General features: G+C 63.1%; 36 protein-coding genes and 1 riboswitch. Of the genes, 15 read left to right on the forward strand and 21 right to left on the reverse strand.

Annotated features, from left to right (window positions below):
• Positions 1-206: 206 nt before the first annotated feature.
• From KBC96_11395 to KBC96_11420, 6 genes are all read right to left on the reverse strand, one after another.
• Positions 207-1,511, reverse strand: coding sequence for a sulfatase (locus tag KBC96_11395; GenBank protein ID MBP6965000.1), 1,305 nt, complete (start codon positions 1,509-1,511; stop codon positions 207-209).
• A 284-nt stretch (positions 1,512-1,795) separates the two neighbouring features.
• Positions 1,796-3,034 (reverse strand): hypothetical protein, encoded by a 1,239-nt coding sequence (locus KBC96_11400; protein MBP6965001.1) that lies wholly within the window; start codon positions 3,032-3,034, stop codon positions 1,796-1,798.
• Between the two features lie 227 nt (positions 3,035-3,261).
• Positions 3,262-4,509, reverse strand: a complete 1,248-nt coding sequence (locus KBC96_11405) for a glucuronate isomerase (GenBank protein ID MBP6965002.1) — start codon at positions 4,507-4,509, stop codon at positions 3,262-3,264.
• 81 nt (positions 4,510-4,590) lie between these two features.
• On the reverse strand, positions 4,591-5,145 hold the full coding sequence (locus KBC96_11410; GenBank protein ID MBP6965003.1) for a helix-turn-helix domain-containing protein: 555 nt from the start codon (positions 5,143-5,145) through the stop codon (positions 4,591-4,593).
• A gap of 61 nt (positions 5,146-5,206) precedes the next feature.
• A complete protein-coding gene (locus KBC96_11415; protein ID MBP6965004.1) occupies positions 5,207-6,070 on the reverse strand; it encodes a ParB/RepB/Spo0J family partition protein in 864 nt (287 codons plus the stop codon).
• Positions 6,071-6,281: 211 nt separating this feature from the next.
• Positions 6,282-6,587 carry a flagellar biosynthesis anti-sigma factor FlgM gene (locus tag KBC96_11420; protein ID MBP6965005.1) on the reverse strand — a complete coding sequence of 102 codons (306 nt, stop codon included), beginning with the start codon at positions 6,585-6,587 and terminating at the stop codon, positions 6,282-6,284.
• A 67-nt stretch (positions 6,588-6,654) separates the two neighbouring features.
• Positions 6,655-6,739, reverse strand: a riboswitch (cyclic di-GMP riboswitch).
• 847 nt (positions 6,740-7,586) lie between these two features.
• On the opposite strand from KBC96_11420, the gene KBC96_11425 reads away from it, so the two are divergent.
• The 11 genes from KBC96_11425 (at position 7,587) to KBC96_11475 (ending at position 16,860) form a co-directional block, all read left to right on the forward strand.
• Positions 7,587-7,805, forward strand: coding sequence for an AtpZ/AtpI family protein (locus tag KBC96_11425; protein MBP6965006.1), 219 nt, complete (start codon positions 7,587-7,589; stop codon positions 7,803-7,805).
• Complete coding sequence (locus KBC96_11430; protein ID MBP6965007.1) at positions 7,805-8,221, forward strand: hypothetical protein; 417 nt, start codon at positions 7,805-7,807, stop codon at positions 8,219-8,221. Before KBC96_11425 ends, KBC96_11430 begins: the two co-directional genes overlap by 1 nt.
• A gap of 1 nt (position 8,222) precedes the next feature.
• Complete coding sequence (gene atpB, locus KBC96_11435; GenBank protein MBP6965008.1) at positions 8,223-8,903, forward strand: F0F1 ATP synthase subunit A; 681 nt, start codon at positions 8,223-8,225, stop codon at positions 8,901-8,903.
• Positions 8,904-8,918: 15 nt separating this feature from the next.
• Positions 8,919-9,185, forward strand: coding sequence for an ATP synthase F0 subunit C (gene atpE / locus KBC96_11440; GenBank protein MBP6965009.1), 267 nt, complete (start codon positions 8,919-8,921; stop codon positions 9,183-9,185).
• Between the two features lie 167 nt (positions 9,186-9,352).
• Complete coding sequence (gene atpF / locus KBC96_11445; protein ID MBP6965010.1) at positions 9,353-9,862, forward strand: F0F1 ATP synthase subunit B; 510 nt, start codon at positions 9,353-9,355, stop codon at positions 9,860-9,862.
• Positions 9,859-10,404: an ATP synthase F1 subunit delta gene (gene atpH / locus KBC96_11450; GenBank protein MBP6965011.1), complete on the forward strand. Its 546-nt coding sequence runs from the start codon at positions 9,859-9,861 to the stop codon at positions 10,402-10,404. The genes atpF and atpH overlap by 4 nt, the downstream gene beginning before the upstream one ends.
• 172 nt (positions 10,405-10,576) lie before the next feature.
• On the forward strand, positions 10,577-12,103 hold the full coding sequence (gene atpA, locus KBC96_11455) for a F0F1 ATP synthase subunit alpha (GenBank protein ID MBP6965012.1): 1,527 nt from the start codon (positions 10,577-10,579) through the stop codon (positions 12,101-12,103).
• Between the two features lie 24 nt (positions 12,104-12,127).
• The gene (atpG, locus tag KBC96_11460) at positions 12,128-13,045 is read left to right on the forward strand and encodes an ATP synthase F1 subunit gamma (GenBank protein MBP6965013.1); all 918 of its coding nucleotides are present in this window, start codon (positions 12,128-12,130) and stop codon (positions 13,043-13,045) included.
• A 143-nt stretch (positions 13,046-13,188) separates the two neighbouring features.
• Positions 13,189-14,592: a F0F1 ATP synthase subunit beta gene (atpD, locus tag KBC96_11465; GenBank protein ID MBP6965014.1), complete on the forward strand. Its 1,404-nt coding sequence runs from the start codon at positions 13,189-13,191 to the stop codon at positions 14,590-14,592.
• A gap of 140 nt (positions 14,593-14,732) precedes the next feature.
• The gene (locus KBC96_11470; protein ID MBP6965015.1) at positions 14,733-15,146 is read left to right on the forward strand and encodes a F0F1 ATP synthase subunit epsilon; all 414 of its coding nucleotides are present in this window, start codon (positions 14,733-14,735) and stop codon (positions 15,144-15,146) included.
• Between the two features lie 244 nt (positions 15,147-15,390).
• Entirely contained in the window at positions 15,391-16,860 is a 1,470-nt protein-coding gene (locus KBC96_11475; GenBank protein MBP6965016.1) for a transglutaminase domain-containing protein, read from the forward strand.
• Positions 16,861-16,899: 39 nt separating this feature from the next.
• Here KBC96_11475 and KBC96_11480 read toward each other — a convergent pair whose 3' ends face one another.
• The 3 genes from KBC96_11480 to KBC96_11490 all read right to left on the reverse strand — a co-directional run bounded on the left by KBC96_11480 (position 16,900) and on the right by KBC96_11490 (position 25,014).
• Positions 16,900-20,082: a family 78 glycoside hydrolase catalytic domain gene (locus tag KBC96_11480; GenBank protein ID MBP6965017.1), complete on the reverse strand. Its 3,183-nt coding sequence runs from the start codon at positions 20,080-20,082 to the stop codon at positions 16,900-16,902.
• A 28-nt stretch (positions 20,083-20,110) separates the two neighbouring features.
• Entirely contained in the window at positions 20,111-22,309 is a 2,199-nt protein-coding gene (locus KBC96_11485) for a type IIA DNA topoisomerase subunit B (protein ID MBP6965018.1), read from the reverse strand.
• Between the two features lie 278 nt (positions 22,310-22,587).
• On the reverse strand, positions 22,588-25,014 hold the full coding sequence (locus KBC96_11490; GenBank protein ID MBP6965019.1) for a phosphodiester glycosidase family protein: 2,427 nt from the start codon (positions 25,012-25,014) through the stop codon (positions 22,588-22,590).
• Positions 25,015-25,168: 154 nt separating this feature from the next.
• Between KBC96_11490 and KBC96_11495 the strand changes: the two genes are divergently transcribed.
• Positions 25,169-26,155, forward strand: a complete 987-nt coding sequence (locus KBC96_11495) for a glycoside hydrolase family 130 protein (GenBank protein ID MBP6965020.1) — start codon at positions 25,169-25,171, stop codon at positions 26,153-26,155.
• Positions 26,156-26,269: 114 nt separating this feature from the next.
• Here the strand turns inward: KBC96_11495 and KBC96_11500 are convergent, their stop codons facing one another.
• From KBC96_11500 to trxA, 12 genes are all read right to left on the reverse strand, one after another.
• Positions 26,270-26,773: a methyltransferase domain-containing protein gene (locus KBC96_11500; protein ID MBP6965021.1), complete on the reverse strand. Its 504-nt coding sequence runs from the start codon at positions 26,771-26,773 to the stop codon at positions 26,270-26,272.
• Between the two features lie 301 nt (positions 26,774-27,074).
• A complete protein-coding gene (locus KBC96_11505; protein ID MBP6965022.1) occupies positions 27,075-28,220 on the reverse strand; it encodes a hypothetical protein in 1,146 nt (381 codons plus the stop codon).
• Between the two features lie 588 nt (positions 28,221-28,808).
• A complete protein-coding gene (locus tag KBC96_11510) occupies positions 28,809-29,264 on the reverse strand; it encodes a hypothetical protein (protein MBP6965023.1) in 456 nt (151 codons plus the stop codon).
• Positions 29,265-29,268: 4 nt separating this feature from the next.
• The gene (locus KBC96_11515) at positions 29,269-31,893 is read right to left on the reverse strand and encodes a hypothetical protein (protein MBP6965024.1); all 2,625 of its coding nucleotides are present in this window, start codon (positions 31,891-31,893) and stop codon (positions 29,269-29,271) included.
• Between the two features lie 158 nt (positions 31,894-32,051).
• Positions 32,052-33,014, reverse strand: coding sequence for an alpha/beta hydrolase (locus KBC96_11520; protein MBP6965025.1), 963 nt, complete (start codon positions 33,012-33,014; stop codon positions 32,052-32,054).
• Positions 33,011-33,943, reverse strand: coding sequence for an alpha/beta hydrolase (locus KBC96_11525; GenBank protein ID MBP6965026.1), 933 nt, complete (start codon positions 33,941-33,943; stop codon positions 33,011-33,013). Before KBC96_11525 ends, KBC96_11520 begins: the two co-directional genes overlap by 4 nt.
• Positions 33,944-34,008: 65 nt before the next feature.
• Entirely contained in the window at positions 34,009-35,307 is a 1,299-nt protein-coding gene (locus KBC96_11530) for an alpha-L-fucosidase (GenBank protein ID MBP6965027.1), read from the reverse strand.
• A gap of 12 nt (positions 35,308-35,319) precedes the next feature.
• Entirely contained in the window at positions 35,320-36,654 is a 1,335-nt protein-coding gene (locus tag KBC96_11535; protein MBP6965028.1) for an alpha-L-fucosidase, read from the reverse strand.
• 13 nt (positions 36,655-36,667) lie between these two features.
• Entirely contained in the window at positions 36,668-36,856 is a 189-nt protein-coding gene (locus KBC96_11540; protein MBP6965029.1) for a transposase, read from the reverse strand.
• Positions 36,857-36,966: 110 nt separating this feature from the next.
• Positions 36,967-37,860 (reverse strand): SDR family oxidoreductase, encoded by an 894-nt coding sequence (locus KBC96_11545; protein ID MBP6965030.1) that lies wholly within the window; start codon positions 37,858-37,860, stop codon positions 36,967-36,969.
• Between the two features lie 70 nt (positions 37,861-37,930).
• Entirely contained in the window at positions 37,931-39,040 is a 1,110-nt protein-coding gene (gene ugpC / locus KBC96_11550; GenBank protein ID MBP6965031.1) for a sn-glycerol-3-phosphate ABC transporter ATP-binding protein UgpC, read from the reverse strand.
• 207 nt (positions 39,041-39,247) lie between these two features.
• Positions 39,248-39,571 (reverse strand): thioredoxin, encoded by a 324-nt coding sequence (gene trxA, locus KBC96_11555; GenBank protein ID MBP6965032.1) that lies wholly within the window; start codon positions 39,569-39,571, stop codon positions 39,248-39,250.
• Between the two features lie 258 nt (positions 39,572-39,829).
• On the opposite strand from trxA, the gene KBC96_11560 reads away from it, so the two are divergent.
• The 3 genes from KBC96_11560 to KBC96_11570 all read left to right on the forward strand — a co-directional run.
• Entirely contained in the window at positions 39,830-40,525 is a 696-nt protein-coding gene (locus tag KBC96_11560; GenBank protein MBP6965033.1) for a PEP-CTERM sorting domain-containing protein, read from the forward strand.
• On the forward strand, positions 40,522-43,272 hold the full coding sequence (locus KBC96_11565) for a hypothetical protein (GenBank protein MBP6965034.1): 2,751 nt from the start codon (positions 40,522-40,524) through the stop codon (positions 43,270-43,272). Before KBC96_11560 ends, KBC96_11565 begins: the two co-directional genes overlap by 4 nt.
• Positions 43,273-43,410: 138 nt before the next feature.
• Positions 43,411-44,039, forward strand: a 629-nt coding sequence (locus KBC96_11570) for a 50S ribosome-binding GTPase (protein MBP6965035.1), incomplete at its 3' end; no start/stop codon positions are given.

The following is a 44,039-nucleotide window of genomic DNA, read 5'->3' on the forward strand; positions in this document are numbered from 1 at the left end:
TCGCTCCGAGCACTCAGGGCTGACGGTGATGGGTGACCGGCGACCAGTTGCCGGAGGGAAACCCGCTAGTCCTGAGTGCGCGCTCCGGCGCGTGTATCGAAGGACGGCCTCGTGCCCCAAGAGCGCCTTTCGATACACTCTCCGCTTCGCTCCGAGCACTCAGGGCTGGCGGTTCTTCCGCGTGTCTCCGCGTCCCCGCGTATCCCCTACTTGGCCGGTCTGTTCTTCCTCACGCGCTGCGTCTGCCAGAGCGGCGGGACGAGTTCCGAGTTCCACTTGTCCCAGCGGGCCTTCAGCTTCCTGAACTTCGCGGGTTTGTCGGCCGCCAGGTCCTTGCTCTCACCGATGTCCTTCGAGAGGTCGTACAGCTCCCACTTGCCGGTACCGTTGTCAACCAGCTTCCAGTCGCCCTCGCGGATCGCGCACTTCTTCCCGAACCGCCAGTAGAGCGCGTCGTGCGGCGCTCCGGACGACTTGCCCGTCAGGAACGGCATCAGGTCCACGCCGTCGAACTTCGCGCCGTCGGTCTTCGCTTCGGCGAGTCTGCAGACGGTCGGGGCGATGTCGAGCGCGATAACCGGCCTGTCATCAACCTTGCCCGCGGGAATCGTGCCCTTCCACTGCATCATGTACGGGATGCGTATCCCGCCCTCGAGAGTGTCGCCCTTGAAGCCGCGGAGCGGGCCGTTCCCCGAGGTCGTGCTCTTCGTCGGGCCGCCGTTGTCGCTGATGAAGATGATCAGCGTGTTCTCTTCGAGCTTATTCTTGCGGACGCAGTCCAGCACCTTGCCGACATTGTCGTCCATCGCCGACTGCATTGCGGCGAACGTCCGGCGCTTCTTGTCCGCGATCTTGGAGAAGCGGCTCTCGTACTTCTCGGTCGCCTGGAGCGGCGCGTGGACGGCGTTGAACGGCAGGTAGAGGAAGAACGGCCCGGCCTTGTGCTTCTCGATGAACGAGACTGCCTCGCGCCCGAAGGCGTCGGTCAGGTATTCCTTCTCGTCCACGGGCTTGTCGCCGCGCATGATGGGGTTGTTCCCGTCTACCAGAGGGTTATTGTATGCGTGCGCGCCGCCGGGGAAGCCGAAAAACTCGTCGAACCCGCGGTCGGGCGGCATGTAGCCCTTCTCGTACCCGAGGTGCCACTTGCCGACCATGCCGGTCGCGTACCCGGCGGCCTTGAGCCTTGCGGGAAGCGGGGTCTCGGTCAGCGGGAGGCCGAACGTGGTCGAGGCCTGCCCCGGAGGCCCGGGGTTGAACTCGTGGCCGAACCTCTGCTGGTATCGGCCCGTCAGCATTCCGGCTCGCGTCGGGCTGCACACCGGGCAGGAGACGTAGCCGCTCGTGAACCGCGTGCCGTTCTTGGCGATGGAATCTATGTTCGGCGTCGGGATGTCCTTGCCGCCCTGACATCCGAGCTCACCGTAGCCGAGGTCGTCGGCGACGATGAGGATGATGTTCGGTCGCTTCTCCGCCGCGAGTGCCGACGAGAGCGCGCCGGGGATCGCCATGGTCGCCAGCCCCGCGCCGGCGTACCTGAGGAAATCACGTCTGCTGATCGCGTTCTGTGTCATTGTTGACTCCTTTTCTTAAGGGTATTGGTGATAAAGACGCCGGAAACCCGGCGATGTTCAGAGGGAAGGCAAATCCGAAGCACGAAATCCGAAATTCGAAACAAGAAGGCAATTCAGAAATGGGAAAGGCACAAAGGGATTCCGGATCTGCCCTTTTCCGTTATTGCCTTATTGTTTCGTGCTTCGAGCTTCGAATTTCGAGTTTACTCCCCCCTCTGTGCTCACTTGATTCGTATCTTGTACACATGCACGTCGTTGGGGCCGAAGGAATCGGTGAACGAGCCGTTCTTCGCCTTGACCGTGCGGTTCTCGTACAGAACCTCGATCTCGCCCGTGAGCGGCTTGCCCTTGAAGGTGATGTCGGCCTTGGCCCCCTCGCGCTTGCACGCCATTATGTAGAGCCGGTCGCCCACCTCCCGCGCGCAGAACTCTACGTCCGGCGCGCCGGATGCCTTCAGCGGAATATTCGAATCGGGCTTCACAAGCGCCGGGTAGAGCTCGCTGTTCCGGTTGACCTCCTTCAGCAGCGGGGCCATCACCTCATTCCAGAAGGTCCAGTTGTAGCCGTACTCCGCATCCTTGCCCTGCAGCGCGACGCTCATCCCGAAGAACGACAGCCCGCTCGATCCGTTGATGATCGCCTGGTACGCCATGAACCGCTCCTGGTGGAAGGTCGGCATGACGAGCTCGTTCTTCGGCGGAGTCGCGCCGCTCCAGCAGACCTGCAGGATCATGATGAAAGGTTTCTTGCCGTAGACGGCCTTGTTGATCCACCGGGCGTAGTCGCCCACGACGCTTATCTCCTTGTTCGGTAGGTGCGAGTGCTTGCCCTTCGGGACGGATATCGGGTAGATATCGAGCCCCGACATGTCGCAGGCATCGTAGTACTCCCTCAGGACTTCGATCGTGTTTCGCGGAGCGTGCGCCGTCCAGACCGGGTGGTCGGTGTCGAGCTTCTTGATCTCCTTGTACGCCTCGATCATGCCCTTTGGGTCCGCCCCGCCCCACGCCGGCTCGTCTATGTTCTTCCAGAAGGCGACGGCGGGATGGCGCTTGTACTTCTCAATGACCTGGCGCAGCATCTCCGGCCGTTCCGGCGCCTTTGGGGTGAACTCGGTGTACTCCTTGATGAAGAAGAAGGTGTACATATGGTTCTCGGCGGCCCAGTCGAGATACTGCCGGCAGGTCGGGTCGTTGATGCCTTCCATGTTCAGCCGGAAGACGTCCACCCCACCCTCCTGGATGACGGCCAGTGCATCGCGGCCTGACGGGTCCTTCGCCCGGAGCGGCGGGGCCTTCGGCGAGAAGAAGATCGGGAACCACGGCTTCCCGTTCAGCAGGAACCGATTGTGCTTGTCAATCGTCACCTTCGTCGGCACGTCGTTCCTCTCACCCTCTCCCGCAACCGCCGCGCCGAGTAGGCACGACAGCGCCGCCGCGATCATGAGCATCTTGAACATGTTCTTCTTCCCTTCGAGACTGTAGTGAACGCCCGCTGTCGCGTTCAGTGGTATCGCAACTAACACCGTCAGCCCTGAGTGCGCTCTCTGGAGCGTGTATCGAAGGGCGTTCTTGGAACACAACCTCCGGCTGTATCTGACCGTCCTTCGATACACGTCCCGGAGGACGCACTCAGGACCAGGCGGTTCCAGTCCTACGACCATCGAACGGCACGGCGGCCGTCCGCCTACGATTCTCTCCCTATGAACTTCCAGAAGTTGCCGCCGAAGAGGTCGGCCACGTCGCGCCCGATCTCCTCCTCGGTGACGCCCCACCCCGTCGCGGCCAGGTCGGCGTACTTCTCCGCGAGCACGTCGCCGATGACTTCGCGGGAATGCTTCCACTTGTAGATCAACTGCTCCATTATCCGCGCGTCCGAGTGCTGCGGGACGACGCTCAGGCCCAGCATCTCGAGCCGCATTCGAGTGATCTCCTCGATCAGGCTCGGGTTGTTCAGAAACCACCAGCATCCGAAGATCATCAGGTTTCGCAGCTTCCGGGCCGCGACGCAGAGCGCGTGCTGGTTCTCCCGCGCGAGCATCGTGACCATGAACTTCACGTCCTGGTTGGCGTCGCATAGCCGCTCGACGGCCTCGACGCTCGCGAGGCTCATGCCGTCGCCCGCCATGCGCAGGTTCGGGTTGATCTGCCGCCGGACGCCGATCATCAGCGCAAACGGGATGCCCTTCTCCCGCGCCACCGGGATGACGCACTCGTCTATCAGCCGCCCGCGGGTCGTCTCCTGCGGGTAGTCGAAATCCGGCGGGAGCGAGACCGCCATGTAGAGGGCGTCCATCCGCTCGATCCACTCCGCGAGGAACCGCCGGACCTCTCCCATCGTGCTGCCGCTCAGGTCGGCCCGGACGTCATACCCCCACCCCGCCAGCTTCGGGCAGGCGGTCCCCCAGAGGTTGAGCATGACGTCTACCCGGAGCGCGGCCTTGAAGCGCGGGTTGACTTTGACGCCGCCGAGCCACAGCGGACGCTCCGTATCGTCTAACGGGTCGTTGGTCATCACCACCGACTCGACCCCGGCGATGTCTAAGACATGATTGACATGCTTGACTGGATTTTGTCGGTGGAAGAACTCCCGGTGGGCGTTCAGATCGCGGACGGAGGCGTCGAGCCCGAGGCCCTGGAGCATGGTGAGCACGCCCCGGCACGCCTCGCTGATCGGCGAATGCGCCAGGAAGAGGACGCGCCAAATCAGGTCGGCCTGATCCTGCTTCCCGAGCTCCCAGAAGTCGTCATACGGCATGTCGAGCCGCCGGAACGCCTCCGCGATGAGGTAATGGTACGTGAGCGTCTCGTCAATCCCCCAGAGCATCAGCGGCCCGAACTCCGGCGAGTACAGATGCGTGTGCAGGTCCGTGACCTTCGCCCCGGCGACGGCATCCTTGACCATCCGCCGGATGTCCCTAGAATCAGAACGCATGTTTGCCTACCCTCGTTCAGCGCACCACCCCGTCATGGTTGTCCATGCCGTCGTTGGCGTCTATGTCATGTCCCGCGTGTCCTAGCCGTCACCGCGCCGCCGACCGAATACCCGCCGATACCAGGGCATCTTCTCGTCTTCGGGCTTGGGGATCGGCATCAGGGCCTTCACCTCTTCCTGCAGAATCTCCGCCCTGCCCTGCCAGAAGCCTATCAGCCCGGCGCGTTCCTCGACCTCGCGGTGCAGTCGCCGGTTCTCATCCCTCAGCTCGCTGATCTGTTCCTTCAACACGTCTATGACATACTTGACGGCGCCGGAGTCCGGTACGTCATAGGCGTCAATGACGGTCTCGTCCTCCGATTCGCTCCCCTCGCGCGGCCGATCGATCAGTTGGGCGTCAATGATGACGCCTTCCTCGGGTGACATTTCCTCCGAGGTGAGGATTCCTTCCTCGTTGAAGCGCTGCCTGAACGCCCGCACGTCGTCCGAGTTGAACATCAGCCTCACATGGCCCTCGATCCTGACGGCCCGGGCAGGCAGCTTCTTCTCCTTGACGTATCGGCGCACCTGGCGGTCGCTCTTGTCGAGCATCTCCGCCACTTCTCTGATCGGCAGATCGTATACGATGTCACTCATGCCTGTGTCCACCTTGTCATAGTGTGTCGCGGCCGTCCGCAGGCCGGATGTGTCCGACGATTCAGCACCCGAATGCCAGCAGGTCAATGATGCGCATCAGATCTTCGTCGTCGTAGAACTCGATGTCTATGCTGCCCTTGTCGCCGCGGCGCGATATCGAAACCTTCGTCCCCAGGTAGCGGCGCAGTTTTTCCTCGACGTCCGCGAGGTTCGGGTCCGGACGTCTATGACGCGTTTCACGTGAAACGCCGCCTGTCTTTGACATCCTTGAAGGGCCTGACACGCGTGACAGCCGCTCGGCCTCGCGTACGCTGAGCCCCTGTTTCACGATCCGCTCCCACGCATCCAGCTGCAGGTCGGGGTCGGTTATCGAGAGCAAGGCCCGCGCGTGGCCCTCGGTTATCTCATCGCGCTCCAGGCTCTCCATGATCGGGAGGGGCAGGTTCAGGAGGCGCAGGGTGTTCGCCACTGCGGAGCGGCTCTTCCCGACGCGCTCGGCCACCTGGTCCTGCGTCAGGCCGAACTCGTCGAGCAGCCGCCGGTAGGCCTCCGCGCATTCGAGGGGGCTTATGTCCTCGCGCTGGAGGTTCTCGACGAGAGCGAGTTCAAGCGTCTCGCGGTCGTTCAGGACGCGCGAAACCGCCGGGATGCTCCGCAGGCCGGCCTGCACCGCCGCGCGGAACCGCCGCTCACCGGCTACCAGCTCGAACGATTCGCCGTCCACCGGCCTCACGAGAACCGGCTGGAGGATGCCGTTCTGCCGGATGGACTCGGCCAGTTCGTCGAGCTTGTCGTCGTCGAAGGACTTGCGCGGCTGATTCGGGTTAAGGCGTATCCTGTCGAGGTTCAGGTCAACGACGGACAGTATCTGCACGGGCTGGGGAGTCTCGTCCTCCGTCTCATCTCGAACGGTTTCTGTGTCCATTTATCCCTCGGGCTGTCTATGACGCCATTGACACCGGTGCGGGCTCAGAGGCAGGTTCGGCGGACGGGTGGGGATTTCCTTCATCCGCCGCGGGCGCGAATGCGGGGCAGGGTGGGGCGCCCCGACGAGGCGGACACGTCATAGACAAGGGGCCGCCCCGCATGAGACGCGGAACGGCCCCGAACGAATCTGGGTTTCTCGAGCGGTCAGCTTACTTTATGCTGTCCGCCTGCATCCGGCGGACCATCATGTCGGCGATCTCCTCGCCGCTGACCTTGTAGTCGCCCTTCTCGACGCGCTCCTTGAGCTTCATCACGACTTCCTCGCGGACGTCCGGCGCCGCGTCCACGACCTTCGCGACCATCTTTATCTCGGCCGCGGTCGGTTCGACTACCTTCGACTCGGGAAGCTCGTCGAGCGTGATCTCCTTGAACTTCAGGTCGGGCTCGCCTGTCTTGCGAGTCTTGACCTGCTGCTTCGCGAGAAGCCTGGCTACTTCGGATGCTGAAATCTGCATTTATCCGCCCCTCTCTGCCCGGGACGGTCGGCAAACAAAAAAGGCCGACTCTCCCAAGGCTTCTGAAGACGGCAGCCAGGCTGTCATACCCTCTCGGGCTTAGACCCTCGGCTTTGCGTCCTCTCCTTTCGAAGAGTTTGCCTTTTTCGATCTATTCGTGCTGTCAGTTCCATTATCGGCGGGCGTTCACCGATCTTTAGGGCCGGACGAAAAAACTTTGAGGATTTTCTCGCCTCCACCAATGTAGCAGTTCGCCGTCCGATTGTCAATGGATCTTCCACCGGCGGGTGCGCTTCCGCGGAGTGGGTTAGCCTCTCGATATGCCGCCGGAGCGGCCACTCGAAGAGATCGGCTGGGCGGTCTGCCAGGGTTAACAGGCCCCAACCGTCCAGTCTCGAGTCGGTTTATCTGGAAAGCATAACGAGAGACGGTCTCCGCCCACTGAACTCAAACGCACCCTACACCGACGCCATGATTATCGGGCTGTGGGGCGTCCTACGTGACTGTGGTAGCTACCGGTATGCACTCCCCCGCCGCATGGACCCTGAATCGAGTTCAGGGTGACGAGTCCGCAGTCCGCCTTGCCAAGGGGGACCGGCCTCCGGGCCGAGGGGGTTCTGCCCCCCCCGGCCTGCGGAACCTCCCCCGACCCCCTCCTTGTCAAGGAGGGGAGCTCTTCCGCAGTCCCCCCTGAAAAGGGGAACCGGCCTCCGGGCCGAGGGGTTCTGCCCCCCCGGCCTGCGGAACCTCTCCCGACCCCCTCCTTGTCAAGGAGGGGAGCTCTTCCGCTGTCCCCCTTGCCAAGGTGGACCGGCCTCCGGGCCGAGGGGGTTCTGCCCCCCCGGGGCCTCTCCGCCGTTGACGTTCTTCGCGGCTGTGTGGTATAGTTTCCGCGAACGAGCGCGCAAATGCAATCGTTTTCATCCGCTGCAGTGAGGTTGACCGGCGCTCACAGGTGTGGGCGCTGTTGTTTTCCGGCTGACCGATGGTGAGGCCGCCATGCGCGATGACGACAGGCGTTATATGAAGGATCTCGGCACCGCCAGCGCGGTCGGGATCGTGATCGTCGTCTCCGTCCTGATCGGCCTCCTGCTCGGGCGGTGGCTCGACCGGGTGTTCGGCACTTACCCGTGGCTGACGCTGATCTTCACGTTCATCGGCGCCGCCGCCGGGTTTATCGAGATGTACCGCATGGTCAAGGGCCTGTCGGGGGACTGATGGACGATCGGGATTCGATGCGGGGAGTCTACAAATCGGCGGTCCTCGCGTGGGCCGGGGCGGCGGTGGTCTGTCTCGCGATTGGGCGGCCGTGGATCGCGCTCAGCCTCACGTTCGGCGCGGCGATCGCTCTCGGCCTGCTCGGGGGATTGGATCTGGTCGTGAGGCGGGCCTTCGTACCGGGTGCGAGGAAGCCGATGCGCGCGCTCTGGAAGCTCGGTCTGGTGAAATGTCCACTGCTGGGCGCGGCTCTCATCGCGCTCGCCGGGTGGGAGAGGATAGACCTGCTCGCGCTGTGCGGCGGAGTCGTGCTGGTGCAGGTCGGAATCGTGGCAGGAACGGTGTTCGCGGGGCGGCTCGGGGCGCGGAGGGGAGCCCGCGCCGGTCTCGCTCGAGAAGAAGGCGCGGAAAGCTGAAGTGGAAGAAGAGACCGTAAGCACGGGCATACTGCTCATCACGTCGTGCGGCATCGCGCTGGTACTGGTCGTCCTGGCGGTGCTGGCGACGCGGCGGCTCGACTTGCACGAGCCTTCGAGGGCGCAGAACCTGCTGGAACTGGTCGTCTCCGCGCTGAACAACTTCACCGTCGGCATCATAGGGCCGGAGGGTGAGAAATACACGCCGCTCATCGGCACCGTTTTCATATACATACTCGCGATGAACCTGATCGGCCTCGTGCCCGGCATGCACTCGCCGACTAGCAACCTGAGCTTCACCCTCGCGATCGCCGTCGTGGTGTTCGTCATGTACAACTACTACGGCGTCCGGAGGGTCGGGGCGTTCAAGTACCTGAAGCACCTCGCGGGCGAGCCGCTGTGGCTCGCGCCCCTGATGCTTCCTATCCACATCATCGGCGAGATCGCGCGGCCGATATCTCTAGCGGTCAGGCTCTACGGCAACGTGTTTGGCAAGGAGATCATCCTCGTAGTCTTCGCCGGGATGACGTTCGTGTTCGTGCCGTACCTGCTGGCGATCCCGACTCAGTTCCCGATGCTGGTGTTCGCCGTATTCATATCCTTCGTGCAGGCGCTGGTGTTCGCGCTGCTGACTGCCATATACATAGCCATAGCCATCTCCGACGAGGAGCATGGACACTAGAAGGGAGAAACGCTCATGATCTACTTTGCTGCACTGGCCATTGCCGCCGGTCTAGGCCTTCCCATCGCCGTTTTGTCGGCCGCGCTGGGGCAGGGGAAGGCCGCCAGTTCGGCGCTGGAGGGTATGGCCCGCCAGCCCGAGGCCGCCGGGAAGCTGCAGACCGCGATGATCCTCAGCCTCGCGTTCATCGAGTCTCTGGTGATATTCTCGTTCGTGGTCTTCTACCTGCTTTCGCAGAGACTGCCCGAGACGGAATCGGTGCTGAGGGTTCTGATGCGCTAGTAGGCCGCCAGACTCGAAGCACGACATTCGAAACAATACCGAATGACGGACAGGGGCAAGACGGCAAACAGCTGTGCCGTTTTGGAGCTTGCCTTTCTCCGATCTGTGATCTGTTTCGAGCTTCGAGTTTTCCCGGCGGGGCTTCGCGCGGATACGGAGGTTCGTCTATGCAGGATCTGCTGCATGCGTTGCATATCGAGCCGAGGATCATGGCGGCTCAGGTCACGGGCTTTATCCTTCTCTGGATTCTGCTCGCCAAGTACCTGTTCAAGCCCGTGATGGCCCTGCTCAAGGCCCGCGAGGCCGAGCTCAAGGCCGCCTATGACAAGGCCGCCGAGGAACGCGGGCAGGCCGAGCGGATCAGGGCCGAAGTCGAGGCGCGCCTGGCCGAGATACAGGCCGAGGACCGCGCCAGGATTCAGGCGGCGGTTGCGGAGGCTCAGTCCGTCAAGGACGAGATGATCGCGGAGGCGCGCGCCCGCGCGGAGGAGACTCTCCGGCGGGGGGAGGAAGATCTCGCGCGAGAGCGTCAGAAGATCCTCGCCGAGATGCGCGCGCAGACCGTGGACATCTCCCTGGCGGCCGCCGGGAAGATCATCGGCGAGTCGCTCGACGAGGACAGGCACCGCCGGCTTGTCAATGACTTCATAGACAAACTCGGGAGCGCGAAGCCATGAGGATGACGACCCTGGCCCGTAGGTATGCAGGAGCGCTCTTCGGCGTCGCGAAAAGCGCCGATGGCATAGACGTCATAGACAATGTGGAGAGCGATCTCGGGCTGATCGGTCATTCGCTGCAGACGATGCCGCGCCTGGCCGAGGCGCTCAATCATCCGCTGATCCCGCCGGCGCGCAAGAAGGCAATCGTCTCAGAGGTCTTCGGCGGCAGAGTCCAGGATGTCACACTGAGGTTTCTCCTCCTGGTCGTCGAGAAGCGCCGTGAGGCGGTTCTGCCCGATGTCGAGCAGGAGTACGTCCGCCTGGCGAACGAGCACCGCGGGCTGGTCTCGGTGTCCGTCACCAGCGCCGTTCCGCTCGAGGAAGATCAGATCGCGGCGCTCAAGGCGGGTCTGGACGGGTTCACGGGCAAGCAGACCGAGCTGGTCGTCCGGGTGGACCCGGATATCATCGGGGGCGTCGCCGTGCGGATCGGCGACACGGTGGTTGACGGAAGCGTGCGCGGGTATCTCGCGTCGCTGAGAGAGAAGATGCTGGGGTAGGGGGCGGAGCGCGCCCGCGTCGCCGTCATGCCGGACTCGATCCGGCATCCATGGATCCTGAATCAAGTTCAGGATGACGTCCCAGGGTTCAGGATGAAGTTCCGGGGCTCAGGATGACGCGCGGGGGCTCAGGACGAAGAACGAGCGGACTCAGGAATCGGAGTGAGAAGTCATGTCAAACAAGCTGAGGCCTGAAGAGGTCACATCCATAATCGAGCGCGAGCTCTCGTCATACGAGAATGAGCTGCAGGAAGTCGGGGTCGGGACCGTATTGGAGGTCGGCGACGGCATCGCGCGCCTCTACGGTCTCCGCGACGCGATGGCCGGCGAACTGATCGAGTTCTCGAGCGGCGTGTTCGGGATGGTATTCAACCTCGAGGAGGACAACGTCGGCTGCATCATCCTCGGCTCGGACGTCGAGATCAAGGAGGGCGACACCGCAAAGCGCACCGGCCGGATCGTATCCGTGCCCGTCGGCGGCGCGCTGAGCGGGCGGGTCGTCAATTCGCTGGGACAGCCGCTCGACGGCAAGGGCCCGATAGTGACGGACAAGTTTCGCAACATCGAGGCGCGCGCACCGGGAGTCGTCGAGCGCCAGCCCGTCAAGGAGCCGCTGCAGACCGGCCTCAAGGCGATTGACAGCATGATCCCCATAGGGCGCGGGCAGAGAGAGCTGATCATCGGGGATCGGCAGACCGGCAAGACCGCCATCATACTCGACACCATCATCAATCAGAAGGATGCAGGCGTCCACTGCATCTACGTCGCCGTCGGGCAGAAGCTTTCCACCATAGCGCAGGTCGTCAAGACGCTCGAGGACCATGGCGCGATGGAGTACACGACCATCGTCAGCGCGACGGCCAGCGATCCCGCTTCGCTCCAGTACCTGGCTCCTTACGCCGGGTGCGCGATGGGCGAGGAACTGCGCGACACGGGCGGGCACGCAGTCGTCTTCTACGATGACCTCTCGAAGCACGCCCAGGCCTACCGCCAGGTCTCCCTGCTGCTCAGGCGTCCTCCCGGCCGCGAGGCATATCCGGGCGACGTCTTCTACCTGCACGCGAGGCTGCTCGAGCGCGCGGCGAAGCTCAACGACGAACTCGGCGGCGGTTCGCTCACCGCGATCCCGGTCATCGAGACGCAGGCCGGCGACATCTCTGCGTACATCCCCACGAACGTCATCTCGATCACCGACGGGCAGATCTTCCTAGAGACCGACCTGTTCTACGCGGGCGTCCGGCCTGCGATCAACGTCGGCGTCTCCGTGTCCAGGGTGGGGGGCAACGCGCAGATCAAGGCGATGAAGCAGGTCGCGGGGAGGCTGAGGATTGACCTGGCACGGTACCGCGAGGTGCTCGCCTTCGCGCAGTTCGCGACTGATCTGGACAAGGCTACACAGTCGCAGTTGACGCGGGGGTCGCGGATCACGGAGGCGCTCAAGCAGCCGCAGTTCGAGCCGATGCCCGTCGAACAGCAGGTGATGGCGCTCTACGTCGGCAATTCCGGCTACCTCGACGGTATACCGGTTGCGCGGGTGGCGGAGTTCGAGCGCGAGTTCCTGCGGTTCGTCAACAGCGATCATCCCGAGCTGGGCCGCGACATCAAGAACACAGGCGCCCTCAGTGAAGAGACCGAAGGCAAGCTCAAGAAGGCGATAGAGGAGTTCAGGGGGAGGATGCGGGATGCCGGCGGGCAGTGACCGGTATCCGGTATCGAGGTTCTCATGGCTACAATGCGCGACGTCCGGCGGAGGATACGCACCGTCCGGAACATACAGGAGATAACCAAGGCGCTCAAGATGGTGGCGGCGGCGCGCCTCCAGAAGGCGGAGTCTCGCGCGAAGGCGGCGCGGCCTTACGCCGAGGAGATGGCGCTCGTCATGGGCCACCTCGCGCTCGCAAGCCGTGACGCCGAGGTCAGCCACCCGCTCCTCGAAGTTCGAGAGCCTGTCAACCTGGGGATACTGGTCATCACGTCCGACCGGGGCATGGCGGGCAGCTACAACACGAACGTCATCCGCAAGGTGATGGAGATCGCCGCGCCGCACGGCAGGGAGAATGTGAAGATCATCGCCCTGGGCAAGAAGGGCAGGGCGGTCTTGTCGAAACAGGGCTACAACGTCGCCGCCGACTACCAGATGCCCTCGTCCGAGATAGACATCAACGACGCCAGGCAGATCAGCCGGCTGATGCGGTCCATGTTCGAGGCGGGAGAGATTGACCTCGCGCGCATGGTGTACACGCGATTCCACAGCGCGATCAGCCAGCGGGTGACCGACGAGCAGTTCCTGCCGGTCGAGCCGCCCGGAGTCATGCATCAGGCCGGCACGCTGGCCGCGCTGATGGGCCGGGCCGACGTGCCCGCTGAGAACTCCGCGGCGGATGTCGGATATATCTTCGAGCCGGAGCCGGCGGTTCTGCTCGGAGACCTGCTGCCCAGGTACGCGGATGTGGCCGTGTACCGCGCGATGCTCGAGGCGCTCGCGAGCGAGCACGGCGCCCGCATGACCGCGATGAGCACTGCGACCGACAACGCGCACGAGATGATCGAGCGCCTGACGCTCGACTACAACCGGGCGCGCCAGGCCGCGATCACGAGGGAACTGATAGAGATCGTCAGCGGCGCGGAAGCGCTGAAGTGATGGATGGCGAGTAACCCGGGAGGCGTCATGCTGAAGTTGATTCAGCATCCAGGCCCGGGTGGACCCTGAATCGAGTTGAGGGTGACGGCGTGAGTTCAGGGTGGCGGCTGCAATCCGCAGTCCGCAACCTGATGGAGGAAGACATGGCAGAAGGACACATAGTCGAGGTAGTCGGGCCCGTCGTGGACTGCAGGTTCCCGGCGGACGCGCTGCCCGGGATACTCAATGCGGTCAAGATCGTTGACGAGGACAGGGGCATAGACCTCACGACTGAGGTCGCCCAGATGCTCGGCAACGACGTCGTTCGGTGTATCGCGATGGCCGGCACGGACGGCCTCGTGCGCGGCATGAAGGCCGTTGACACGGGCGGCCCGATCACCGTCCCCGTGGGGAACGAGACCCTCGGGCGGATGTTCAACCTCCTCGGCGAGACGATTGACAACCGCGGCCCCGTCGAAGTCAAGCAGCGCTACCCGATACACCGGCCCTCGCCGCCGCTCGAGGAGCAGAGCACCAGCCAGGAACAGCTCGAGACCGGCCTCAAGGTCATAGACCTGCTCTGCCCGTACTCGAAGGGCGGCAAGATCGGGCTCTTCGGAGGCGCCGGCGTCGGGAAGACCGTCCTCATCCAGGAGATGATCCGCAACATCGCCACGGAGCACGGCGGCGTCTCGGTGTTCGCCGGGGTGGGGGAGCGCACCCGCGAGGGCAACGACCTATGGCTCGAGATGAACGAGAGCGGAGTCATCGCCAAGACGACCATGGTGTTCGGCCAGATGAACGAGCCGCCCGGCGCTCGCCTCAGGGTTGCGCTATCGGCGCTCTGCATGGCGGAGTACTTCCGGGACGAGCAGGGGCAGGACGTCCTGCTCTTCATTGACAACATCTTCCGGTTCGTCCAGGCCGGCTCCGAGGTATCGGCCCTCCTGGGAAGGATGCCCTCCGCAGTAGGGTATCAGCCGACCCTCGGGACCGAGATGGGCGCCCTCCAGGAGCGGATCACATCCACCGTCAAGGGTTCGATCACCTCGATCCAGGCGATATACGTTCCGGCGGACGACCCGACGGACCCCGCGCCGGCGACGACCTTCTCCCACCTCGACGCGACGACATACCTGGAGCGCCGCATCGTCGAGATGGGCATCTACCCGGCGGTTGACCCGCTCGTCTCGACATCGCGCATCCTCGACCCGCGCGTCGTCGGCGAAGAGCACTATGACGTCGCGCGGCAGGTGCAGACGACCCTTCAGAGGTACCGCGAGCTTCAGGACATCATCGCGATCCTGGGCATAGACGAGCTTTCCGATGAGGACAAGCTGGTCGTCGCCCGCGCGCGCAAGATACAGCTCTTCCTCTCCCAGCCGAACTTCGTCGCGGAGCAGTTCACCGGCATCGAGGGGCGGTACGTGCCGCTCAAGGATACCATCCGCAGCTTCAGGGAGGTCGTCGAGGGCAAGCACGACGATCTGCCGGAGCAGGCGTTCTACATGGTCGGGGCAATCGAGGAGGCCGTCGAGAAGGCGGAGCAGATGAAGGCGGCGGTGTAGGTGGTAGCCGGAACCCCCTCGGCCCGGAGGCCGGTCGCCCTTGATAAGGAGGACAGCACGGCCGGCAAGGGGACAGCCTGCGAGGCTCCCCTCCTTATCAAGGAGGGGGTGGGGGAGGTTAGGAGCGGCGCGAGAAGACCATGCCTGATAAGACGTTCAAACTCGAGATAGTCACGCCGGAGCGGATAGTCCTTCAGCAGGACGCCGTTTCCGTGATCGCGCCCGGCGCGCAGGGATCGCTCGGCATCCTGGCGAACCACGCCCCGCTCATGGTCGAACTCACCATCGGCGAGGTGGACATCCGCGATGCGGACGGGTCGCTGCACCGCATGGCGGTCTCCGGCGGGTTCATGGAGGTCGCCGCGAACACGGTCCGCATACTGGCGGACACCGCCGAGAAGGAAGAGGAGATAGACGTCGAGCGCGCCAGGGAGGCCGCGGACCGCGCTCGGCAGCGTCTCTCGACCCTGGAGGCCGAAGACCTCGATCTGGCGCGAGCCGAAGCGGCCATGAAACGGGCCGTCAACCGCATGCACGTGGCGCGCGGGCACTAGGAGGCCGTCTCTCCATCCACGGACAGGCGCGCCTCAACGCTGTCATGCTGAACTCGGTTCAGCATCCAGAAGGCGGATGGACCCTGAATCGAGTTCAGGGTGATGGGGCGGCGGTTCAGGGTGACCGGGCGGCCGCTCATCGTGGCGCATTGTCCGACCGAACGGCGGCGGAAGCCGAACATTCGCCCGCGAGAAACGTATCTATGCTTGAGCGCAAAGTCACTACCGAAATCGGAGGTACGACATGCCTGCATCCGCGAAGACTTTTCGGATCCTCGGCATCACACTGATCATGGGACTATCCGGCGTCATCGGTCTGAGCATTCCCGTTTCCGCGCAGGATTTCCCCAGCGACACCTGGCTCGGCATCTACCGCGGCGAGTCGAAGATCGGCTACGTCCAACTCCTCGCCGACAAGGAGACGTACAAGGAGAAACCCGGCTACCGATGCGACAGCAGGATCTTCACGCGCATCCTCGCCCTCGGGATGATGGTCGAGCAGGAGCTTCTGACGCGGATTCACCTGAACGAGCAGTTCCAGCCTCTGGCCGAGACCTTCGAGATGCGCTCCGGCGGCTCCGTGACGAAGATCGAGGCCGCATTTGAGGCGGAGAGAATCGTCGCTACCGTCTACTCCGAGGGCACCAAGACGAACAAGATCATCCCGATCCCGGAGGGAAGCACGCTGGTCGGCGACCTGATGTTCCTCCCCGCGACGCGCCGGCTCGAGATCGGCGAGAAGTTCGCATACGAGTATTTCAACCCGGCCGCTCTCGCGCTGGAGGACGTCTTCACGGAAGTGGTGCGGAAGGAGACGATCGAGGTAGACGGCGTCTCGCACGAAGCGCTCCTGCTCCGCAACATGACCTCGCTCGGCGAGATGAAGTGCTGGCTCGACGAGAAAGGCGGAGTCCTCAAGGTGTCCGCGATCCTGGGGCTGAACATGATCCGCGAGCCGCGCGAGAAGGCCCTCAAGTTCGACAATTCCTACCTGCCGCCGGAGGATCTGGCCGTCGCCACCTCCGCGCCGACCGACCGGGAGATCATCAGCCCCAGGTACGTCAGGGACATGACTATCCGGCTGGTGGGACTGGCGGACGAGAAACTCGCCATCTCCGACAAACGCCAGCAGGCGACCTACACGCCGGGCGAGCCTCCGGTCGGCGAGTTCAAGATCGCGGCGACGGACTTCGACCTCGACAAGGCGCCCAACCGCCCGATAAAGGACAGGAAGCTCGCAGAGTACCTGAAGGCGACGCCGTACATCCAGTCCGGCAACGAGGAGATCAAGGCGAAGGCGAAGGCGATCGTCGGCGACGAGACGAACGCCTACCTGGCCGCCGGGATGATCCGCGCGTGGGTCAACATCAACATGAAGTCCAAGGCGGACATCGGGATCATGCGCTCGGCGGTGGACGTGCTTCACGGGAAGACGGGCGTCTGCCGGGACTACGCGGTGCTCTATGCGGCGCTCGCGAGGGCCGCCGGCATCCCGACCAAGATGGTCTCCGGCCTGGTCTACTTCGAGGGGCGGTTCTACTACCACGCGTGGGCGGAGAGCTTCGTGGGCGAATGGGTGCCGCTAGACGCGACGCTGACGACGGACTTCGTGGACGCGACGCACATCAAGCTCGCGGAGGGCGAGGCGACCTCGATGTTCGACATGGTGAAGACGATGGGGGCGCTCAAGGCGGAAGTCATCCAGGCCGACTAGACTGCGGCCCGCACCTGATAAGGTCTCGGATCGGTGAGGTCATCCCGACCGCGCCGAGAACACGTACCGGCCCGATCCCACTCTCAAGACCGCCCGGCCGTCCTCCGTCCGCAGGAACTCCACGCCAACAGCGTCTTCCACGGGCCTGCCGCTCTCGAGGATGCTCTCGTGGTCATCTGAGGGGACATGTACCGTGGCCGTCGTATTCGGCGGCACCTCGACGCGCCACTCGAAGGTCCCGTCCTTGATGCTCCAGTCGCTCGCGATCCTGCCGTACATGGACTCGTGATGTGCCTTCGCTGAAGTCAGGCAGCCGGCCCGGGGGCGCATGATCGTGTGCTTGAACCCCGGGCAGTCCTCGTCCGGAGCTATGCCGGCGACATACTCGTGCAGCCACGTGAGGAGGTCCCCGATCTGCATCACATGGTTGCCGGAGTTCATCAAGGGGTCGCCCCGGTCTCCGTTCCACAGTTCCCAGACGGTCGTCGCTCCCTGCTCCACCATGTAACCCCAACTCGGGTAGCTCGTCTGCACGGCCAGCTTGTAGGCGACATCAGGCCTCCCGTTGTCCGACAGCACCCGCATGAGCCACTGGCATCCGATCATGCCCGTGCCGATGTGGCAGTCGCTCTTGACCAGTATGTTCTCGACCAGGTTGGCGACGACCCGCTCTTTCTGATCGTCCGGGACCAGGCCGTACGCCAGCGGGAGGACGCTCGATGTCTGAGTGCCATTGTCGTAGACGCCGGCCGCGGGATCGAAGAACCTGGCGTTGAACGCCGTCTTCATGCGGTCGGCCAGATCGCTGTATGCGGTTGCGTCGTCGGTCCTGCCCAGGAGCAGAGCGTAGCGGGCGATCAGGCGGAGGTCTTGGTAGAAGTAGGCTGTTGAGACCAGTCTCCGGTCGGTCACGCGGTTCGGATCAGCCGCGTGGATCATCTCCGGCGATTCGGGCGGCACGCACCAATCCCCGTACGTATCGTCGGGCAGTATGAAGTCGGCCAGGTTCGGGATCGTCTTTTCGACCCAAGCTCTCATGCAGGCGTAGTGGGTCTCCAGTATTCTAAGATCGCCGTACACATGGTAGAGATGCCCCGGAATGACGAGCGCGGCGGTCGGAAAGGTGACGCTGTTCGTGTAGAAAGGCCAGTAAGCGGGCGCGAGATCCGGGAGGCTGCCGTCCGCGTGCTGGGAGTCTTCCATGTCCCTGATCCACTTCGCGTAGAGCGCGGCGGTGTCGAACATGTACATCTCGCCCTTCGACACCTGCGCCCGATCTCCGAACCAGCCCTGACGCTCGTCTCTCTGCGGGCAGTCCGTGGGAATGCTTCGGTAGTTCCCTCTAACTCCCCAGTAGATGTTGCGGTAGATCCGGTTGAGGAGAGGGTGCGAGCACGAGAACTCGCCTGTTCTCTCCAGGGCATCGTGCACTACTAACCCCTCGATCGCGGAGAGATCGGGAGCGCCCGGGAACCCCGTTACCTCGACGTACCTGAAGCCGTGATACGTGAACCTCGGTTCATAGGCCTCGACGCCTCCGCCTTTCAGGGTGTAGACGTCGGTGACTTTTGCCGATCGGAGGTTGTCGAGGTAGAGCGTGCCGTCGGGCCTGAGCGTCTCGGAATGCTTCATGCAGACCCTGGTTCCCGCCGGCCCCTCGACCCGCAGGCGGCACCACCCGACCATGTTCTGCCCCATGTCGAAGATGTGGACCCCGGGCCTGGGACTGGTGATCGCTATGGGGCGCAGCGTGTCCATCACCCGGATCGGCTCGGACATCTCGGAACTCAGCGCGCCCGCCGGCGCATCAACCATCGCGGCGGCCTGCCAGTCCGAGTCCCGGAAACCCGGCTCGCTCCAGCCGTCCATCTCCCTGCGAGCGTCGTAGATCTCGCCGTCGTACTCGCTGTTCGCGCGGATAGGGCCCTCGTCGGTCAGCTTCCACGACTCGTCGCTCAGGACGGTCTCGGTCGAGCCGTCGTGATACTCGATCTCCAACTGCAGGAGGAGCTTGGGATAGCCGTAGTTGACCGTGTTCGTGGGCGCGCTGCGGCGCGGCGCGAAGTATCTTCCGTTGCCCAGGATAACCCCGAGTGCGTTGACGCCGGCCCGGAGGTTCTCCGTGACGTCGTACGTAACGTAGAGCGCGCGCTTGTTGTAGTCGGTGAGGCCCGGCGAGAGGACGTGATCGCCGATCCTGGCGCCGTTGACATACAACTCGGAGAGCCCGAGTCCGCACATATAGGCCGTGGCGCGCCTTACCGCTCCGCGCGCATCGAACTCCCGGCGGAGCATGCGCGCGGGCAGCCGGCGGTAGTCGTCCCCGGGGACCGTCGGAAACGGGGGTGTGCCGTTCCTGCCGAGCTCCTGGGCGCTCAGCCAGCCGGAGTCGTCGAATCCCTGTTCTTCCCACCCGTCGGTCTCGCTCGGCCAAGCTCTCCAGTTCGCGTCGGAGGTGATCGCCAGCGGCTCGCCGGAGTCGAACTCGGCGGTCAGCGCGCAGATGAGTCCTGACGGACGATCCGCATCGTCGCTCACTGAAGCCGCCACCGCGACGGTATTCGTTCCGGGCTTCAGGTATCTCTCGACGTCCACCTCGGAGAGCGGTGCGAAGATCGTCCGCGCCCATTCCGCGACCTGCTCGCCGTTGACTGAGACCGAGAACTTGCTCTGCGCGCCGATCGTGAGGCGGGCACCGCTTATCTCGCTCACGTTGGCTATTTCAACGGTTCGTCGGAAGCAGCGGGTCTTGCCGGAGGTCTCCGCGACCTGCGCGGATTCGTCGGGGGACCATATCCACCGTGCATCGGCCAGGCAGTCGGGGTTCTCGCCGCCGTCGAGGCCGATCCACGAGGCCTTCCAGTCCGCTGCGTCGAGAAGGCCCATCGTCCATGAGGCAGGGGCGCTCCACCCGGAGGGGTCTCCGCGGCCGTCCCAGACCCGGACCTTCCAGAAGCACCTGAGGCCGGATTTCAGGGGGTTGCCCGCATACGCGACGTGGATGGACCGGTCGGACTCGATCCTGCCGCTGTCCCAGAGATCGCCTTCGCCGCGAGCTAGGGCATCCTCGCTTCCCGATACCAGTATCTGAAAGGCGGTCTGGACCACGCCCCGTTCGGCGGACTCGAGGGTCCAGCTAAGGCGAGGATGCGCGACATCAACGCCCAGGGGATTGACCAGGTACTCGCACTTCAGGTCTCGAACGCTGACGCCTTCATGCATAGGGGGTGTCAAAGAGGAACAGGGTGGGTTAGTAATGCCAGTCCACGTCCGCGACTTCCTTCGCGTGGGCCTCGATGAACTCCCTGCGCGGCTCGACCTTGTCGCCCATCAGGCACGTGAAAACCTCGTCCGCCAGGATCGCGTCCTCCATCGCCACCTGCGCGATCGTCCGGTGCTCCGGGTTCATCGTAGTGTCGAATAGCTGGTCGGCGTTCATCTCGCCGAGACCCTTGAAGCGCTGGACCTTGATGTCCTTCTTGACCTTGATGCCCTTGAGTATCTCGTCGAGTTCCTTGTCCGTCCGCGCGTAGAACTGCTGGTCCTTGCCCGCGCTGACGCGGTAGAGCGGCGGCCGTGCGATGTATATGTGGCCGGTCTCGACGAGCGGCCTCATGTAGCGGAAGAAGAACGTCAGCAGCAGCGTGCAGATGTGGTCGCCGTCAACGTCGGCGTCGGTCATGATTATGACCCGATCGTACCGGAGCTTGCTCAGGTCGAACTTGTACCCGCTGTCCTTGCCGTTCCCGTTGCCGTTCTTACCGTTCTTGCCGTTCCCGTTTTTCCCGTTGCCGACGTGGACGTCCGCCTCGGTCTCGGCATCGGCCTCTTCGTCATCGCCGTCGTCCCCGGCCTCGATCTCCGCATCGTCCTCGGCGCCGGCGGCGTCACCGGGCTCGACCGCGGTCTCCTCTTCGCCGACCGCATCGAACAGCCCGGCGGTGTCCTCGTCCTCGTCGTTCTCCGACATCGCGCCCTTGGCGATGCCCGTGCCGAGAGCGGTGATGAGCGCCCTGATCTCCGCGTTCTCGAGCGCCTTGTCGAGCCGCGCCTTCTCTACGTTCAGGATCTTGCCCCTGAGCGGGAGCACGGCCTGGTAGCGCCGGTCGCGGCCCTGCTTCGCCGAGCCGCCCGCGGAGTCGCCCTCTACGAGGTAGATCTCGCACTTCGACGCGTCGCGCTCCGAGCAGTCCGCCAGCTTGCCCGGCAGCGACGAGTTCTCGAGCGCGCTCTGCCTCTTGACGAGGTCGGCGGCCTTCCGGGCGGCCTCGCGCGCGCGGCACGCCGTGAGCGCCTTGTCCAGGATGCGCTTTGCGATCGCCGGGTTCTCTTCGAGGAACTCGCCGAGGCCCTCGCCGACGATCGAGTTCACGATGCCTTCGAGCTCGCTGTTCCCCAGCTTCGTCTTCGTCTGCCCCTCGAACTGAGGGTTGAGCAGCTTGACGGAGATGACCGCGGTCAGGCCTTCGCGGACGTCGTCGCCCATGAAGTTGCTGTCCTTCTCCTTGAGCATCCCGCTCTTGCGCCCGTAGTTGTTTATCACGCGGGTCAGCGCGGTCTTGAAGCCGGATAGGTGGACGCCGCCCTCGGTCGTGTTGATGTTGTTGGCGAACGAGAGGATGTTCTCCTGGTAGCCGTCGTTGTACTGGAGGGCTATCTCGACGTCGTTGTCCTCGCGCTGGCGGGAGAAGTAGACGACCTTGTGGATCGGGTCCTTGTTGCGGTTCAGATGCTCCACGAACGCGGCGATGCCCGTCTTGTACTGGAACTCCTGGGTCTCGCCGGTCTCCTCGAGGGTGAAGGTGATCCTGACTTCCTTGTTGAGGTAGGCAAGCTCGCGTATCCTCTGGACCAGAAGTTCCTGGTGGTACACGATCTCGCCGAAAATCTCGTGGTCTGCGAGCCACCGGGTGTACGTGCCGGTGTTCTTCGCCTTGCCGATCTTCTTCAGCGGCGCCTTCGGTTCTCCGCGCTCATAGTCCTGCTCCCAGCACGCCCCGTCGCGGCACACCTCGACGTGGCACCACTCGGCGAGGGCGTTCACCGCTGACACGCCGACCCCGTGCAGGCCGCCGGAGACCTTGTACCCGCCGTCGCCGAACTTGCCGCCCGCGTGGAGGATCGTCATCGCGACCTCGACGCCGGATACGCCCTGCTCGGAGTGGATGTCCACCGGGATGCCGCGCCCGTTGTCGCGCACGGAGAGGCTGTTGTCCTTGTGAAGGGTGCAGTTGATCTCGGTCGCGTAGCCGGCCAACACCTCGTCTATGGAGTTGTCAACGACTTCATAGAAGAGATGATGGAGGCCCCTCGGGCCGGTTGACCCGATGTACATGGCAGGCCTCAGGCGCACGGCCTCCAGGCCCTTCAGGACGGTCAACTGGTCGGCGTCGTACTTGACGTCGTCGTTCTCGGGATTGATATTCGGTTCCTGATCGTCAGCAGCCATACGGGGTCAGATTCTCCTTGGTCCGCGAGCGGCCGCCGGGCGCGCGGGAAGCTCTTTCGGCGGGCGGCATCAACTGAAGAGATTATAGCAGAGTTCGAGGTCGCGGGTCAATGCCTCCGAGAGCGGTCAATGGGGATCGGCGGGGGCGAAATCGCGGGAAAACCCGGTATTTGTGCGGTTAAGTAAGCCTGACAGGTCGCCGACAATAGAATCAGGCGTGTCCCTTACTTACCTCCGTCGCGGGCTGCTCCGAGAGATCGGGGCGGCCCGTTTCCTTTTCAGGGCGAGATGTCCGCCGCCGCGCGGGGCCAGAGGACGCGCACGGGGAGCGCCTCCGGGCCGGCGGACGTCCCGCAGCGCATGATTCCGGTGACCCTGTAGTGCCCCGACGCGCTCGCCGGAAGGTCCGCGCCGACCTCGGAGAAGTCCACCTTGATCCCCCGCGCGGAGCCGTCGTTCAGGGCGGAGCCGTCGTCTATCCAGCAGACCCGCTGGCCCGGCCCGCCGCCCGAGGTCTTCCTCCCCCAGACAGTCACCAGCGACCCGATGCCGTTCAGGTTGGCCGACATCAACGGAGGATCGAGCGTCACGTCGTCAGCGACCCCCGGCTGCCGGCCGAACGGACCTCCGCCGGACGCGCGGTTGTTCATCGCCGCCGGGGAGGCATTCCCTGTCCCGCCGAGCGACATCACCTGCGCCGGCACGATGACTACCTCCTTGTCGTATGGCGCCGGGGCATAGGCCGTCTGCCCGATGATCGCGATCCTTCCGCCGACCGCCGGCATCGCGGGCACGGCGGAGTTCCTCAGAACGCCGATCCCCATCGAGCCGTCCCTGACGTAGAACATCGAGGCGCCGGAGAACGCGGCTGTCACCGTCGCGTCCTGCAGGTAGACCGTCGCGCCGATCTGGCTCTCCTTGACCTGCGAAACCGTCGGCGCGGCGGGCACGGCCGTGACCCTGAAGTTGTCCGCGCGCGTGCCGAGCATGTTGGAGTTGGTGGTGAAGAACTCGTGGAAGCCGATCCCCGCGAAGCCGTTCGAGAAGCTCGAATCGAGAACGTTGGCGATCAGATTCCCCCCGAGGTAGTAGCGGATGTTCCGGCCGACGCACTCGATCCGCATCTTCCGCCAGGCCGACGACGTATAGTAGAGAGGCGCGCTCGCCAGGAAGTCGGTCAGCGCGCCGTTGACGACCTTCCCCGCGCGGACGCGGCCGTTGTTCGTGTCGTAGGTCATCAGGTAGCAGTTGCCCCCGCCGAACGAGGTCAGCGTGAATGCGAAGTTGCCGTTGTCGCGCGCGATTATGCCGTACCTCTCGTACCCGTTCGCCGAGACGTCCGATCGGTACTGGCAGTAGACGTCCGCCTCGACGGCGTAGTCCCTGTCCGCGAGATCGCCGACGTGCACGACCTCGGCGCCGCCTGAGGGGTCCTTCACGGTGATGGCGTACCCGTCGCCTCCGGGTGCGGTCGGCGAGAAGGCGGAGACGGCGTTGTAGCAGAACTTGTCGTCCCACGGCAGAACGCGCCCGGACGACGGGAAGCTGTCCTGCAGCGGGAGGGTCGAAGCCGTGTCCTGCTTGACGAGCAGAACCGCGTTGCCGACCGCCCTCTGCGAGCCGTCCGACGGTACATTCCTCACCGTGCCGTCAACGACCATCGTCGTCGAGCCGCCGCCGTCGAGGTTGATCGCGTCGGTCGCCCCGATGCTGAGCATGAAGTCCGCCATCTCCTGGAATGTCATCCCGACGCTGACAGCCGATCTGCCGTCAACCGCCACGAGGAACAGGTGAGTCGCGTTCCAGCCGATGAGCGTCCGCGGGTTGCGCGCCTTGAACGAGTCCGACCAGTTGCTCCAGGTCGAGGTGTTCGCCGCGCCGTTCGCGAGTATCCATCCCGCGCCGGTGATGCCGAAGCGGGCGTTGTTGTACATGTTCGAGTTGATGTCGAGGAAGACGCGCACCCGGTCTCCGACCGAGACGTTCGCCGCGAGCGCCGCCGCCTTCGCCCCGTGCGCCGAGAGCACCAGCCCGCCGGCCGGGATCGCGTTGCTCAGCGACTGGGCGCCCGTGCGGACGGCAGTCACGGTCCCGGCGACTTCCTTGTCGGGCCGCATCGGGTAAGAGACGTTGGCGAGGACTACCTCGGTGCCCTCCGTGGTCGTGCGAGTGTAGGTGTCCCAGTCAACCGTGTAGCACACGAGCTGCTCGTCGGCGCGGGCGTAGTCAATCTTGTCCACCGCCAGGGTCGAGCCGTTGGCGAATGTGACCTTGTTGCCGCTCGAGCTCATGTTCCGCTCGATGCGCGACCAGCGGGCGTCGGTGAACATATATGTTTCCCACGAGCCGCTCGCAAGCTGGATGTAGCCGTTGGAGTTCACCAGGATGCCGGTCACGTCTATGCCCGTGCCGAAGAAACTGCCGTTCACGGCCGCAAGGACGTCGTGCGACGGCGGGGAGTCGTACCGGCCAGCGATCGTCGTGACGACCTCTCGGGACGTGTAGTTCCGCTTCTTCTGGGGGAACCCGAGCTTGAGCTTGTACTCCGGGTAGGAGAGATCCATCTTCACGACGTACGCCACATTCGGGTGCGGCAGGTTGTATACGGTGTACTCAACCCCGGGGGCGATCACGGCCGCCGATGCCGGCGCCGCGAGGAGCGGGCCGATCAGCCCCGCGAGAACGATGATTCTGGTCAGTTTCACGGTCAACCTCCGCCGTGCCGGCGGGCACGGTACCACACTCTATCATCGGCAGGAGTGACCGTCAACTGGTATAAATACCGGGGCGGGGCGCGCCCTTGACTTTGGGCGCTAACCGGGGCATCATTGGAGTCAGCATCATCCCAGGAGGAACCCCATGCCCGAACCGTTGATCGGCGAACTGAAATCGAGCCCGGTGATGAAGCGGTATCCCGGCAACCCCGTGCTCTCCCGCAAGGATATCCCATACAAGGCGAACCTGATCTTCAATGCGGGAGTGACGAAGTACCAGGGCCGGTACGTCATGGTCTTCCGCAACGACTACGGCGAGTTCCAGCCTCACCGGTTCGAGGGGACGAACCTCGGGCTCGCGTTCAGCGGCGACGGCATCGAGTGGGAGGTGTCCCCCACACCCTGCTGGGAACTGCAGGACGCTGAGATCAGCCGGGCATACGATCCGCGACTCACGGTGATGGACGGCCGCGTCTACATGTGCTTCGCGGTGGACACCCGGCACGGCGTCCGTGGCGGGATCGCGGTGACCGACGACTTCGACAAGTTCGAGATCATCTCGATGTCCGTGCCGGACAACCGCAACATGGTGCTCTTCCCCGAGAAGATCGGTGGGATGTACGTCCGGCTCGAGCGCCCGTTCCCGGTCTACAGCCGGGGTGGGGAGCGCTTCGACACGTGGATCTCCGACTCGGCCGACCTGAAGTACTGGGGCAACTCGAACCTCCTGCTGGCGGTCGAGGACGTGCCGTTCGCCAACACGAAGACCGGGCCCGCCGCGCCGCCGGTCAAGACGCCGAAGGGGTGGCTGACGTCGTTCCATGCGGTGGACGCCGATCCTTCGCGCGGGAAGAACGGCTGGGAGCCGGTGTGGAGAAAGCGCTACACGGCGGGGATTATGCTGCTCGAGCTGGACGACCCGTCGAAGGTGATAGGGCTGTACAAGGAGCCGCTCCTCGCGCCGGAGACGCCGTATGAGGTAGAGGAGGGTTTCCGAACCAATGTGATCTTCCCCGGCGGGATGGTGCTGGATGACTCGGGCGAGGTGAAGCTCTACTACGGAGCGGCGGACACCGTCGAGTGCCTGGCGACGGCGGACGTCGCGGATCTCCTGGCCCTCTGCGGTGCGTGAACCTGGGAATGGAATCCCCAGGCAAGTCAGGTGCAAAGCGAGCTGAAGCAGGCTTACTGTACTGCTGTCTCTCGGCTTGCTTCAGCCTGCTTGACGTGCGCCTCGCCTCGTCCTTCAGGTCGAGGACCGCTTGGTGCAGCGGTGTATTATCTCGCCTGACAGTCCGTAGGTCCTTATGGTCGTTGCATCCAGCCACTGCTCCGGCCTAATGACGGCGACCTCAAAACCGACTCTTGAGAGCCGCTCGAGGATATCGCTTCCGTACTGCCGGACGTGATCGGCCTGCCCGAAAAGCCTGATCCGCTGCGCTGGCGTGTATGCGTCCAGAGCCTCGATTGTCCGCTGTCCGTCCGTGGGGACCATCACCACGGCCCATCCGCCGTTCTTTAGCACCCGATACATCTCCGACATCGCCTTAGCGTCATCGGGAATATGTTCGAGCACGTGCAGGCACAGGATGCCGTCAAGGTGCTCAGTCTGCATCGGTATGTCGCACAGATCCATCCGGAAGTCTATCGCAGGCTTCTCTGCCAGGTCGCCCGCTAGATAGGTGAGGTCCGGGATCAGCCTCAGATGGTCGGAGAAGCACTGTTCGGGGGCAATATGCAGTAAGCTCAACTGGTTCTCGAAAAGTGGGGTACACGTCCTCAGGTAGAGCCAAACGAGCCTATGCCGTTCTAGCGCCCCACATCCGGGACACCGAGCACCCAGGCGGACAACAGAGCGATCGGATTGCACAACTCGTTGGGGTGCGAACCGTCGAAACCGACGATCGCAGATCGGACACTGGAACTCCCCGCCGCGAAGGGAAAGGCATTCTATCTGACGCCTGATCTTGCGAACCCAACGCAACCCGCTGCTGGGGACGATAGATTTGAACATCTGCTTCATCGCCAATGCGAATAGCACCTATGTCGGTTCATATGTCAGGAGGCGGTGGAGGGTCGCCACCGCCCGGATCATCTGAGTCCTCACCCACGGTGAACTGGCCTGGCTCAGTGGAGTATATGTACCTAGTGTTCTTAGCTCCAGTCTTCGCCACGGAACTGCCAGTACCTGACGGAAGCGGACCTGGGCTGTCATTGCTGTTCTTGGCGCCCACGCGCCAGAACAACCTCTGACCGTCCGCAACACCCCCCAGTTCCGAACAGTTGCTCAAGTCAACCGTCAGTTGGCTCGCACTACGATCTACGTCAACGCAGACAGTCTTAGCGCGAATGAACTGGTCACTTGTTGATACTTCGACACGGTAGCGGTCCGCGCCCTGAGACAACTCCCAGTTAAATGTGACGCTAATGAGAGGCGGACCTGCTGCGGGAACCGCGCTGCGGCATGCCGGAGGAGAGACATAAGTAGCGCTTCCGAGGTAGACGGGAGTGGTCTCCCTGTAAACCACTCTGCCGTCAGTCGAGCTTATGACGCGATACACCGCGGAGATCCAGTAGTGGTGAGTCTTGCCCACGGTGATGCCAGGCATGGTTTCCTGAGTGCACTGTGCCAGTTCGCCGTCAGTTCCGAAGCAGTACCAGGTGTAATCCAACCGCGTTGCGGTATCGTCAATGGAATGATGGTCAAAATGGCCTATGCCGCCACTGTACGGAACAGCAGTAACTACGTCAGGCACAAGAACCGGGCATGCAAGTGTAGAATCTCCGTCTGATTGAATATAGTTGCCGTAAACGTCGCGCCAGACATGGTACTCGACGATATCAGAGGACCTGATGCCCACAAAATCGTTCCAGCCGATGAATACGCCTCCGTCATCGAATGCCGACGTGATATCCGGCTCAGTCCCAGCGGCTGCAACGCCGGTGGTTACGGGCTCCACATCGGTCCACACGGCAAGACTCAGGCTCTTGTGCTGCCCAGCTTGTAGCGCGAACGGCTCCGTACAACTGGCAACCGGCGTCCCGACAGCTCCGGGCTGTCCATAGGCAGTCGCAACCGCAGCCAGGTTACCCGGGGGCAGGTCTTCGAAACTCACCGTGGACTCGTCTTCGTCTTCCAGACGATCTAAGACGGCGCTTGCGATCACCTGTGCACCGCTCCTGATCTCGATTCTCACGCTCAGAGCGGCTTCCGGTATAGGTCCTGAGGGTTCGGGCCAGGCAACAGATATGGATGCGCTACCCGTCACCGATCCGCCGGAGTGGCTGCCGCAGCCAGCGAGCAACGATAACACTAGTGCAGATACCATACCCACTAGAATTACCAATGGTCGGCGCACAGCATAAGCTCCTAGCAGGGTATCTTGAATGGGCCTCAAAGGTTACTCCGATCGGCCGGTGTTGAGCGGATTGGCGCAAGTAGGACAATGTGCACTCTCGAAAAGTATACTCGTTCCGCCGCCAGTATACATTCCGCCCTCAATATTATACCCCATACTCTTGCTCCCTCAATCCTGCAGATGGCCCCGCAGGTGTCTGCTCCTGATTCACATGATCGAAGCATCTGCTACCCTGGTGCACTGTCCAGCGATCGCGAGCACGATGTCACACTTCCAACAAGAAAGAGCGCTCACCGTCTAGGACCGAAGCCTGGGAATAGAATCCTTAGGCAAGTCGGGTGCAAAGCGAGCTGAAGCAGGCTCGTAGTGTCACAGATCGGAAGGAAGCTCGCTTCAGCCTGCTTGAGGTGCGCCTCGCCTCGTCCTTCAGGTCGAGGACCGCTTCGAGTAGACCTCCTTCACCGTCTTGTCCGCCTCGTCAATCCAGCCCTGGATCACCTCGCGGGGGACGCCCCACCGGTCGGAGGATGCCGGCACGTCCACATCCTCGTAGCCGACGTCCGACGTGCTCCGCGGGCTGTCAACCCACTTCACCTCCTTGGGGTCGAAACGATACAGGTTCAGGTAGTACTCGCTGTCCTTGTAGCCGATGATCATCGCCCCGTAGTAGTGCCCCTCGTACTCGTGCAGTTTCTCGTAGTCGAGCGTGCATCCGGGGTCGGACTCGCACTTCAGGCGCGCGACGGCGGTGAAGTCCTTCCAGCTCTGCCCGGCGTCTACGACCGGCGCGGGAGCAGGCGGCTTCTGTACCGGCGCCGCCGGCGGCTTGCATCCCGAGACGATGATCGCGGCTAACATGAGTGAGAACATCGAATACCGCATCGTGTTACCTCCTGGTCTCGAGCGTGTAGCTCCCCGCGGAAACCTCGACCCTGATCGCCCCGGTCGAGTCGGCGCGGAAGGTGGCGCCTTCGGTGAAACCGGTCTCGCGGAGGACGAGCCGCGCGCCCGGCGGGAGACCCTTCGCGGTCAGGGTGAATGCCCCGGCGGACCGGATGTCAACCGCGAAGTCCTTGCCTGCCCCGCGCAACGCGGCCTCGACCGACGAGCCGGTGATCGAGATGTCGTAGGGCCAGAGCGTGCCGGAGCCCTTGATCCGGTAGTTCGCCGGGAGCGCGATCGCCTTCGCCTTGAGCGCCTCCTCGTAGGCGTCGCGGTATCGTCCCTCGTCGAGGAGCTTCCGGGCGTTTCGGAGCAGGTCGGGGCGGCCCGTGCCCTTCATCTCCTCGATCAGGTTGATGGTATCCCTGCGCCAGGAGATCAGCAGGCTCTCCATGCGCCTGCGAACCATCTCCGGTGTCGGGTGCGCGAGCATCCGGGCTATCGGCGCCCAGCTCTCAGGCTCGCCCTGGTTCGTATGGTGAGAGAATCGGCAGCCGTTCTCGTACATGCCGCAGAGGTTCGGGATGAACCTGTAGGCGTTGTCGTCGCCGTGGCTCTCGTAGTCGGAACACGCCGCCCGCCCAATCTCCCGGGCGCGAAGGTAGTCCGACGGATCGCCGCCGAGCCCGACCCCGGCCTCGGGGTAGACCGCCTGCTCCCAGATCGGGTGGAACCGGTCGTCGAGCGGGTAGCCCTTGCCGCCGACCCAGTAGACGTAGTTGCTCGCCGCGCGGTCGTCCTTCGGGAACTCGATACGGTCGCCCTCGACGACGATCGCCTCCTTGCGGAGGTTCTCTCGCATAGTGTTCGAGATCATGCGGTTGAAATGCGTGGGATTGAGGTGCAGCCACATCTTCTCCCGCGCGTCGAGGCCGTCGGACGGATCGAGGTTCACCCCGTCCTTCGCGGCGTCCCGGATAACCCCCCAGTTGAAGTCCACGAGCATATCGAGGCGGGGCACGCCGTTATTCACGCGGCCGTAGCCGTCCTCGAAGACGTCCACGATCTTCGTCCAGTAGACCGGCTCGTCCTCGCCGATCATGCCGAGGAGGTTGCCGCCCATCCCCGCCTGCTCCATCGCCATGAGCCAGGGATTGAGCTTCCTGATGGCGTCGGCGATGCCTTTGGAGCGCGCCTCGTTCAGCACAGGGTCGTTCATGGTGAGCCAGGGGGTGCTCGCCCAGTGGTTCGGCGTGGTGAGGCCGTAGTGGACGTCGTACCAGCCGGGCTTGCAGGAGTCCATGTACTCCTTCAGGCCGGGATCGTGATACTCGTCGAACTTGCTCCAGGCGATCTGCTGGTACTCGATCGCGCCCAAAGTCTTCCCCTTGCCGTCGGGGGTCCGGAGCGGCGTGAACGACCATGTCGTAGGGTAGCCGGGGACGAAGGGCACGTTCTTCTCGATGATGAGCTTGCCTATGGAGTCGGCAAGCGCCTGCATCTGCTCCGGCCCCTTCTGGAGGTAGGCGAAGTCCACCGCGAACCCGATCGAGTCGCGCGCGCCCGCCCGCTCGAAGACCTCGATCCAGCGGTCCATCTCCTCGGAGTGCTTGGCGGCGTCGAAGCGTGTGAACCTCGGGCAGATGACCATCGGAAGCATGAAGCGGTTCTGCTCGCAGTAGGTCTCAAAACCGTCGTATACCCGAAGCGACCGGATGCGCATCCCGTAACCGGACGTGTCCCGGAGTGTGATCGTGGCCGCCGACTTGCCAGTTGCGGGGATGTCCACGAAGTAGGTCATCAGGCCGGGGCCGTCGTCCGCGAAGTCTCGCAGGTAGACCGACTTGCCGTCCACCAGCACGCGGTAGCGGGTGCGGTCGCCGTTGCGGCGCTCGTCGTTGACCTCCTGGACCTCGAGCGTCCACGTGCCGGACGCCGGGACCTTCATCCGGTAGCTGATCTCGCTCGGTCTGAAGGGCTTGACGGGCGCGGGCGGCGCATAGACCTCGAACTCCTGGATTCGGCGGTAGATAGCCTGGTGCTTCGGGCCGTTGATGCACCGCATCCGCAGCCTGCTGGTGGTGACGCCGAGTCCCGGAAGGGTGATGAGCGGACCCTTGTTCCCCCGCACGGCCGCGAGCGGGTTGGCGTGCCATCCGCCGGCCTTGTCGTCCCAGAACAGCAGGTCGAAGTCGCTCAGAGGGTAACTCGCCCAGGTCTTGACCATCACCTTGCCGACGACGACGGGCTTACCGAAGTCGAGGTCCCAAGTGGACTCCTTCTCGTCGGTGTGGACGTTGGTCCACGTCCCATCGCCGCCGTCGAGCGGGCCCCAGACGTCATAGCCGGGGGACGTGCTGCTGGCGGCCGGGCGCGGAAAGCCCTCCTTGGCGACATTCAGCGCCAGGTTCTTCGGCTCGGGGACGATCGCGGGCGTCGTCCGGCAGAGGTAGAACTCGCTCCGCAGGCCTATGTTTCCGCCGCACCGCTCGATCCTGGAGCCGGACTCCCGTAGTCCGTGCGCCTTCTCGGAAGCGGGATCGGAACACAGGACATAGTCGGTCTGCCCGGCGCAGAACACGCTCGGCGCCAGGAGGCAGGTGAGTATCCCGGCATGGAGTATTCGCATGATTGCTCACCGGTTTCTGAGATCGGTCTGTCTGCGGTACATTCGGCGAGCCTCTCGATATGCCCTGCGGGCTACTCGAGGAGAACGGTGGGGGTGTCCCCAGGCCAGAACCGTCCAGTCTCGAGCAGGTTTCACTGGAAACCATATCGAGAGATGGCCTACTTCACGCCTGTTTTCGGCTTCAGGTGCTTGTCCAGGAATGCGTCCACCTTGTCGTCCACATCCGCGCGGGGGGGCCACCCGTGCCTGCCGCCCTTCACGAGGTAGAAGTCCGACTCGACGCCCGCCGCTCTGAGGACCTTGTTTAGCAGCTCACCCTGGCTCGCGGGCGTCAGAGGGTCCTGGTCGCCGTGGAATATGTAGAACGGCGCGTCGTCCTTCGAGGCGTAGGTTGTCGGGCTGGCCTTTCTGCACAGGTCCGGGTGCTCGAAGTACTTCTCCACGCCGAGCAGGCGGGAGATAGACTCGTTCCCGTCCATGGGCAGGAAGCGCTCCGTGGACTTCCCCGCCTTCGCCAGCTCGTAGATCGCAAGGAAGTCGGTCATGCCGAAGTACTCCAGCACGGCCTGAACGCGGCTCGAGTACCCAGGCCAGCCGCTCTTGCCCTCGAACTCCCTGATGCCGCCGGTGACGCCGAGCATCGCGACGAGGTTGCCCCCTGCCGAACTGCCCCACACGCCGATGCGGCGCGGGTCGAGATTGTACTCCTTCGCATGGGCGCGGAGGAACCGGATGGCGCACTTGCAGTCCTGGAGGTGTTCCGGGAAGGCGACCTCGCCGCCGAGTCGGTAGTCTATCGTGACTCCGAGATATCCGCGTTTGACGAAGCGCATCAGGCGCGGGTAGCCCGACGTCTTGCTGCCTCCCGTGAAGCCGCCGCCGTGAATCCACACCAGTACCGGCATCGGGTCCTTCGGGGCGTCCTTCAGGCGCAGTATGTCCAGCCTGTGCTTGGGATGGTCGTCCCTCGCGTACTGGATATCCCGGAGGAGTTCCATGCCGTCCGGAACCTGCCACTCCGGCTTGGGCGCGGGTTCGTCTGCCGCTTCCTGCGCCTTCAGCGCGCCGACCGCGAGAAGCAGGACCGCCAGAACGGAGACAAACAGATTCAGCTTGATCATTTCGGGTTGCTCCCTTTTCGCAGGTGTTTGTCGAAGAACTCGGCGACGGTCTTGTCCGCGTCATACTTCGGGCCGAAGCCGTGGCCCGCGCCCTCCAATACCTTCAGCGTGGCGTCGACTCCGGTCTTCTTGAGCGCGTCGTAGAAGACCTGGCTCTGGCTCAACGGGACGAGCGGGTCCTGGTCGCCGTGCATGATAAGAAAGGGCGGGTCGTCCTTCGAGACATAGGTGATCGGGCCGGCCTGCCTCGCAACGTCCCGCTTCTCGGAGAACGGCCCGCCGAACAGCTTGGAGATCACTCCACCGGCCACCTCGTTCTCCAGCTTCACGATATCGATCCCCTTCTTGGTCACTTCCTCGGCCCAGTAGAGGAAGTCGGTCGGGCCGAACCAGTCGCAGACGGCCTGAACGCGGCTGGAGTAGCCGGCCCATCCGCCTCTTCCCTCCAGTTCCCTTCGGCCGGCGGAAGTGCCGAGCAGCGCGACGAGGTGTCCCCCGGCCGAACCGCCCCACACTCCGATGCGCTTCGGGTCGGCGTTGTACTGCTTCGCATGAGCGCGCATCCAGCGGATCGCGCACTTGCAGTCCTCGATCTGAGCGGGGAACGGGGCAATGCCGGTAAGCCGGTAGTTGATCGTGGCGCAGAAATAGCCTTTCTGTGCGAGCGGGATCAGGTGCGGCATGCCGCCCTGCTTGTCGCCGGCCGACCATCCGCCGCCGTGGATGAAGATTACCACCGGCATCGGATCCTTCGGCTGGGCCTTAGGTCGCACGATATCGAGCTTCAGGGATACGTCGCCGCCCTTGCCGTACTCCACGTCGCGGATGACTTCCACGTCAGATGGAATCTGCTGTCCCTGCACGAGCGCGGGGATGCAGATCAAGAGGGCGATCAGGACGGCGAGACTGAGTCTGAGGTGTCTTTTCATGGTATCACTTCCTTCGGGTACGGCTACTCACCAAGACGGCCGGCGAGATGGATTGTTCAGGCGCCCTACTCCACGCCGGTCAGCTTGAAGACGTACGCATGCTCGCGCGGAAGCTCATCAGGCGCGATCTGCGGGACGACGATGACCATCTTGCCGTCCCTGGCGCCCCACTTGAGGGGGCCGGGCATGCCGAGCATCTCGACGGTCGCGTTCGGCGACGGCTTCGGGGCGCTGAGCACGAGTTCCTGGCCCGGCCAACGCTTGACGATCGCATAGAGCGCGCCGTCCTTCGCCGTGTAGCACACGTCTCCTTCCGAGGAGACCCGCCACTGCTTCGTGCCGTAGATCGCCTCGCCGTTGACCTTCAGCCAGTCGCCGATCTGGAGGAGGCGCTCCTCCATGATGACCGGGATCGTGCCGTCGGCGGCGGGACCGATGTCGAGGAGCAGGTTGCCGCCATTGCTGACCGTCTCGACCAGCAGGTGGATCAGTTCCTTCGCGGACTTGTAGTCCTCCAGGCGCTCATTTCGGTTGAAGCCGAACGACGCGCCGATGCCGCGGCACTCCTCCCACTTGCGGTTCTCGGCGAGGGTGAGATCCGCGCCGAGATGGATCTGGCCGTACTCGGTGGTGAAGTAGCCGCCGTGGGCGCTCCGAGTCTCCTTGCCCCACCGGTCGTTGACCGCCACCTCATCCTTCACGGGCGACTCATTGAAGAGCCACGCGAGGAACTCGACGCTCTTCCAGTCCTCGCTCGGTTTCTCCCACTCGCCGTCGGTCCAGACGAGCGAAGGCTCGTACCGGGTCACGAGGTCCTTCATCTGCGGGATCATGTGCTCGTCCACGTACCGCGGGAGGTCGTGGAGGTAATCGGGGTTGTACCACTCATAGAGCGAGTAGTAGAAGCCCATCTTGATGCCCCGCGCCTTGACCGCCCCCGACAGGTCGCCGCAGATGTCGCGATGAGGGCCGATGTCAACGCTGTTCCAGTTCCAACTGTGCCTGCTCGGCCAGAGGCAGAATGCGTCGTGGTGCTTGGAGGTAAGGACGATGTACTTCGCGCCCGCCCGGTCGAAGAGGTCGGCCCACCGGTCGGGATCGAACATCTCGGCCTTGAACTGCGGGGCGAAGTCCTGGTACCGGAACTTCTCGCCGTAGACCTCCGGGTGCCGCTTGTGGGTCGGATGCTTCGGATCGTTCATGTGGTGCCAGTACCACTCGGCATAGCTGTCCGCCGCGCCGCCGGTCGGCGCCCAGGCGGGGACGGAATAGACTCCCCAGTGGATGAAGATGCCGAACTTGGCGTCGTCTACCCAGCGAGGCACGGGCCGCTTGTCGAGCGATTCCCATTTGGGTTGGTACATGCTTTCTCCTTGTCAGTCCACCCCGGTGAGCTTGAAGGCATAAGCGTGGCGGCAGGGCACTTCGTCCACCGACATCTGCGGGACCTGGATGGTGAGTTTGCCGTCCCTGCTCTTCCATTTCAGCGGTTGGGCGATGCCGAGCATCGTGACCGTCGTGCTCTTCGAAGACTTCGGCGTGGTCAGGACCAGTTCCTTGCCCGGCCAGCGCTTGATGACGGCATAGACCGCGCCGTCTTTGGAAGTATACCAGACGTCGCCCTCCGAAGCGACCCGCCAGGGCTTCGTGCCGTAGATCGCCTCGCCGTTGACCTTCAGCCAATCGCCGATCTCGATGAGCCGCTGCTCCATGATGACCGGGATGCGCCCGTCGGCGGTCGGGCCGATGTCGAGCAGCAGGTTGCCGCCCCTGCTGACGAGGTCCACAAGCATGTGGATCATCTCGGCCGCCGACTTATAGTCGCCGAGGTCCTCGTTGCGGTTGTAGCCGAACGATGCGCCCATGCCCCGGCACTCCTCCCACTTGTGCGTGGCGAGAGCCGGGTTGTTCCCGCCGTGACCGTATTCGGTGGTGTAGAATCCGCCGTGCTTGCCGCGGGTGTCGCTCCCCCAGCGGTCGTCAATCACGACCTCGTCCTTGACGGCCGACTCGTTGTAGAGCCACGCGATGAACTCGGTGCTCCGCCAGGTCGCGCTCGGATGACCCCACTCGCCGTCGGTCCAGACGAGCGACGGCTGGTACCGCGCCACGAGGTCCTTCATCTGCGGGAGCATGTGCTGTTCGACGTAGCGCTTCACGTCGGAGCGATAGATCGGGTTGAACCACTCGTACATGGAGTAGTAGAAGCCCATCTTGATGCCGCGCGCCTTCACCGACTTGGTGAGGTCGCCGCAGAGGTCGCGGTGCGGGCCGATATCAACGCTGTTCCAGTTCCACGATTCGGCGCTCGGCCATAGAGCGAATCCCTCGTGGTGCTTGGACGTCAGAACGATGTACTTCGCGCCGGAGCGGGCGAAGATGTCCGCCCACTGGTCGGGGTCGAACAGCTCGGCCTTGAACTGCGGGGCGAAGTCCTGGTACTGGAACTTCTCGCCGTACTTCTCGAGGTGGTACTTCCAGGTCTCGCCGTTCTTGTTCTGCATGTGCTGCCAGTACCACTCGGAGTACTGCCCCTTCGGCCCCCACGCGGGGACGGAGTAGACGCCCCAGTGGATGAAGATGCCGAACTTGGCGTCGTCATACCACCCCGGGATCGGCCGCGCGTCGAGCGATTCCCAGGTAGGCTGGTACGCAGCCTGGGCGGATGCTATGGTGGCGATCAGGATGATCAGTACGGTGATCGTACGCATGTATCCCTCCGTGTTACGGACTGGTGTATTCAGGGTCTCTCAGCCAGCCGGTAGGGTTGACCTCGATGTACCGGCGGATAGCATTCAAGGACTTCTCGCTCCGGATGACGTGCTCGTAGTAGTTGCGCTGCCACACTGTTCGACCGGGGCTGCGGTTTACCCTGTTGATCCGGCGCGTTGACACGGATTTGAAGTTCTGCACAATCGCTGCTACTGACTGCGGCTTAGTCCCGTGAGATGGTAGCTGTAGGGGCGAAGCATTGGCGATTATCAAGTCAAGTTTGCGGTATTCGAAGGGCCAATGCTTCGCCCCTACAGTGACGTTCGTTGAACGAGCGTTAGAATACCTTCCGCAAAACCGAGCAGCCGGGTGGAGAGACGGGCCTGGGTCGCGGATGTGTCGAGGATCAGGATGTTCGGGCGGTAGGCGGGGGAGGGTGCCTGGTCCATCGTAGCGGGAACGATAAGCGACGCGTCGAGGCCGAATGTCGCGGCGACCTTCACTGCGAACTCGTAGCGGGTGGACGACTCCGGGCATGCCGCGTGGAAGACTCCCGTGAGCCTCCGTTCGGCGATCTCCAACAGAACCTCCGCCAGGTTAGACGCGGGGATCGGGCATCGTCGCTGATCGGTGAACGCGGTCATCGGCTTCCCGGCCCGAAGCGACTCGACGATCCTGTCCGAGAACGAGTTCAGGTTCGGGAAGATCCGCGGGCCGTAGATGATCGAGGTGCGGACGATCGCGGTCTCGATCTCGGAGGCGAGGACGGCGGCTTCGGCGGCGGCCTTGGTCAGGCCGTAGTAGTTCGGCGGGCTGAGGTGGTCGCCCTCGGAGTAGGGGTTCTGCTCTCCGCTGAAGACGAGGTCGGTCGAGACATGGACGAAGTGGGCGCAGACGCATTCGGCGGCGCGGGCCAGGTTGTCGGTCCCGACGACGTTGGTATCCCAGGCGAGGCGCTTGTTCTCCTCGCAGACGTCCGGCTTCGCCTGTGCCGCCGTGTGGATGATGACATCCGGGCGGATGCGCCCGACCGCGTCCGTCACCTGTACGGAATCGCTGATGTCGAGCCGCTCGACTCGGACGCCCGGCAGCTCGACCGCGTTACCGGAGCAGGTCGCGGTCACGTCCCATCCCGCGGCGGCCGCCTGGGCCGCCGCGTAGCTGCCGAGCATCCCGCTTCCGCCTGTTACGAGCAGTCTGGCCATAGGGCATCAATGAAAGTGGCCGGCGCGGAGGCCGGCCACTGCACGTTGGAAGACCGCAATCATGCAGTCTCTAGCTGATCGCTTCCTCGGTCTCCTTGTCGAAGAGGTGAGTCTTCTCCATGTCGAGGATAATGTCCATCTCCTGGAGTTCCTTCGCCTTCGTGTCGGCGTCAATGGTGGCGACCAGCGAGTGCGGGCCGCAGGTCAGGTACATGGTCACGATGGAGCCCATGGGCTCGATGACGTCAACCATCACCTTGACCGTGTTCTCTTCAGTCGGGGTCACGAGCGAGGCGATGTTCTTGTCGAACATGTCCTCCGGCCGGACGCCGAAGACGACCGGCTTGCCGACGTAGGAGTCGAACCGGGCGCCGTCCTTGTCCTTCGGTATCATGACTTTGAAGCAACCGGCGTCAACGACGTACCTGTCGCCTTCCTTCTGCAGGGTCGCGTCGAGGAAGTTCATGGACGGCGTGCCGATGAATCCCGCGACGAACATGTTGACCGGCTTGTTGTAGAGGCCGAGCGGCGTGTCAACCTGCTGCACCAGGCCGTCGCGCATGACCACGATCCGATCGCCCATCGTCATCGCCTCGACCTGGTCGTGCGTGACGTAGATCGTAGTGATGCCGAGGCGGCGGTGGAGCTTGATCAGCTCGGCGCGCGTCTGCACGCGGAGCTTGGCGTCGAGGTTCGAGAGCGGCTCATCCATAAGGAAGACCTTCGGCTCGCGGACTATCGCCCGCCCGAGGGCGACTCTCTGCCTCTGACCGCCGGAGAGCTGCTTCGGCTTGCGGTCGAGAAGATCGCCGAGGCCGAGAAGCTGGCCGGCTTCCTGCACGCGGCGCTTGATCTCCTCCCTCGGAAACTTGCGGAGCTTGAGGCCGAACGCCATGTTGTCGAAGACGCTCATATGAGGGTAGAGCGCGTAGTTCTGGAAGACCATGGCTATGTCGCGGTCCTTCGGGGAGACATCGTTCACCAGGCGGTCGCCGATCAGGATCTCGCCGCCGGTGGCCTCCTCGAGGCCGGCCACCATCCGGAGGCATGTGGTCTTTCCGCACCCGGAAGGCCCGACGAGGACGAGAAACTCCTTGTCCTCTATTTCCAGGCTCACGTTATTCACTGCCACGACGTTCTTGAAAGTCTTGGTCAGGTTCCTCAGTGTCACACCAGCCATGTGTACGGATCCTCCTAGTGCTGTACCGACTTGTCGCCGCTAGTCCCGAACGCTATGGCAGGCGCTTTGCGTTGGGCCGGCGGGTCGCCCGATGCGAGCGCAGGCAAGGCCTGCGCGTCATGTCGGGAACCTGGGTCGGAGATTACGCCCACCGTCGAAGATTATAGCCTCACGCAATCCGCCGTGTCAACAAATGTTTTCCGGAGCCTAGAGGTGAGGCGAGATTTTGGCCATGATTCCGGCCTTGGGCATCATGCCGATCAACTGCTCCACGATGTCGCCGTTCTTGAAGAGGATGAGCGTAGGGATGCTCATGATGCCGTACTTCGCGGCGACCGACGGCGCCTTGTCGGTGTCCAGCTTGACGACTTTCAGCTTGCCGGCGTTCTCCTCCGCGATTTCGTCCACGGTAGGCGCGAGCGCTCTGCAGGGACCGCACCATTCGGCCCAGAAATCAACGAGTACGGGAATCTCGGACTGAAGCACTTCCTTCTCGAAGTTGTCGGCGGTGACCGCTTGGGCGTTGCTCATTGTAGACTCCTCCTGAACTACCGATCCCGTGCGCCGGGCGGTTGAAGCTCATTGTATTGCAGACCCTGGGGCTTGTCAAGGAATGGGAAGAATGGAGTACGCTGAGATCGAATATCGATGCTTCGCTTGGTTGACAAATTGCCTGCTCACTGGTCATATTGACAGGTAGACACTGCCACTGTGTTCGGCTAACGCTGAGATTGGGTATATATACCTGGATAGTCAGCGCTAGGCATCGCATCGAACAGGAGGACTCAAATGAATCTACGACAGATGTGCAAATTCTCGATGATTGTGTGTTGTGCCATGTTGTCGTTCGCGGCTGCCGCGCATGATGCAATTGCGGCAACCTACGACCTTCCAGTCGTCAGCACAGCGACGCTCATTGTCAGCCAACAAAACTACAGCAGGCTGGGAGAGCCAGGTGTGCCGCATGAGCTTCTTCTCAACCCTCAGAGTCTTCAGTTCGGCTATGATGCGGCAACCGATCTGGTGTACGAGAGTGTTATCGTGTTTGATAGAGCCGAACTCGCGCCCTACTCCGCGGCCGCAGGATGGGTTGATCTTCACCTGACATCAGTATCGATGCCTACGACTAACGGCGGGTATGGCATGTGGAAGCTGGAACAGCCCCATGATGCCGTTGCAGATCTGTCTGATTTCCTCGGACAGCGTCTCTTCTTTTGTGAGGACGTCTGCGCACCGTATGGGGCTGAGTACTCCGCCTACGTCGACATGCTGTCGGCTCCGGAAGGATACGAGGCCTGGATATTGAGTTCGTTTGGCTCCACAACCCCCGCTATCGTTGCAGGCGTAGGCAGCAGTATTGACCCGGGAGGACCACACATGGTGTTACATGTCATCCCTGAGCCATCTTCACTGGTGTGTCTGGGCCTGGCGCTCTCGTCGTTAGCAGGTTCCGCCGCGTCGATGAGAAGGAGGGGCAGGAAATGAGCGATGGACTCACCATTGCATGCGCACGGCATGAGAAGAGAGATCGGCAGCATGCTTTCCTCAGAGGACGGTCACTGCGAGATCTCCTCTTTCTGGTGATCTGTGTTGTCGTGCTGTCAGCAGGTGCGCTGGCAGAAGACGACATCATCGACTCGGCGGCTGGGGGCATTGCGCCGCGTGCGTTGGCCGCCGTGCCTAGCCCGGTGATCACTTGCCCACCGGCTGGCTACAGGGTTCTGCCAGCATTTCCGCGCTTCTTCTGGTCATACGGGTGCGTTCCTACCGCTGGGGCCATGTTGGTCGGCTACTATGACAATGCGGGCTTTCCATGCATGTTCAGAAACGCTGACGATAGTGATGCTCTTTGCCCGACAGGCAACTACCCAAACGACAATGGTATCTTCCTGAAGTCCGGTGATGCTAGGAACAAGTACCCATCCCGTTGCTCGCTCAGCGCCACGGAGCAAGGTGTCCTCGGGCGGGAGACGTTCGGCCATGTCGACGACTACTACGTGGCGGAGTACAGCACGGAGGACCCTTACTACAGTAATACGCCGCCGATAGGCCCCAGATGGACCCCGCACACGACTGACGACTGTGTGGCGGACTTCATGGGAACGAACATCTCACGCTTTCGGGGCCAGGTGGACGGCAGCTCCATGATCAGTTTCAGCGCGCTGGATGGGGCCATCAAGAGGTTCCTTCCTCCCAGATATCCATACACAAATCCTAGCAGTACACCCTACGCATATATTGATGCTATATATGGGCTGAGTGACTATATAGTACGCTTTGCCGGCTACCACTGTACAACTAGGACGGCTGGAGATCAGACGCAGTTCGATAGCGTCGCGGATTATTATAGCAGGACGGTTAAGGGTTACAAGAACGACGACAATGGTGTGACGGAGGAGGATATCGCGAATGAGATCGATGCTGGTCGGCCAGTCATCGCCACAGCAGTCATGTTGAACTCCGCGAACCAGGAAACGACGGGACGCCACTCGTTCCCGATCTTTGGCTACAAATGGGTGACTGAACAAGGGCAAGAGCGCCTGTGGATGCTGGCCTATGATACTTGGTATGAGGACGCAGCCACTGGGACCAGTTATCGGACAATCAAGTTTCAAACGCCCGATGAGGCTGAGTACAATGTGGGCGGTCCCAGTTTCACTCGTGAGTCTGACGGACATAAGTGGAAGATCTACGGCTTCTCTTTCCTGAACATCAACAACAATGCGAGATGTCCCGTGCCACTGGGAACGAATGACAGCCCGAGCGGCACGTACGAGGATGAGTTCGATGTGGAGTTCTCCCTGCCGGGCAACTCACGCGTGCACTATGACGCCAAGGCGCCGACCCCTGCGTCCCCATATGTGGCACTCGATGGGAACGGCGACGGAAGCCTGACTATCGACCACGACTGCACGATCAACTTCCGGACCTACCGCGACGCCACACCGCCGGACGGCTACCTGGCAAGCGATGTGGTGAGCCGCGTATACTCGGTGTTCTCCGCCAATAAGAATCCCAAGCGCTGTGCCGACAGCACCAGCGTCACCCTGGTAAACGGCATCGTGACCTATGTGGTAGACAGTGATACCTTCTACCTCGAAGAGCGCGACCGCAGGTTATTCGGGATCAGAGTGAGCAAGGCAAACCATGGCTTGTCTGTCGGCGACGAGGTGTCCGTCGTCGTCGGTTCGATTCTCACGGATACCAACTCAGAGCGCTACATCAGCGCCACATCGCTATCCACCACAACGCCGACTGCGACGATCGACCCGCTCCTGGTTACCTGTGGGGTAGCGGGCGGCGGCGACTACCTGCCGGAGGGTGGATCGGGCACGGGCTACGGTCAACTCGGGGTCACCGGCGGGCATGGTATCAACACCGTAGGGCTGCTCGTCAGCCTGATCGGAACAGTGAGCCGCATCGGCTCGAACACCGTCACCGTCGACGACGGAAGCGCGGTTGTTGACGCAGACGACTATGCCGGGGTAGAGGTGTCCGCCAGTTCGGTGCCACAGGGCCTGGCGGTCGGCGACCCGGTTGTTGTCGAAGGCATCTGCAGCTTGCGAGCGCAGACGGGTACCGGAGACTTCTTCCCTCTGGTCCTGGCGACGAGCGTCACGGAAACGACGGCATCGATGGTCACGTCCGCGGATCCGGATGGACCGGTCAACATGTCATGGAACCTGCTCTCTCTGCCGGCGGTTCCGGAGGACCCTGACCCCGCCGATCTGTTCGACGAGTGCCCTGACTCTATTGCCGGCGGGAACCTGTACCGCTGGGACAACCCCGTCCAGAGCCTGTTTGCCTATGATAGCTGGACCCCCGACGAGTTTGGCAATCTGTTGATTGGCACGGGTTACTGGCTGAACATCTGCGAAACGGACGAGAATCAGATATCCTATTCAGCGATCACCGACAATGACGATAGGGACGCGCTCATCAGTCTGCCATCGGCTGGGTGGGGAATCATCGGGTGCCCGTTCAGCTACCAAGTAAGCTTCGGCGATGTGCGGGTCACGGACGGCACGTATAGTCGAACGGTTGAAGAGGCTCGGGGCGACGGAATGCTGAGCACTCTCATGTACTGGTGGAGCAGCTCGACACAAAGCTTGCATGACGCGGGGCTCGAAGACGATTATGCGGCCTCAACAGCTCTTGACCCCTGGCACGGCTACTGGATCAACACGTTCAGAGATGATCTAGCCTTGATCGTACCCCATTCTGCGGAATAGGACGAGGGCCCAGGTCACACGGGAACGCGGTGTCTGGGCAGCATCTCCCCGAATCTGATATAATCAGGGCAGATCAGCAGCAGGTACGCGGGCAGCGGAGAGTGTCGTTGCCCGCGTTTTCGCCCTTAGGAGACTGACGTGAAGGTAGGAATCATCGGGCTGCCGGCGACCGGCAAGACAACCCTGTTCAACGCGCTCACCCACGGCGAGGCCCCCGTCACCGAGTTCAGCGGCAAGCGGTCGGAGGCTAACATCGGGACGATCACCGTACCCGATGCGCGGTTCGACCACATCGTCCAGGTCTGCAAGCCGAAGAAGGTCAGCCCGGCGCACATCGAGGTCATAGACGGCGCGGCGCCGATCGGGGTGGAGACGCAGAGAGGTTTCGGCACCGACTTCTTCACCGGCATCCGGGCCGTCGAGGCGCTGATCCACGTCGTACGCGCGTTCGAGACCGCCTCTCACCCCGCACCCGAGAACGGGCTCGATCCCCTGCGCGACGTCCGCAAGGTGAACGACGAACTGATGCTCGCCGACCTCACGCTGGTCGAGACGCGGATTGAGCGCATCGAGAAGGGCCTGCACGGCAAGAAGATCATCCCCGGCAGTCCGCAAACGATGGAGCTGGAACTGATGCAGAAGATCAGAGACCAGCTCGAGAACGAAAAGCCGCTCAAGGAACTCGACCTGTCGAACGACGAGGTCAAGATGATCCGCAGCTTCGACTTCCTTACTCTGAAGCCGATGATCATCGTCGCCAACGTCGG

This window comes from Armatimonadota bacterium, assembly GCA_017993055.1.
Lineage (GTDB): Bacteria > Armatimonadota > UBA5829 > DTJY01 > DTJY01 > JAGONM01.

What these genes read in the sequence shown, in the direction of transcription:
- trxA (MBP6965032.1), bottom strand. Translation starts at nt 39,571, where the DNA reads ATGAGCAACGCCCAAGCGGTCACCGCCGACAACTTCGAGAAGGAAGTG.
- atpE (MBP6965009.1), top strand. Translation starts at nt 8,919, where the DNA reads ATGATCTACTTTGCTGCACTGGCCATTGCCGCCGGTCTAGGCCTTCCC.
- KBC96_11565 (MBP6965034.1), top strand. Translation starts at nt 40,522, where the DNA reads ATGAGCGATGGACTCACCATTGCATGCGCACGGCATGAGAAGAGAGAT.
- KBC96_11545 (MBP6965030.1), bottom strand. Translation starts at nt 37,860, where the DNA reads ATGGCCAGACTGCTCGTAACAGGCGGAAGCGGGATGCTCGGCAGCTAC.
- atpA (MBP6965012.1), top strand. Translation starts at nt 10,577, where the DNA reads ATGTCAAACAAGCTGAGGCCTGAAGAGGTCACATCCATAATCGAGCGC.
- KBC96_11510 (MBP6965023.1), bottom strand. Translation starts at nt 29,264, where the DNA reads ATGCGGTATTCGATGTTCTCACTCATGTTAGCCGCGATCATCGTCTCG.
- atpG (MBP6965013.1), top strand. Translation starts at nt 12,128, where the DNA reads ATGGCTACAATGCGCGACGTCCGGCGGAGGATACGCACCGTCCGGAAC.
- KBC96_11560 (MBP6965033.1), top strand. Translation starts at nt 39,830, where the DNA reads ATGAATCTACGACAGATGTGCAAATTCTCGATGATTGTGTGTTGTGCC.
- atpH (MBP6965011.1), top strand. Translation starts at nt 9,859, where the DNA reads ATGAGGATGACGACCCTGGCCCGTAGGTATGCAGGAGCGCTCTTCGGC.
- KBC96_11400 (MBP6965001.1), bottom strand. Translation starts at nt 3,034, where the DNA reads ATGTTCAAGATGCTCATGATCGCGGCGGCGCTGTCGTGCCTACTCGGC.
- atpD (MBP6965014.1), top strand. Translation starts at nt 13,189, where the DNA reads ATGGCAGAAGGACACATAGTCGAGGTAGTCGGGCCCGTCGTGGACTGC.
- KBC96_11520 (MBP6965025.1), bottom strand. Translation starts at nt 33,014, where the DNA reads ATGATCAAGCTGAATCTGTTTGTCTCCGTTCTGGCGGTCCTGCTTCTC.
- KBC96_11480 (MBP6965017.1), bottom strand. Translation starts at nt 20,082, where the DNA reads ATGCATGAAGGCGTCAGCGTTCGAGACCTGAAGTGCGAGTACCTGGTC.
- KBC96_11530 (MBP6965027.1), bottom strand. Translation starts at nt 35,307, where the DNA reads ATGTACCAACCCAAATGGGAATCGCTCGACAAGCGGCCCGTGCCTCGC.
- KBC96_11475 (MBP6965016.1), top strand. Translation starts at nt 15,391, where the DNA reads ATGCCTGCATCCGCGAAGACTTTTCGGATCCTCGGCATCACACTGATC.
- atpF (MBP6965010.1), top strand. Translation starts at nt 9,353, where the DNA reads ATGCAGGATCTGCTGCATGCGTTGCATATCGAGCCGAGGATCATGGCG.
- KBC96_11420 (MBP6965005.1), bottom strand. Translation starts at nt 6,587, where the DNA reads ATGCAGATTTCAGCATCCGAAGTAGCCAGGCTTCTCGCGAAGCAGCAG.
- KBC96_11410 (MBP6965003.1), bottom strand. Translation starts at nt 5,145, where the DNA reads ATGAGTGACATCGTATACGATCTGCCGATCAGAGAAGTGGCGGAGATG.
- KBC96_11535 (MBP6965028.1), bottom strand. Translation starts at nt 36,654, where the DNA reads ATGCGTACGATCACCGTACTGATCATCCTGATCGCCACCATAGCATCC.
- KBC96_11485 (MBP6965018.1), bottom strand. Translation starts at nt 22,309, where the DNA reads ATGGCTGCTGACGATCAGGAACCGAATATCAATCCCGAGAACGACGAC.
- ugpC (MBP6965031.1), bottom strand. Translation starts at nt 39,040, where the DNA reads ATGGCTGGTGTGACACTGAGGAACCTGACCAAGACTTTCAAGAACGTC.
- KBC96_11495 (MBP6965020.1), top strand. Translation starts at nt 25,169, where the DNA reads ATGCCCGAACCGTTGATCGGCGAACTGAAATCGAGCCCGGTGATGAAG.
- KBC96_11415 (MBP6965004.1), bottom strand. Translation starts at nt 6,070, where the DNA reads ATGGACACAGAAACCGTTCGAGATGAGACGGAGGACGAGACTCCCCAG.
- KBC96_11430 (MBP6965007.1), top strand. Translation starts at nt 7,805, where the DNA reads ATGGACGATCGGGATTCGATGCGGGGAGTCTACAAATCGGCGGTCCTC.
- KBC96_11405 (MBP6965002.1), bottom strand. Translation starts at nt 4,509, where the DNA reads ATGCGTTCTGATTCTAGGGACATCCGGCGGATGGTCAAGGATGCCGTC.
- KBC96_11395 (MBP6965000.1), bottom strand. Translation starts at nt 1,511, where the DNA reads ATGGCGATCCCCGGCGCGCTCTCGTCGGCACTCGCGGCGGAGAAGCGA.
- KBC96_11470 (MBP6965015.1), top strand. Translation starts at nt 14,733, where the DNA reads ATGCCTGATAAGACGTTCAAACTCGAGATAGTCACGCCGGAGCGGATA.
- KBC96_11515 (MBP6965024.1), bottom strand. Translation starts at nt 31,893, where the DNA reads ATGCGAATACTCCATGCCGGGATACTCACCTGCCTCCTGGCGCCGAGC.
- KBC96_11525 (MBP6965026.1), bottom strand. Translation starts at nt 33,943, where the DNA reads ATGAAAAGACACCTCAGACTCAGTCTCGCCGTCCTGATCGCCCTCTTG.
- KBC96_11425 (MBP6965006.1), top strand. Translation starts at nt 7,587, where the DNA reads ATGCGCGATGACGACAGGCGTTATATGAAGGATCTCGGCACCGCCAGC.